This window comes from Collinsella aerofaciens (genome assembly GCF_015554145.1).
Taxonomy (GTDB): Bacteria; Actinomycetota; Coriobacteriia; order Coriobacteriales; family Coriobacteriaceae; genus Collinsella; species Collinsella aerofaciens_AA.
In genome coordinates, this window is the sequence record NZ_JADNHZ010000008.1 from 1 (window position 1) to 57,671 (window position 57,671).

Consider the following 57,671-nt stretch of genomic DNA (forward strand, 5'->3'; position numbering starts at 1 on the left):
CCCTTGACAGCGGATTGGGTCATATGAGCGAAAACCCGCCAGAGCGAGCAAGGTGCCTTGAAACGAGGCGGCATTGATCTTTTGGTCATGCCGCCGAAGTTGAAAGGCAGATTGCCGCCCTGGCGGGTTTGCAGCGTCGAGCAGTTACGGCGTTTGGTAAAACGCCGTAACTCAACTAGAAGCGGTTGCCGCGGAAGCCGCCACCGTTGCGGCCGCCACGGTCGCCACCGCGACCGCCGCGGTCGTTACCACGGTTGCCGCCGAAGCCACCACGGTTGCCACCGCGATCGCCATAGCCACCACGGTTGCCACCAAAGCCGCCGCGACCGCCACGGTCGCCGCCACGGTCGCCAAAGCCGCCACGGCCACCGCGATCGCCACCGCGACCGCCACGGTCGCCGCCACGGCCACCGCGATCGCCAAAGCCGCCGCGACCGCCACGGTCGCCGCCACGGCCACCGCGCTCGTCACGGCCGCCGCGAGGACCGCGGTCCTCGTCCAGGCCCATGGCGACGAGCGGAGCGATAACCTTATCGAGAGCGGCCATCAGCTCGGTAGCCTCCTCGTAAGAAAGCTCGGGCAGGAGCTTCTCCTTCTTGTTGGCAAGCTCGACCAGGCCCTCAGCGGCATCCTCGGCAGCGAAGACAACGATCTTGCGCATATCGCCCTCGGCGTCGTCGATGCGGCCGACCAGATCGGCAGCCTCGGCCTCGGCCATCAGGCCATCGAGCTCACGAAGGCGCATGCCCAGCAGGTCGGACATTTCCTTCTGCTCCATCTTGGGCTTGAGGTCAAGAAGCTTGATGGCGCGCTCGATGTTCGCCATGCGCTCGGCCTTGGCCTCCTCCTCCTTGGAAATAGCAAAGCGACGGCTGCGCAGCAGGCGGGCGGCCTTCTGCATCTTGTCCATCAGCTCTTCGTCATCGTAATCAGCGGCGGCCTCGACAACCTCGGCCTCCTCGGCGGAAACCTCGTCAGCAGCCTCAACCTCGGCAGCTTCGGTCTCCACAGTCTCGACTGCCTCAACCTCGGCAGCCATGGTCTCGTTCTCGGTCTCGTTCATGATCTCTTCGTTCTCAGACATGAGACTCCTTCTTGGCCCTCTCGGGCATCATCGCCCCATTCGCGGGGCCCGTCGCGCACTCTTTGCGCTTTAAACATTCATGCCTCTCGGCAAAACGTCCATTAGTTTATGGTGTCGTCACCCAATCTAACTGCAGAATCTATGTGCACACATTAATGCGACATGTGCGACTCGCGGCGAGCGTACACCAGCGACACCGCGAACCCGACAACGGCAATCACGGCCGCCACGCGCACGGCGGCTGCAAATCCTATCGCCTGGGCAACGTCCGACGCAACGCCTGCGGCGCCAGCAGCCACCGCAGAACTCGAAAGCAGGCCGATAAACAGCGACGGACCAAACGACGCGGCAATCATGTTCCACGTGTTAAGCAATGCCGTTCCGTGAGGATGCTCAGCGGCGGGGAGCGTCTCCAAACCGGCGGTCTGCGAGGGGCTCAGTACCAAACCGACGCCGGCATACACCACAACGGTCAGCAGCACGACAACGCCGATGTTCATGCTTGCCGCGGTCATCGAGATTGCCGTCTGCCCCACAGCGATCAGGGCAAAGCCGACCGGCAGCAGCGGCCACGCACCACGGGCATCCATCACGCGTCCGCCCACAATCGAGGTCACGGCGTTGCAGGCAATTGCCGGCAAAATGAGCAAGCCCGCAACAAAAGCGGTCATGCCGTATGCGCCCTCAAAATAGAGCGGCAGCAAAACGCTCATCGAGAACGTCGTCATCATCGACACCACCACAAGCAGGCACGCAGGCCAAAAACGAACGCTTGCCATGGGGCGCACGTTGAGCACCGGATGTTCGAGCTTGAGCTGGCGGACCGCAAACAGGCCAAGCAGCACCACAGCGGCGAAAAGCGTCACGATACCGGTCATCACATTGGTCGAGAACTCGCCTACGGAATACACAAACGCCGTAATGCCGACGGCGAGCAAAACAACCGACAGAATATCAAGCGTGGAGTTCGAGCGCTTTCCGACATTCCGAACGAGCCTTGCGCCCGCAGCGGCGACCACGACACCGCCCACCAGTGGCACTACGAACACTGCCCTCCAGCCAAACAAGGTGCACATAAGACCACTAATCACGGGCCCAAACGCCGGCCCCAGCGTAATGCAGGCACCGCCCAGGCTCAGATACAGACCGAGCTTCTCGCGCGGAGCGCAAGATAGCACAACATTCATCATGAGCGGAAACAGGATGCCCGATCCCGCAGCCTGCAAGATACGGCTCGGCAGCAAAACGGTAAACGACGGGGCGATCAGGCACAGGACTTCGCCGGCGACCATGCATCCGCATGCGAAAAACAGCAGTTTGCGCGTTGAGAAGCGACCGGACAGAAAGGCCATGACGGCCGTAAAGATCGACGTCACGATCATGTAGCCCGAAACAAGCCACTGCGCCGTGGTGGCACTCACCGAAAAGGCCGCCATGATGTCGTGCAACGCCACGTTAATGATGTTCTCGTTAAAGGCTGCAACAAAGGCCGCGATATACATTACGACGAGAAACGCCGAAGCGGCCGATGGCGCTGCTTGAACTTGTTGCTGAGATTTGTTCCCCATGCATTTCCTTCCTCTTGGAACGACAGTCGCATCGCCCCAGAGGAACAGTCCAGGGCGAACATGAGCCCTAGACTTACGCCAGACGCCGCACGCGGCGAATCTGGCAACATGGTCCAACGTCGAAAGATTGTAACGCGGACGTGCAGCTTTCCTTACGCGCTATTATTAAAAGTCCACGAAAGCATGAGACATGAGGAGCCCGCCATGATTAAGCCCATCATGAAATCCGAGTTCTTTTTGCGCCTGCCTTCCGAAGACGCGGGCCCCGATGACACCGTGACCGGGCAGGACCTCCTGGATACGCTCCATGAGCATGAGCACGAGTGCGTGGGCCTCGCCGCCAATATGATTGGCGTGCGCAAACGCATCATCTGCGTAAAGGACGGCAACAGGGCGCTCCTGATGTACACCCTCAAATTCTTGAGCAGGTCAATGCCTATCAGACGAGCGAAGGATGCCTTTCGCTGGTTGGAGAGCGCCCCTGTACCCGTTATCGCCGCATTAAGGTGGAGTATCTGGACGAGAACTTCGTCCACCGCATCAAAAACTTCTCGGGCTACACCGCCGAGATCATCCAACACGAAATCGACCACTGCCAAGGAATCGTGATCTAGGTCACTTGCCGACATGAGGGGACCGGAGGCTACCCTATGGATATCAGCCGTTTTGGTGAGTTCGCTATCTTGGCGCAGTCGCGTACGTTTCTCGATGCGGCGGAGCTGCTCTTCATGTCGCAGTCGACTCTCTCCAAGCACATTATGGCAATGGAGCGCGAGCTCGGCTGTAATCTCATCGATCGGAGTCAACGCCACGTTACGCTCACCGCGCAAGGCGAAGCGCTCCTCCCCTATGCACAAAAGATAGCGACGCTCCAGCATCGCTATCTCGCTGCCATCCAGATAGCCGCAGATGAACCACTCGAACGCATCACCGTGGGCTCCATCCCCATCATGGCTCCCTATGGAATCACGGACGCCGTCATCGATTTCCAGCAGGCGAACCCCTCGTATTCCGTTGAGCTCATCGAGGGCGAAGGCAGCGCACTCAAGCAGATGCTCTTGCGCGAGGACATCGACCTCGCCTTCATCCGCGACGGCGGCGCCATCGAGCCGGAGTTTAAAAAAATCCCCTTTACAACCGACCGGCTCGTGGCCGTTATCCCGCTCGACCATCCACTCGCCAAGCGCAACGCCATCGAGATCGACGACCTTATCGATGAGAATTTCCTTATGCTTCCCCAAGGCTCGTTCGTGAGCGAACTCACCCTCTCCCTTTGCCGCAAGGCAGGATTCAGCCCACGTGTCACGTTTACCGGCAAACGGGCAGAAAACATCATCTCGCTTGTCGCGCGCGATGCCGGCGTCTCGCTGCTCATGTGCAAGCCTGCCGAATCACTCGCCGGCGGCAAGGTGGCCCTCGTGCCGCTCGAGTCTGCAACGACCTCCGAGGTCAGGCTCTACCTCAAACGGAGCGCTGCGTACTCGCAAGCCGTCGTCTCGTTTATCGGCTTTCTCCCCTATCGCCAGCTTCTACAGGGCGGCCGCATGACCTCCGAAGCGCCGCAGTCGTCGTAATCCCAGCACACACCGCCACTTTTGAGATGCCCCACAAACCAACCGGCAACGGTACAAAACGCAAAAGGCCCCGGACAGCACAGCTGCCGTCCGAGGCCTTTTAAATCAAAGCGGGTAGATGGACTAGTCCACCGAGATGTTGAGGGTCTGACCGCCCTCGTCCTTCTTGGTGCCGATCACCATAGCGGCGATAAGCGCCAAAATAAAGGCGACCAGACCGGAGATGACAAGACCGATAAAGCCCGAATCGATGCCAGCGGGGTTGATAAAGCTCGGGAAGCCGAGCGAACCGGAGGCACCGAAGGCATAGAGCTTGGCACCCATAAGGCCGGCAATGGCGCCGCCGACACCTGCGGAAATGAAGGTCGCCCACATGAGACGCTTACGCGGCAGCAGGATGGCGTAAAGCGCGGGCTCGTTGACGCCGAAGATCGACGAGACGAGAGCAGGGATGTTGATGACAGCGTTTTCCTCGGAATCCTTGGTTCGAATGATCATGCCGAGCACGGCACCGGCGATGGCGCACCCACCTGCGTATACGAGAGGGTTGATGAGGTCATAGCCGTAGGTTGCGACATCGATGAACCACAGCGGAATGACGCCCCAGTGCAGACCGAACATGACGAGCAGGCTCCAGAACGTGCCGATGACAAAACCGGCGATGGCGGGCTGGAAGTTGATGAGCGCCAGGATGATTTGGGCAACGATGTTGGAGAGGACCGTCATGACCGGACCGACCACAAGCAGGCCCAGGATGCCACAAATGAGAAGCGTCAAAATGTTGGAGAAGAACGAGCTCACAAGCGCGGGCAGTGCGCCAGAAAGGAATTTGTGCACATTCGAGGCGATCCAGACGATGAAAATCGCAGGCAGAATCGTCGATGAATAGTTCTGCATAATCAAAGGGATGCCAAAGATATCACCGTAGACATTGGACTCAAGGACCGTACCGGTGCCGAGCGTGTAAAGCGGGTCTCCACCCATAAGGGCAACGAGCGTCGGGTAGACGAGGATGCCGCCGAGGGCCATACCCATAACGGGCTTAAGTCCGAACTTCTTGGCAGCCGTCCAGCCGATGATAAGCGGGAAGTAATAGAAGACCGAATCTCCGATTGCCGAGAGCGTCACATAGGTATTGCTGTCCTTGGCGAGCCAACCGGCAACCGTGCAGAGGGCGAGCATCGACTTGATGAAGCCACCGGCCATAAGCACGCCAAGAACCGGTTGCAGGATCTCGGAAATGATGGCGAGTAGGCGCGAGAACGGATCGCCCTTCTTGACATTGTCGCCCTCATCGATATCAAGCGCGGGCTTGGCGTCGAACCCGCCGATCTGAACGAGTTCATTGTAGACGGACTCGACGGTGGCACCGATTACGACCTGATACTGTCCACCGGCCTGGATGACGTCAACGACACCCTTCATGGCCTTGAGCTCATCGGTCTGGGCGAGCGATTCGTCCTTGAGGTGAAAGCGGAGACGCGTAATGCAGTGACTCACGTCCAGCACATTGTCTCGGCCACCGACCTTTGCGATGATTCCATCGCAAAGCTGCTGGTATTTCATGGTATTCCTCCTTTTTCTGAGCGGGGCATGGCATTGATTCCAGACCCCCGTAGTCGACGTGGGGAGCCACAGAACCCGCCTCCCCTTTAAAATCCGCGGGCGCATATACGTCCGGGATGGGAGATAACAAGGGAAATAAGAACGCCGATCACACGGCCGCGACCCTCATGGGTCCCATGCCGTGGCGGCAAAACTACAGGCGCGAATCTGGCGCGCCGAGAAGGCGCGCGGTTTGACAGAACTTATCGCATAGGCGCTCCGGTTCGCCTTGGGGAATCTGGGTACGCTCGGTCTCAAAGGAGAGGCCGTATTCACGCGCCGGAAGGAAGTACTCGTAATAGCCGTTGGTATAACCGCAGACAATCCCCTCAACCGGACATTCGCGCTTCATGCGAACGCCAAGGTCGCTGCCGAGCTCGCTCGGAAACACAAAGAGGTGCATACCACCCAAGCTGATAACGGCGCACTTGAGCGTGAGCGAAAAATCGTCATGGGCGACGGTGTGATAGAACGTCTGGGGCTCGATACGGTCGAGTTTAACCTCGCGATCGAGCTTGATTTGGGAAATCGCCTCGGCAAGACCGGTCGACACGCGCTCGACCTCGGGGATGCCACGACCTTGGCGAAAATTGCGATCGCTGCAGTCGCCAGCAGCGCCCACGACCATGGCAGGATAGTACCCGAGGCTCGGGGCGAGCTTTTTACCGGTAAGGCCGGCAAGCTCACTCGTGAGCTCCGTACAATCGGGCCCGACGCAAGCGGAATGCACCGCCCAGTTCACAAAGCCCGCAAATGGCTTGCCTTCGGTATCGAAGAACGAAACGACAATGACCTCATTGTCGGCGAGTTCGCCTGGGATGATGCGGTTGTCATAGAAACCGGTGACGACCTGCTTGCCCAGGCGGCAAATCGCGGGCTGCGCATTGGCGCGGCACTCCTCAAAGCATTGGCAAATGGTATCGAGGAGCCAGCGATAGTAGTTCTCGTCGAATTTTCCCGTCCACCAGCTGCGGTGGTAAGCGACGATTGAAGTATGGTCGTGCGTCGCCGAGAGCAGGACGCAATCACGGTCAATGCCGTAGCGCTCGGCGAGCATTGTCTTGACTTCCTCGGCCATGCTTTCCTCGAACTCGAGGACATCGGCATTAAAGAGAAACACCTCGCGTTCGCCTTGCTGGAAGAGAATGGCGTTGGCGTAGACGTCGTCATGGATGCCCGTCGCAGGCTCCAGGCGGTTGGGAAGATTGCGATAGCCAATTAGGTAGATGTCGCCCTGTGGGGTGATTTTGCGGCGCGCGTGTCCAATGTTCATGCACGTTCTCCTTCTGTGTTACGCCGCATTCAAGGCGGCAATGATGATATCGACGAGGCGCTCATGGGAGCCGGCGGCAAAACCGGAGTTCATGGCCTCATAGGTGATCTTTTCGTACGCGTCGGGGGCCGGTAGGTATTTCTGTCCGCCGTTGACGAGCGTGGCAAAGAGCACAGAGCCGGACCGGGCGACGCGCACGGTGGCGCCGAATGTACTCGAGACCTCGGGCTGCACGCCGACAAGCTCGACGTTTCCCAGCCGAAGCAGATAGACCCTCGTGTGCTGCTCACCGGCAGCATGAAACTCATACGTTCGATGCGGAGCCAAAGAGTAAAAATCGGCGCTTGTCTGAGCGGGCAGGAGGACGTCGACCGTGCGAGCATCGATGCCGGCAGCGCTATCCTCACGTGCCATGCGAGCGGCCTCAATCAAAGCATCGCCCAAGACCTGCCCCTGCTGGTGCAGCATGCGGTATCCGTCCTCATGGGCATCGACCGTCCGCTTCACGCCGGCGGCATCGAACGTGACGTTCATGGCGCGTTCCGCCGGACCTTGGTCGCCCGCGGCGCCCGGCAGCAACAGGGCAACGCCGCCCAGCTCACGCTCGAGTGACATGGCGGCAAAACCAAAGAGATCTCCGCTCGCCACGCGTCTCCCCTCGGAGTCGCGCGACCCGTCGAGCACGGAGGACTGGACGTCCGCCGCCGCAAGTACGGCAACGTACTCGCCCCCGGCATCCCTCATGGCGAGCACGGGCATCGCGTGGTCGGCAAACCCCTCGGGATTCGAGCCCAACCACCAGCCGGCCGGCGTCTCGATGTCGCGATTAACGTTCACGGGGCAGTCGCCCTCCGCCGTGGCGAGTGTGACGGAGCGAATGCCCGCAACAGCCCGCTCGACAGCCGTGCGGGCGGCGGCGATGAGCGCTGCGCGATAGCGCTCGTTGCGATCGCGGGCAGCAGCATCGGCAAGATGCCCGGGAGTGCGAACGTGAGGCATGGAAAACGTGTGGGTAGGAACCACCCAAGAGTAAGCGCCACTGCAGCCGGCGGCATCCTCGACGACCTCACGCAGATCGGCGAGCAGAGCCGGAGCAATCGATGTGACCTCAAGCGAAAGAATGCAGGCGCGTCGCCCCGCCCCCTCGATGACAAGAGCACGGGCAAAGACCTCATGGCGGAGTTCGTCGAAACCGTCAAACGGCAATACGCCCCCAAGATCGATGGCCGCACGGGCGGCCCCAGCCCTCATCTCTCCTTTGTCCATGGCAGACACCCCCTCTGATTGCCGCTCACTCGACACCGTACAGTCGCTGCGCCGTGCCGCCAAGCACAAGATCTGTGTCTGCATTGCTCAGACTCGCGGCACGAACGCAGGCGACACCCTCGGTGAGCCACTCGCGTTTAACCGGATAGCTCGTGCCAAAAACAATATGGTCTGCACCCAACACGTTAACCGCGCAGGCGAGGAGTGTCTTGCCCCAAGGCTGGGCATGGGACATGTCGAAATAGATGTTGTTCTCGAGGCGCTTGGAAACGGTCTCGGTATCGACCTGAAAACGTCCAGAGGCATCAGGGCGCTTGGGGCCGTGAGGCAGCAGCATCTCCTTGAACGCAAAGTATGCGCCACCGAGCATGGAGTGGACCATCTTGATATTAGGATAGCGCTCGAAGAAATCACCAAAGATCTCGCGGCCGATCGCCGTAGTTTGGTCGACGCAGCGACCATAAGAGCGGCGAAGGTTGTCGTACGCGAGAAGCGACTCGTTCTCGACCGGTACGGGAACATGGTGGACGTAAACGGTGACGTTGCGCTCGTTCAGGTGCTCGAAGAAGCTCGAGAAAACCCGGTCGTCGAGATAGCGCTTGCCGTAGTGAGCGCAGAGCTGCACACCCGCAAAACCATCGTCGAGCCTGCGGTCGAGCTCCTCTAAATTTGCCTTGGTGCCAAAGGGTGGCACAGCGACAAGCGGAATCAGGCGGCCATTTGACGCCTTCGCGTCAGCGGCCATACCGTCGTTGAAGCGCCGACACATCTCGAGCGACATCCACTCGTGGCAGCCGGGGAGCTTGAGGATCGCCTTGTCGACCCCCGCCTCATCCATATCGGCCAAGCGCTTCTCGAGGGTGTAGTCGCCCTCGATGTAATTAAGGCCCGGAGAACCGGCGGGCATCTCGATCACGATCTGTCGCTTGCCGGCGGAATTCACGGTCAGATAGCCTTCGGTGTCGTAGGCGCGGGGCACCTCGGCCAAAAACTGTTCGCAGAGCGTCTCGTCATGAAAGATGCGCTCGTCGAACCAGTAGGAATTTGCATCGATAATCATTGGTTGGAACCGCCTTTCATCTTGTTGAGAACATTCTAGAAAAGCGGGTACCCGGGCATCAATTCCAGCTTAAGCCTACTGTATTCCATTTTGGAATAGAACTTACCGCTCACACGCGAACCTTGCTCGCTCAAAGAGACAAAGCGTTAGCAGCACGGGCTTAGACAGAAAACGGCCGGCCCGCATCCGTTGCGGGCCGGCCGTTTTAGTACAGGCTACCTTTGCCGTTACGACTGGCGGTAGTGATCGAAGAAGTCGGCGAGGTCTTCGAGGGACTCTTTGAGCACTTCCATGCGCGGCAGGTACACGATACGGAAGTGGTCGGGCTCAGCCCAGTTGAAGCCGCCGCCGCGCGTGATCAGAATCTTCTTCTCGTGCAGCAGGTCAAGGGCGAACTGCTCGTCATCGGTAATGTTGAACTTCTTCACATCCATCTTGGGGAAGATGTAGAACGCCGCACGCGGCTTAACCACCGAGATGCCGTCAATCTTGTTGAGCGCCTCATACACAAAGTTGCGCTGCTCGTAGACACGGCCGCCGGGGCGGATGTAGTCGTTGACGGACTGATGGCCACCGAGCGCCGTCTGAACGATCGACTGAGCCGGCACGTTGGAGCACAGGCGCATGTTGGAGAGCATGTTGATGCCCATGATGAAGTCGCTCATGCAGCGCTGGTTGCCCGAAAGCACCATCCAGCCAATACGATAGCCCGCGATCATGTGCGACTTGGACAGACCGCTAAAGGTGACGCAGGGCAGATCGGGAGCGAGCGAGGCAATCGAGACGTGCTCGTAGCCGTCCATGCACAGGCGGTCGTAGATCTCATCGGCAAAGATCATCAGCTGATGCCTGCGTGCAACCTCGACGATGCCCTCGAGCACCTCGCGCGGGTAGACCGAGCCCGTGGGGTTGTTGGGGTTGATGATAACGAGGGCTTTGGTCGCGCTCGTGATCTTGGACTCCATATCCTCCAGGTCGGGATACCAATCCGCCTGCTCATCGCACAGATAGTGCACAGGATGACCGCCGGCAAGGGTTGCGCACGCCGTCCAGAGCGGATAGTCGGGGCTGGGGATCAGAATCTCGTCGCCATTGTCGAGCAGCGCGTTCATCGAAAGCTGAATGAGCTCGGACACGCCGTTGCCCGTGTAGATATGCTCCATCTGAACGTTGGGCAAGCCCTTGATCTGCGAATACTGCATGATCGCCTTGCGCGCGGAGAACAGGCCACGCGAGTTGGAATAGCCTTCGCAGTCGGGCAGCTGCTGGCGCATGTCCTTGATGACCTCATCGGGCGTGCGGAAACCGAAGGGCGCCGGGTTGCCGATATTGAGCTTGAGGATGCGCTCGCCCTCGTCCTCCATACGGGCGGCCTCGTCGACGACGGGACCGCGCACGTCATACAGGACGTTATCGAGCTTGGTGGATTTAGAAAAAGTACGCATGGTGGTGCTCCTTGCAATTTGAGCTGAGGGATGGGGTTCGGGCTTGGAATCGTTGCGGGGTGATGATGCCTCGCCTTGATCGGCGTCGCCGGCAAGCAGCCAGGTAACATCGACCTCCAAAATACGGGCGAGCAGCTCAGCCACATCGCGCCGCGGAATCGTCTTGCCGCTCACATATTGGCTCATCTGACTCTTGCCGAGTTTTTTGCCGAGCATCTCCGATGCGCGGATCACGTCCGACTGGCGAACGTCGCGATCGGACATAGCCTGTCGCAGACGATCGCTAAACGTCTCTTGGGCCACTAGAACCTCCTTGCTGGCAAAGTTCAATTTATACAACACGAATTGAACCTGAGTTCAATTTAGGCAGCAGTATAACGCCGTGCTATTTCGAAAAGTTCAATTTCAAAAATAAAATGAGCAAGACCTCGAGATTTATCCCAAGGCGATAACGACGTGCACGCATTTAGAGGTATTCGAGGAAACGAGCGGCGGCAAGCGAAACATCGGCCGTTCGATATATGGCGTTGATCTGCCGATGGGGATGCCCTTCGAGCGGACGCACAGCAACATCGAACTGGCAGCGACGCAAGATGAGCGCGGGAAGAATGCTCACGCCCAGGCCATCCTCGACCATAGCCATAATCGCATAGTCATCCCAAGTCGACAGTTTTGAGCGCACCGCCAGCCCCGCCCGACGGAATAGCGGCGTAATCTCGTCATCAGTGCCGCGTTCTAGCAGAATAAACTGCTCGTTGGCTAAATCGGCAAGAGAAACGACCTCCGCCGTGGCAAGCGAGGAGTCCGCTGGCACCACGGCCATCAACTCGTCTTGCACCAACGGTCGCGACGCCATGCCGGCGCCGCGTGGCTCGCGCGGAATAAAGCCCAGGTCGCAGCGGCCTTCCGCCACCCATTGCTCAATCTCGGAGTAATCACCCATCAGCAGCTCGTAATCGACATCCGGATGATCGGCGCGAAAGCGCGCAATCACCGGCGGCAGTACATGGGTCGCCACACTCGAAAACGTACCGATACAGATCTTGCCGCGCATGAGCCCACGCATCTCGTCCACGTGTCGCTGCAGGCGGCCAAACTCCTCGCAGAGCGCCTCAACCGCCGGCATGATCTGCCGCCCATCGGCAGAAAGCACCACGCCCTCGCGGCTGCGATCAAGCACCTTAAAACCCCAGTCTGCCTCAAGGTCGCCCACCATGCGGCTCACGCCCGACTGCGAATAGCTCAGCCGCTCTGCAGCACGCGTAAAGCTGCCGGCACGCACCGTCTCGAGCAGCACTTGCATCTTTTGGATATTGGTCTCCACGGCACGTCCCCACCCTTGCATGAGTTTTTGTTATGTTTTCCATGCATTATATTCGCTTTTCTTCTAAAGCCAGTTCACCCATAGTGAATATGTTCGGATATAGAGGGGATGTCAGCGCATGAACAACGGACTGTTTACATACTTAGCAGCATTACTGTTGTTTGGCTCTAACGGCATCATCGCCGCAGCTATCGCACTGCCGAGCTCCGATATCGTACTGTTGCGCACGTTTTTGGGCGCTCTCACCCTTGCCGCCATCCTCTTCATAACCAAGCGCCATAACCTGCAGGCTCCGTCTCGCCCCCGCGAGGCCGCAGCGCTCATCGTCTCGGGCGCCGCGCTGGGCGCCAGCTGGATTTTCCTGTTCCGCGCCTATCAGACGATCGGCGTTGGTATCTCCTCGCTGTTGTATTACTGTGGCCCCATCATCGTTATGGCCCTTTCCCCGCTCATTTTTGGCGAAAAGCTGACCGGCGGCAAAATCGCCGGCTTTGTCGCCGTCGCCTGCGGTGCTTTTCTCATTGCAGCGCAAGGTCTAGGCGGCAATATGCCCATTGCGGGCATCGTCTGTGGAATCGCCTCGGCCTTCTGCTATGCATTGATGGTCATCGCCAGCAAGGGTGCGCCGCACATCGAGGGCCTCGAGAACTCCGCACTCCAAGTGAGCGCCGCCTTTGTGACCGCACTGGCCCTCACGCTCATCACGCAGGGCGCTCCCTCGTTCCTGTCCGCCGGCGTCGCCGCCAGCATTGATTGGCGCGCCGTCGCTATGCTCGGCGTCGTCAACACCGGCATTGGTTGCCTGCTCTACTTTAGCGCCGTCGCCAAGCTGCCCGTCCAGACCGTCGCCGTCGTCGGCTACCTCGAGCCGCTTTCGGCGGTCGTGTTCTCGGCCGCCCTTTTGGGTGAAGCCATAACACCGGTCCGCCTGATGGGCGCCGCGCTTATCATCGGCGGCGCGATTTTTTGCGAACTCGCCGGCAAACGCGCAAACGCCAAGGCTGGCATCGCCCAGACAGCACGTGCTTAAAAGCCCCTGCTTTGAAATGCTACCTGCGTAGATAAATAATCCCCAGCTGAGGATTATTGTCTAAAATAACCCGATGTGCCAAACTGCTCTTGTATGTATAAAGACGGCATAAAGTTTTTTGTCCTAGACAGATAACCGGATGTCTAAGGGAGTCCTCGTGGCACACAACAAACTGGAGGCAAACCTCCAAGACCAGCGCGGGCAAGGCGGGCACGGAGCCATCCCCCTCTCCGCTGGCATGCTGCTCGTAACGCTCGGCGTCGTCTATGGCGACATCGGCACGAGCCCCATGTACACCATGAAATCAATCGTCGCCAACAACGGCGGCATCGGTACCGTCAGCGAGGACATGATCCTGGGCGCGCTTTCGCTCGTCATCTGGACCATGACGCTCGTGACCACGGTCAAGTACGTGGTAATCGCCATGAAGGCCGACAACCACAACGAAGGCGGCATCTTCGCCCTGTTCAGCCTCGTACGCAAGGTGGCACCATGGCTGATTCTGCCCGCCATGATCGGCGGCGCGGCGCTGCTCGCCGACGGCATCCTCACCCCCGCCGTCACGGTCACCACAGCCATCGAGGGTCTGCGCACCATCGAATGGGGCCATGCGCTGCTGGGCGACGGCCAGACCAACGTCATCATCATCACCATCATCATTATCTGCGGCCTATTTGCCATGCAGCGCGCCGGCACCTCGTCAATCGGCAAGCTGTTCGGCCCGCTCATGACGCTGTGGTTCCTGTTCCTGGCAGGCGCCGGTCTGTTCAACATGCTCGGCAACCTGTCCATCTTGCGCGCGCTCAACCCCATCCGCGGCATTATGTTCCTGTTCTCGCCCATCAACCATTCGGGCATTATGGTGCTCGGCTTTGTCTTCCTGTCGACAACCGGTGCCGAGGCACTCTACTCGGACATGGGCCACGTGGGCAAGGCAAACATCTATGCATCCTGGCCATTTGTTAAGGCGGCCCTTATCCTCAACTATCTGGGTCAGGGAGCTTGGCTGCTCGCCAATAACTCCAACCCCCAGATGCTCGCGATGGATATCGTCAACCCGTTCTATATGATGCTCCCCGAGCCCCTACGCCCCTTTGCCATCGTGCTTTCGGCCGTGGCGGCCATCATCGCCTCACAGGCGCTCATCACCGGCTCGTTCTCGCTGGTATCCGAGGCAACGCGCCTCAACCTTATGCCGCACCTGCGCATCCACTACCCCAGCGACACCAAGGGCCAGCTCTATATTCCACTCGTCAACAACATCATGTGGGTCGGCTGCATCTTCATTGTGCTGCTGTTCCAGAACTCCGAGCGCATGGAGAGCGCCTATGGCCTCGCCATTACCGTGACCATGCTTATGACCACCACGCTGCTGACGAGCTATATCGCCGGCATCCTCAAGCACAAGCTGGGCGCCTGCGTCTTCGCCCTGCTCTTCGGTGCCATTGAGCTGTGCTTCTTCGCCTCGTGCCTCACCATGTTCTTTGACGGCGGCTACGTAATGATCTTCTTGGCCTCGCTGCTGTTTGGCCTTATGTACGTGTGGCGCCGCGGCACCGCCATCGAGCGCACGCAGACGATCCTGCTGCCCGTCTCCAAGTACATTGACCAGCTCAACCGCCTGCGCAACGACGAGACCTACCCCGTGCTCGCCGACAATCTGGTGTTCCTCACCAACAGCCCCGACCCGCTCACGCTCGACCGCGACGTGCTCTATTCCATCTTGGATAAGCATCCCAAGCGCGCCAAGGCATACTGGTTCATCAACGTGCACGTTACCGACGAGCCCTATACGCACGAGTATTCCGTCGAGACCTTTGGCACGGACTTTTTGTTCCGCGTGCGCTTGGACCTGGGCTTTAAGGTCAACCAGCGCGTTAATGCCTACCTGCGCCAAATCGTTGGCGACTTGATGGCATCGGGTGAGCTGCCGCCGCAGCATCACACCTACTCCATCTACGAGACGCGCGGCAACGTGGGCGACTTCCGTTTTTGTATGCTGCGCAAGATGCTCGCCCCCGAAACGGACATCAACCGCAATGACCACCGCGTGATGGCCATCAAGTACGCCGTCCGCCGCGCCTGCGGAAGCCCGGCACGCTGGTACGGTCTCGAGAACTCGGCCATCATCATCGAGTACGTGCCGCTGTTTGCCCGCATGCGCCCGGCCGTTAAGCTCGTGCGCACCCAAGTGCCGCTCGAGGTTCAGATCGAAGAGGCCGAAGAAATGGAAGTCGACATCTTCTCGGACGACCTGGTCAACGGCAACGAAGCCGGTAAGAATATGAACGTCGATCCCACTGAGCTGCTCGAGAGCGTCGCAGATACGCCCGAACAGCAACTCGACGGACTCGAGAGCACCCAGTTCAACGACGCCAACTTCTAACACGCCACCAGCCATTGACGACAACGGCCTCGCATCTCATAAGAGGTGCGAGGCCGTTTTATGTCGCAACGGACCAGTGAGCTACGAACGGCGCGGCTCGGGAACCACGAGCCTATCGGGGCTCGCGCCCTCGGCATCCATCAGGCTCACGTAGCGAATCGACGGATCCCCATACATCGCGTAGTAATAATTGCCCGTGCGCGCGCTAAAGCATCCGGTGTAGATAGTCTTCTCGAACTTGCCATCGCCCATCCTGGACGCTCCCTCGATCATCACCACGCCCTCGAGCGAGCGGAACATGCGAACGACGTTTTCGGTCTCGCTCTCCTTTTGCGGGTAATTGGCATTGAGGTACGCCGCCTTTACAAAACGGCTCGGCGAATAGCAATCGCCCGGAATGCCGCGCATGCCGGCACCGGCTCCATAGGGCTTAAGCTCGGCGCCACGCCATGTCGCCGTCTGCGGAAAATCGCTTGTGGCGGTGATATAGGTGCGCAGGTTTTCCATGTGCCACGGGAAGGTCGGCTGGTTGGCAAGGGTGTCGACCGGATCGTCGTATACATGCAGGCCGTCAGCCATCATCTCGACCACGATGCTACGCTGGCTGTCGCCGATAATCCAATGGAGCAGCGACACGCCCAGCCCCTCTCCTGCAGATTTGGCGACAATCACCGTATCGCGCAGCGCAGCCTCGACCTCGTCGACCGTCGAGAACGTCGCTGCCACCCACAGGGGAAACTCATAGGCCGCGATATTGGTCTTTCCATCAACCGGGCCCTCGGCATACTCGGCATAGCCGGGAAAGTTGAGCCCCGCCACAGCCAGACCCGCATCGTTACCACAGTCGAAAAACATGGGATAGTTCTTGTAATCGATGCACATGCCGATTACCGCGTGTGCCGCCGACGCATCGTCGATAAACGAATACGGAATATGAAACCCGCGCGGCATCACGCGAACCTGTTGACCGTAGTCAAAGCTCCAGTCGAGGTTGCGGCCTAGATACATGTGGCCAGAATTATCGGTAAATCGAATGCTCGTGCACATAGCGCCTCCTAGCTTTACGTTCTTGCTAAGCTCATTGTCACCAAACAAAAAGGCGCTAAACACAAAAGCCCGGACATGACAACAATGTCACGCCCGGGCCAAAAACGACGAAGTGCGGTGCCGTAGTCACCCTAGACAAGTTTACCTTGGCAGTGATCGATCATATGCTGGATCATTTGTGCCTCAAAGCCCGCGTAGTCGCGGCGGCACTCCTTCATCTTGCCGTCGACAATCTGGTCAAAGGCAACCTTGCACTTGATATAGCGCGTGGACTTGGTGACCTCCTCGTGCGTCAGGCAGCTCTCCTCCATCTTGCTGGCGCCCAGGCCAAACACCAGACGGGGGTTGTAGAGCACGTGGGGCTCGCCGGCGTCGTCCAGGTAGACGCAGACCTTCTTGGTAACGCCAATCTGGTTAGCGGCAAGGCAGCCGGCATCGTCGAGCGACTTGATGGTATCGATCAGGTCCTGAGCAACCGACTCGTCCTCGACGGTCGCAACCTCGCAACGCTGGGACAGGATAGCCTCGTCGTGGCAAAGCTCTTTAATCATACGTTCCTCCATAGGGGTCGTTGTAACCGCTTAAGTATACGGTACCCACACATTTTCATGCGATAAATACCGTCCGTCTGTTACAAAGCGCCGAACATCAACATGCGAGGAACAGCAAGGTTGTAAAGGCGATATAGTAAATGAGTTCGTGTCAATCGGCCTAAACTCGGGGCCGAACAAGGAAAGGGTATGCATGGACGAACTTTTTCACGTCAGTGAGCGCAAGTCCACAATCGGGACCGAACTTCGCGCTGGACTGACAACATTCCTGGCGATGGCCTACATCATCGCCGTCAACCCCGCAGTGCTCTCGGGCGCTGGCATTGATGCGGGAGCGCTCGCCTGCGCCACCTGCCTGGGCGCCGGCATCATGACCATCTGCATGGGCATCTTCGCCAACCGCCCGCTCGCCTGCGCGTCGGGTCTGGGCATCAACGCCATGATCGCGGGCATCGCCACCACCATGTGCGGCGGCGACTGGCACGTGGCCATGAGCGTTATCTTCCTCGAGGGTATCGTCATCTTGCTGCTCGTCCTGTGCGGCCTGCGCGAGGCCATCATGGACGCCATCCCCGTGGTCCTGCGCCACGCCATCTCGGTGGGTCTGGGCCTATTTATCGCCATGATCGGCCTGTGCGACGCCGGCATCATCACCGCTGGCGCCGGTACGCTCGTCGGCCTGGGCGACATCGCCTCCCCCACCTTTATCGTCGGCATCATCTCCATCGTCGTGACGGTTGCCCTGGCTTCCCGCAACGTGCCGGGCTCGCTGCTCATCGGCATCATCGTCGCCGTTATCGCCGGAATCCCGCTGGGCGTCACCCATGCGCCCGAGGGCCTCATCGCACCGCTCGACTTCTCGACCTTCGGCGCCCCGTTTGCCAGCACTGCCGACGGCAACCTTGCCATCGTGAAGGTCCTGACCGACCCGATGCTGCTCGTCGTTGCCTTCTCGCTGCTCATGAGCGACTTCTTCGACACCATGGGCACCGCGATGGCCGTCGCCAAGCAGGGCGAGTTCTTGACCGAGGACGGCAATGTCGAGGACATCCGTCCCATCCTGGTCGTCGACTCCGTGGCCGCTGCTGCCGGTGGCTTTATGGGCGTCTCCTCCATCACTACCTTCGTCGAGTCCACCTCTGGCGCTGCCGACGGTGGTCGCACGGGCCTCACCTCCGTCACCACCGGCGTGCTGTTCATTCTCGCCGCGTTCTTCTCCCCCATCGTCACCATCGTTTCCAGTGCCGCCACCTGCGGTGCTCTGGTCTACGTCGGCTACCTCATGATGAGCGAGGCCTCCGAGATCGACTGGTCCGACGTGTCGCAGGGCTTCCCGGCGTTCATGATTGTCGCCGGCGTGCCCTTCACCTACTCCATCTCCTCCGGCATTGGCCTGGGCTTTATCGCCTACGTGATCGTCGCGCTCTTTAAGGGCGAGGCCTCCAAGATCAAGCCGCTCATGTGGATCGCAGCCCTTGCCTTCCTCGTCTACTTCTTCGTAGCGTAGGCGCAAGATTCGCAATACCAAACAGCAAAGCGCGGAGTCGCATCGAGCGGCTCCGCGCTTTGCTTTTAAAGCCAGGCACCACACGGGCGCGCGATGTATTGCTTCGCAAGTTTTGGACGTTTTGCTCTCCAAACGGCACTACCGACGGCTACATCCTGCAGATATGCTGGATATAACCGCATAGGCCCTATGAGGATGGGAGTAACCATGGCCGCCTTGTTCACGACCCCCAAGCGCAATGACAAAACCTCTGGAGCCCATTTTGTCGAGCCCGACGTGCGCCGTCGCACGCTGCTCGCACACGGCAGCTGGCGCCGCGTGACACGCCGCATCGTTGTAGGCGCCGTATGCGCGCTTACGGTAAGCTCTCTGCTCATGCCGAGCATCTCGCTCGCAGCCGAGTGGGTCAACGTCGGCGGCACTCAGTACAACACTGCAGCAGGCGACGAGGCCGGCACCTGGGCCTGGGACGGCGCCGACGACATGAAGCTCAACGGCTATAACGGCGGTGCGATCCAGGCTGCGGGCAAGCTCAACATTGCCTACGAGGGCAAGAACACCGTGAAAACCGAGCCCGATTACACCGGAGCCGCCATCAAGGCGCAGGATGGCACTAGCCAGAAAGCAGAGTTGAACATAACGAGCTCGAATAGCACGGATGAGCTCAATGTGACAGCTGAGGCCGATGCAATTAAATCCACAGGCGACCTCTCCATTTCTGGCCCAGGCACTGTGAACACCACAAGCACTACTTCCGACGGAATTGAGGCAAAGGGCGATCTCTCTATCACGGGCTCGGGCACCGTGAATGCAACGGGCGGTACCGAAGGCATCCAATCCAAGGGCAAGACCACCATCGATTCCTCTGGCACAGTGATCGCTAAAGGAAGCGAAGGTTACGGCATCGCCGCGGGCAGTGACCTGATCATCAAAGGCGGTGGCAAGGTAGAAGCAAGCTCGATAGAAGAAGCGGCGATTTGGGCTAACGGCAACATCGACATCTCGGGCGGCAGCCAGGTCGAGGCAAGCTCCCAGGGAGATCTTGCCGTCGACGCTGAGGGTAGTCTCGCGGTCACGAACGCCTCCCTTGACGCAAGCGGTGTTGAATATGGTGTCTATGCCTACAAGGGCGTTACGCTCGATCACGCGACCGTGACGGTCCGCACAAGCGCGAGCGGTGGCCAGGCCATCGCCCTCATCACTGACGGGGACGACATCGTCATCAAGAATGGTTCCATCGTGGACGCGTTCGCAGAAGGCAAATTCTCGGTTGCAATCTCTACCAGAAACCACCAGCCAAACGTCGCTGGCGGCCACATCTACATCAGCGACTCCGTTGTTAAGGCTATAGCCCGCTATGTCGAGACCGGTGGCAACGGCCCCGACCACTACAGTGAAGACCAAAACGACGAAATCATCCCTGAGTCCGAGGGCCTGAACATCGGCATCTTCGCGCAGACCGAGAAGGGCATCACGCCCGCGACCATCTCGATCGTCCGCAGCAAGGTCACGGCCGAGGGAGACACGGCGGCTATCTTCGCCCTTGCCATGAGCGCGGACGGCAAGGCGATCGGCACCATCGAAATCAAGGACGCCACCATCCAGACGCCTGCAGGCGGCAAAGTCATTGACTATCGCAACAAGGAAGAGCTCAGCGACGGCATCGTCTACGAGGCGGGGCAGACCATCGGCACGGGCGATGCCACGATTGACTCCCCCTATGACGCCGCTGTCGCCAAGAGCACGGTCATCGTGCCTCCCGAGGAGACCAAGCCCGAGGAAAAGCACGGCAAGACCAAGCCCGAGGGTTCCAAGTCCGAGGGCACGAAGACAACCAAGACCGTTGCAGTTGCAGCCAAGGGAGCCAAGACCGTCGGCAAGCTCGCGGCAACCGGCGACACCTCGAACGCAGCCATCGTGGCAGCCGCCCTTGCGGGAACAGCCGCCATCGCCGCAGGCGCCCTGGCGAGTCGCAAACGCTCGTAAACACTTTTTCGCACAGGACGGGTGGATCGCAGCCCTTGCCTTCCCCGTCTACTTCTTCGTAGCGTAAGGGCAAGGCTGCAAAAGCTGAACAATAAAGCGCGGAGTCGCCATGCGGCCCCGCGCTTTTCTTTTAGCGTTGGTCCCTGCGCCGGCGTGCGGCCTATTTCTCCCCCATTTTGGCCATTTTGCCCTCCAAACGGCACTACCGCCGGCAACATCCAGCAGATACGCTGAACCTAGCCGTATAGGCCCTATGAGAACGGGAGCAACCATGGCAGCCTTGTTCACGACCCCCAAACGCAATGACACTACCGCCGGAACCCATGTTGCCGAACCCGACGTTCGCCGTCGCATAGGACTCGCGCACGGCAGCTGGCGCCGCGTGACGCGCCGCATCGTCGTAGGCGCCGTGTGCGCGCTCACGGTGAGCTCGCTGCTCATGCCGAGCGTCTCGCTCGCGGCGGAATGGGTCAAGGTCGGCGAAACCAAATACAACGCCGGCACTGCGGCGGGCGACGAGACCGGCACCTGGTCGTGGGACGGCGCCGACGACTTGAAGCTCAACAACTATAACGGCGGCGAGATCCAGGCCGCAGGCAAGCTCAACGTGAATTACTCGGGAAACAACATCGTCACTGCCGACTGGATCGAAGGCATCAAGGCTTCTCATGGCAAGAATGAGAACGCCGAGCTCAATATCCAAGGCGACGCGGGCAGCACGCTCAGCGTGACATCTACTGAGGACGCTATCCTCTCCACGGGTAATATCAACATCGACGGAGCCGGATCCGTCAACGCCACGAGCGCTGGGTTTGATGCCATCGACGCCGAGGGCGATCTCGCTATCAAAGGTTCGGGCAACGTCAACGCCACGGGCGTATCGGATGGCATCAGGGCAAACGGCAATATCACGATTGACGACAGCGGGGCCGTCACCGCCAGGGCTACCAAGGACAAGGGTATCGGAACCGACAAGAACCTCACCATCAAGGGTGGCGGCACAGTCGAGGCAAGCTCAGCCGATGGTGAGGCCATTTGGAGCGGCGGCAACATCAATATCTCGGACGGCAGCCAGGTCAAGGCGAGCTCCGAGAAAGACGCCGCCGTCGAGGCCAAGGGCAGCCTCGCAGCCACAAACGCCTCCCTCAACGCAAACGGTGTTGAATATGGCGTCTATGCCCACAAGGGCATCACACTCGATCATGCAAACGTGACAGTCCGCGCAAGTAAAGGCAGATACGGTGACGCCATTGCCCTCTTCACCTACCAAGACGATATCGTCGTCAAGAACGGCTCCACCGTGGACGCGTTTGCGGAAGGCGAGGTTTCGGCTGCATTCTCCACCAGAAACGATCGACCCAACGAGGAGGGTGGCCACATCTACATCAGCGACTCCGTTGTCAAGGCCATAGCCCGCTATGTCGAGAACGGCGACGGCCCCATCCCCTACAGCGAAAACCAAGATGGTGAGACGAGCCCCGAGCCCCAAGGCGAGAACATCGGCATCATCGCCCAGACCAGCGAGGGCGTCACACCCGCAGTCATCTCGATCATCCGCAGCAAGGTAACGGCCGAAGGAGATACAGCGGCAATCTTTGCCCGTGCCATGAGCGCTGACGGCAAGACAATCGGCACCATCAAGATTGAGAACGCCGCCATCCAGATGCCCGAAGGCGGCAAGGTCATTGACTATCGCAAGCTCCGTGACGGCATCTACGAGGCAGGCCAAGCCATCGGCACGGGCGACGCTGTGATCGACTCCCCCTATAACGAAGCTGTCGCCAAGAGCATGGTCATCGCACCTCCCGAGGTAGCCAAGCCGAAAGACCCCAAGCCCGACGAGACCAAGCCCGCAGAAAGCAAGCCCGCGGAGTCCAAGCAGAACCCCAAGCCTGAGGGCTCAAAGCCGACCAAGGCCGTTGCGGCTTCAATCACGAAAGCCAAGACTACCGGCGTGCTCGCGGCAACCGGCGACACCTCGGGTGCGGCCATCGTGGCAACCGTCCTTGCGGGAACAGCCGCTATCGCCGCAGGCACCATGGCGAGCCGCAAGCGCTCTTAGACGCCTCTGCGCACATGGCAGCTCCCGCGAAGGCCCCGAGTCCCAGCACCGTTTAACAACGCCACCGCCGAGCTCCCCTCCGGCGGTGGCGTTTTCCATATGCGTCCGCAGGGTATGCACGAGATTGTCTTTGGTCTAGCCCAACCTGCATGAGCCGGCGTGCGACAATGGGGGCCGTCGATATCACAACGCCGAGAGAAGCCCGTCATGGAAGCGCATCAAAAGCAGATAACCGTTCATGCACAGCATGCCGAAAGCGCACCAGTCATCTATCTTCCCGTGGTCATGGGCGACGGCACGGAGGTTTATGAACGCTGCCGAGAGCTCAACTGCCCACCGTTCACCCTTGTCGCCATTGGCGGACTCGATTGGAATCGTGAGCTGAGCCCCTGGGTATGCGACGGTACCGTGCGCGATGCCGAGCCCTTTGGTGGACAGGCCGCTGGTTTTCTTGACGAGTTGTTGAAGCAGATAATCCCAGAGGCCGAATCATCGCTCCCGCAACCGCCCGCCTGGCGCGGCGTTGCCGGCTACTCCTTGGCGGGTCTTTTTGCACTGTGGGCACTTTGGCAAACAGATGTCTTTGAGCGCGCGGCAAGTGCATCGGGGTCGCTGTGGTTCCCCGGCTTTATCGACTACGCGCGCGAGCGCACGATGACAGCTACGCCCGACGCCGTCTATCTGTCACTCGGTAAAAAGGAAACCAAGACGCCCAACCGCATGATGCGGCACGTACTCGACGATACGCGCGCGATGGAAGAGCTGTTTATCGAGCGTGACATTCCAACAATGCTGGAGCTCAACCCCGGCAATCACTTTGCCCAAACTGACCTGCGCATGGCGCGCGGCATCCACTGGATACTGACGCATTAAAAATGGCGCCCACGCGTACATACGCATGGACGCCATTTTTAATTTGGCTGAACGCAGCTACTATTCAGCAGTCTCCTCAAGCTCGGAAGTATCGAACTCAAAGTCATTACCTGGCAGGATGGCGTTGAGCACAATGCCCACCAGCGAGCCCACGGCAAGGCCCGAAAGCGAAATCGTCACGCCGCCCAGCTCCAGCACGATGGCACCGGCGATACTGTAGGCAATGCCGAGCGAAAGCACGAGCACCAGAGCCGCCACCAGCACGTTGCGGTTGTTCTGGAAATCAACCTGGTTCTCGATAAGGTTGCGAACGCCCACGGCACTGATCATGCCGTAGAGCACAAGCGACACGCCACCGATAACGCATGCCGGCATAGCAGCGATCACAGCAGCGAACTTGGGGCAGAACGAAAGCACAATGGCACAGCAGGCGGCAATGCGAATCACGCGCGGGTCGAACACGCGCGTCAGGGCAAGCACACCGGTGTTCTCACCATACGTCGTATTGGCAGGGGCGCCAAAGAGCGATGCCAAGATAGTCGCCAGGCCATCGCCGAGCAGGGTACGGTGCAGACCGGGATCGGCAATGTAATTGCGTTCGCAGGTAGAGCCAATGGCGGAAATATCTCCAATGTGCTCAATCATGGTCGCAAAGGCCAGTGGCATGATGGTGATAATGGCCGTCGTGGCAAGACTGCTATCGAACTGCGGTCCAAAGAGCGCGAACACGGTGTTGTCCCACACGACAGGTAGACCGACCCACGGCGCGGCGGCAACCCCCGAAAAATCAACCTTGCCCAGCACCGCCGCAACGGCATAGCTCACCACAACGCCCAGCAGAATCGGCACGATCTTGACCATGCCGCGGCCCCAAATGTTGCAGATGATGATCACGGCAACGGCAATAGCAGCAACAAACCAGTTGGTCTGGCAGTTGGCGATAGCAGAGCTTGCCAAGATCAGGCCGATGGAAATGACGATGGGACCGGTCACCACCGGCGGGAAGAAGCGCATGACGCGCTTGGCGCCAAAGGCGCGGAACAGCGCTGCCAGCACCGGATAGAGCAGGCCGGCGCAGGCAACGCCCAGACAAGCGTAGGGCAAAAGCTCGGCCTCGCCGTTGGGTGCAATGGCGGCATAACCCGCGATAAAGGCAAACGACGAGCCCAGGAACGCGGGCGGCCGAGCGACGATGCATCGTAGATGGCATCGGTGACGGCGGGCGTCGAGGATTGGGACATGGAAGTCCTTTCGAATGGAAGGGCGATCAGGCATATCGGATAACCTGCCCGAACGATACGATCCGAACCATTGTACGCGATATGCAGTACCTCGCACGCGCCGCCACCTGCAAACGCTAGCGCTATTTCCAAACGCGCTCGGCAATACGCCTGACCAGCGCAATCTTTGCCCACTGCTCGTCCTCGGTCAGCTTATTGCCAATCTCGCAGCTGGCAAAGCCACACTGCGGAGACAGATACAGGTTCTCGAGCGGCACGTACTTTGCCGCCTCGCGGATGCGCTCGACGATAACATCCTCGTTCTCGAGCTCTGCCGCCTTGGTGGTCACCAAGCCCAGCACGACCTTCTTGCCGGGAGCAACGTACTTGAGCGGCTCAAAACCACCGGCGCGGGGCGTGTCGAACTCCAGATAGAACGCGTCAACGTCCTCATGCGCAAACAGGTACGGCGCGATGGGGTCGTAGCCGCCCTCAAAAGCGTAGGTGGAGTGGTAGTTGCCGCGGCATACATGCGTGTTGATAGCCAGATCGTCGGGCTTGCCCTCGATGGCGGCATTGTTGAGCGCCACGCCCAGCTCGCTTACCTTTTGCAGGTCGACCGGGCTCATGCCGGTTTTGGCAACAAAATCGGTATCGCAGTAGATGCCCCAGGTGCAGTCATCAAACTGGATGTTGCGGCAGCCCGCGGCATACAGGTCAGCAATCACGGTGCGGTATGCTGCGGCAATGGCATCGACGAGCTCTTCGTCGGTCTTGTAGACGGCGTGCAGACTCTCCTGCTGGCCATCGCAGCGGTCGAGTGTGACTTCGGAGAACGTCTGGATCGGCGCCGGAATGGTCTGGCGCGCGACCTGGCCCTCTCCCTCGAGCGACTTGATAAATTTGAAGTGCTCGACGAACGGATGATTCTCGCCGCTAATGGGACCGGTTACCACGGCGGTGTCGGCGGTAGTCTCCTCATCGTGGAACATGTAGCCCGTGCGCGAGGCGCGGCGCTCAATGCCGTTGAGGCCCCACATAAAATCGAGGTGCCAGTAGCTGCGGCGGAACTCGCCATCGGTAATCACCTGCAGGCCGGCAGCCTTCTGCTTGGCCACTAAGTCGCGGATGGCCTCGTCCTCGACGGCCTTAAGGCCGGAAGCGTCGAGTTTACCCGCGACATAGGCGGCACGGGCGTCCTTTACAGCCTGCGGACGAAGAAAGCTGCCGACGATATCGGCGCGAAACGGCGCGTTCGGTTGAATCGAAGTGCTCATAGATATCTCCCTTTGCATTGGTTGCTTTACTGGGACAGAGTATGAGCGCTCATATGACCATCGTAAAATATACGTTTATAACAGTTTGATATAGATGCTTCCTATATCAGTTTGGACTGCCATAAAGAGACTTGAACCGTGCGGAGCACAGCACCCTAGATATGCTGACGAATCGCGTCGATATAGGCCCGACCGTAGCGCGTAAGTGTCGTGTTCTTGCGTGTGATGATGCCAATCTCCATGTATTCGTCCACATCGAGCGGGATGGAGATAATACCGGGACCGTTGAGCTCGTGGCTAATCACGCCCGAGCAGACCGTGTAGCCGTTGAGGCCCATGGCCAGGTTGAACAGCGTCGCACGGTCGCGCACGCGGATATTCTTGCGGCGCTCAAAGGTCGAGGTCAGCTCCTCGGAATAGTAAAACGAGTTGTAGCTACCCTGCTCATAGGACAGGAACGGGTAGTCTTCCAAGTCCTCGAGCGTCACACTCGAGCGACCCGCCAGCGGATGGTCGGAGCACACAAAGACATGCGGCGTAGCGCAGAAGAGTCCTTCGAATACGAGCTCGTTGGCCGCCAGCATGCGCTCGATGACCTCGCGATTGTGCTCCGACAGATACAGGATGCCGAGCTCGCTTTTCATATGCGCGACGTCCTCGATAATCTCGTGGGTCTGCTCCTCGCGCAGGGTAAAGTCGTAGCGCGCGGCATCGAACTCGCGGATCACATCGACAAATGCATTAACGGCAAAGGAATAATGCTGGCAGCTCACACTAAAGTGCGGCACCTGCTCGGACGTGCCTTTGTACTTGCCCTCGAGCAGGTCGGCCTGGTCGAGCACCTGGCGCGCGTAGCCCAAGAAGGTCTCGCCTTCCTCGGACACAATGACGCCCTTGTTGGTGCGCTCAAAGATGTGTACACCCATCTCGTTTTCGAGATCGCGAATTGACGCGGTAATCGAAGGCTGCGACACAAAGAGCCGGCGCGAGGCCTCGGTGATGCTGCCGCATTCGGCAACTTTGACGACATATCTGAGCTGCTGGAGCTTCATGGCTTTCTCCCTAGACGTTCGTGACGTCGAAACCCGTCGCGTCCATCTGACGCATAAACGACGGCATCTCCCCCGTCGCGGCGCAGGCGGCAATCTGATGCAGAGCCCCGGCAACCGCATCATCTGCCGCAGCGCCGATATGCCAGCGCGCGGCAGCCGTGACGGCCTCGTTGGCATTGGCGACTGCAACGGAATTGGGAACGGCATCGATCATGGGCAAATCGTTATCGGAATCGCCGAATACGGCCACCTCGTCGGGCGTCAGGCCCAAAGCGCGCGCCAGCTCCAGCGCAGCACAGCCCTTGTCCCAGCCGGTCGGAAGAACGTCGAACAGGCGCACGCGGTTGTTGGGAAACACGAGCGAGAGCTCCGGCACCTCGGCGGCAACACGCTCGCGCAGCTCGGCGAGCTCCTCGCGCGAACGGGTACTCCAGATATTCGCCTTGTATACCGGGGCATCGTCAACGACAGGGCGACAGGGAGCCTCTTCGCCCTTGAGCCACGCGTTGCCGCCTGACTCCATGGCGCGACGCACACGCTCGGGATCGCTTGTCACGCAATAGGCGTCGTTGTCCCAAAAGTCATCACCCAGACGGTAGACCTTCAAATAGGTATCGTCGGTCTCTTGCTCCAGGTAGTCGGCCAGGCGCATAAGGGCATCGTTATCAGTTGCGCGCGAGGCAACCGCCTCGCCATCGACAAACATCACCTGGCCGTTGCAAAACGCACCGGTCGAGAAGCACTCGGAGCGATTGCGGAACATCCAGCTCATCGCGGACGGCTGGCGACCCGAAACCGGGCCAAAATGCAGGCCCGCCGCCTGCATGGCATGAATGCCCTCGATGGCGCAGTCGCTGGCGCCATCGTGTCCAGCAGGAATCAGCGTATCGTCCATATCGGTCAGCACAAGTTTGATCATAAGGTCCCCTCGGTCATTCTTTATCCCGTCTATTGTAACGACCTGCCAATAAGGGACAGGTTTATCTTGGCAGGTTTTATCTGGGAAAATGCAGCGCCCCTGTTGCCGCCTGCCAAAATAAACCTGTCCCATATTGGCAGGTGCGCTAGTATAGGGAACAACAGATTCGATGCGGGAGTGCCGGCGGTGCAAACCACAAGGCTGAGAGGGCATAGGGCCCAATCCTTTGAACCTGTCAGTTAATGCTGGCGTAGGGAGCATGCCGCCTTTACAGGGGCGCTGTCTATGCACAGCGCCCCTTTTCTATGCCAAGGAGGCATGTGCAGTGATTGATTCGGAACAGCTTAAGCAACATATGGTCAAGGCCGTAGAGGAGATTCGAGCCACCAATCCGATGGCCGGCTCCATCACCAACACGGTGACGATCGACTTTGTCGCCAACGCGCAGCTCGCCGTGGGCGGTTCGGCCGCCATGGTCTATCTGCCCGACGAGGGCGAGGCGCTCGTTGCCGGCGGCGGCGCCATCTATCTCAACATGGGCACGCTCTTCCCCATCTACGAGCAGACGATTCCCCGCGCGGCCAAGGCGGCACACGACGCCGGCAAGCCCTGGGTGCTCGATCCGGTGGGTCTGGGCATCGGTAGCCTGCGCACCCAGCTGGTAAACGAGCTCAAGCAGTACAAGCCCGCCATCGTACGCGGCAACGCCTCCGAGATCATCGCACTCTCCGGCCTGTGGGGTCTTGAGGGCGAGTCAGCCGATCTGAGCCGCGTACGTGGTGTCGATACCACCGACACGGTCGACGCCGCCCGCGATGCCGCCGTGGCGCTCGCTCGCTACACCGGCGGCGCCGTTGTGGTCTCGGGCGAAGTCGACCTGATTACCGACGGCACGACCGTGGCCAAATCCCACGGCGGCAGCCCGCTCATGTCCAAGATCACCGGCTGCGGTTGCTCGCAGGGCGGCGTGCTGGCCGTGTACGCCTGTGCTACCGATCCGTTTACGGCAGCAGTCTGCGGCACCGCCGTCTACAACGTTGCCGGCACGCGTGCCGCCGCCGTCGCCGATGCCCCGGCAAGCTTTAAGGTCGCCTTTATCGACGAGCTCTACCGCGCAACCGCCCAGGATATTGCCGACAACCGACTCGAGCTCGAGGAGGCATAAGCCATGTCCGAACCCGCAACCAATGCCGGCATGAACACGCTCGTCGCCGTGGCCATCGCCCCATGCGGCACCGGCGACGAGCTGTCCGCCGAGGTCGCCGAGGTCGTGCGTGTCATTCGCGAGAGCGGCCTTCCCAACCGCACCACCTCGATGTTCACCGAGATCGAGGGCGACTGGGACGAGGTCATGCAGGTCGTGCGCGACGCGACCTTTGTGTTGGCGAGCAAGGGCATCCGCACCGAAGTCGTGCTCAAAGCCGATATTCGACCCGGATTTACCGACACCATGACCGGCAAACTCAAGCGCATGGAAGCACAGATCAAAAAGCAGGAGGAAGCACAATGAGCATCCGCGACAACCTTGATATCTCGGCCTATCTGGTGCTCGGCCCCGAAAACACCCTCGGACGCCCCGTGGGCGATGTGGTGGCCCAGGCGCTCGACGCCGGCTTTACCTGCATTCAGGTGCGCTCCAAGGTGGCAAGCGCCCGCGAGATCATTGCGCTGACCGGCGACGCCGCGCAGGCAATCGCACAGGCCGGCAAGACCGGTCAGGTCGCCTTGCTGATCGATGACCGCCTTGACTGCGTACTCGCCGCACGCGAGCAGGGCATTGCGGTCGACGGCGTGCACGTGGGCCAGAGCGATATTCCCGTCGAGGTCTGTCGCAAGCTGCTGGGCCCCGACGCCATCGTGGGCCTTTCGGCCCGTTGCGAGGAAATGCTCGAGTACGTCAAGACCGCCGACATGAGTCTGGTCGACTACCTGGGCATCGGCCCGCTCCACGAGACCGAGACCAAGCGCGACTGCGGACGCGCAGCCGATGGCTCCATCATCACCAAGAGCTTTGAGGACCTGGCCGCACTCCACGCGGCAAGCCCCGTGCCCATCGTGGTGGGCGGCGGCGTTAAGACGGCCGACTTGCCGCAGCTTAAGGCAACCGGCGTCGACGGCTTCTTTGTGGTGAGCGCCGTCTGCAGCGCCGACGATCCCTACGCCGCGGCCAAGGAGCTTGTCGACACCTGGCAGCAGGCATAGGCATAGGCCGAGCAGCTGATTCGCAACCTCATATCTTCAATAGTGGAAAGCGCATCCCGGTTCGAACGTCCATTCCGGGATGCGCTTTCCGTATGCGACCCTTACCCCGCCAGATACGCTTCCAACGCCGGCAAAGTCGCCTCTGCATCGTGGCGGCCGACCTGGTAGATGCGCTCGAGCTCATCCGGTTCGCGGCACAGCGACGGCACCTTCACCGATTCGCTCGGCCGCACCACAAAGATTTCCCCGGCAGCCTCTCGACGTGCCAGGTCATCGAGCGTGGCATTGTAGACCTCATGCCGATGCTCAAGCGCTGCAACAAACTCCGGATAGTGACGGAACACGCGCCGCAGCATGGGCATCACGCTGTTGGGCTGCTTCACAAAGCCCGCCGGCTGCGTGAGTACCACGATATTGCGGTCATATTCCTGCGCAAACAGCCATGCGCTGGGAATAGAATCGGCCACGCCGCCATCCAGGTACTTACGGCCCTCAATGGCGACAGGACGCGTCGCCACAGGAATGGCAGACGACGCCCGGATCCACTCGATATCGCGCTCGTCGCCATACGGTAGATCGTGGTAGACGGCCTTGCCCGTCTCGATATCGGTACACACGCACGTAAATCGCATGGGGCAGGCGCGATACGCCTCCAAGTCGATGGGATCGCGCTCGATAGGCACCTCGTGATAGGCAAAATCGGCATTGAACATATCGCCGGTTCGCAGCCAGCTGGTCACGCTCGCATAGCGCTTGTCGGCGCAATAAGCCTTGTTGTAACGAATGGCACGGCCGATCTGGCGCGATTTAAAGTTGTAGCCAAACGCCGCGCCCGCCGAGACACCCACCATATGGTCGCAGGTCAAACCGCGCTCCATCCAAACGTCGAGCACGCCCGCCGTATACATACCGCGGTAGCCGCCTCCCTCGAGCGCAAGCCCCACCGTGCGCGTCGTATCCGGCTGTGCCATGTGACCATCTCCGTTCCTGCGTTTTAAAACGGGACAAGTATACCCGTCAACATATATCGACTCAGTCGCATTTTTCATGCGCACCCAGGCGTTGCCGTTTGGCGAATAATAGCCGCCCACAGCATGTGCGCCCATATATAATTGTGCACTGTTGTCTATACTACTCAGCTGTTATCAACAGCGAACATTAGCCGGCAAAGTAACTCAACAACGCAGCAAGGCAGGGGCCTGGATACACGCAAGGCGCCGAGCAACGACGCGTGTACACTACGAGCTCGCCCGACGCCATCCGCCCCGACCTCAGAAAGCCGCTTACAACATGGACACCGCCAGCAATTACACCGAAACGCTCGAAAAGACCGTCCGTGACCTTCTCGAGCGTCAGGATGATCTGATTAGGACGGCCTTTACCGACCAGCTCACCGGACTTGGCAACCGCGGCGGCTTTGCCCATTCCCTAGAGGAAATCTGGGAGCAGGAACTGCCCGTGACCATGGCGTTTATCGACATCGATAACCTTAAGCACTGCAACGACGTCTTTGGGCATGACGAGGGCAACCGCTATATCTTGCAGGTAAGTCTCTATCTCAAGCTGTATATGAAAGTGGACGAGGCGGCGTTTCGCATAGGCGGCGACGAGTTTGCCATCCTGTCTACGATTGCGACCGAGGACGACCTCGCCGAGCGCCTGGAACACTGCCGAACGGTCCTACTCAAAAACAACAATTCCGAGATGCCTCACTCGTTTAGCTACGGAGTGTCGCACGCCGACCCCGCCCTGGGTGAAGTCTCCAATCGCATGACACTCGATGCCGACCATCGCATGTACGACTACAAGCTACGCCATGCCATGCATCTTGATCGACGCAATATCGCGCAAGTCCACACCGACGACTTCGAAATAAGCGATCGCGTTTTTGACGCCTTTTCGATGCTCAACGAAGGCCGTTATTGCTTTATCGAGAACTTGGACAAACATCGCACCCTATGGTCACAAGGCGCCCTGCGCGATCTCGGTCTTCCTTCTGAGCATGTAGGCAACTGCCACGATTACTGGAAAACGCGCGTCCACCCCGATGACCTTGAGGCCTACATCAACGACATCGACCAAATCTATAATGGCTCCAAACACCGCCGCGTCATGCAGTACCGCATGCGCAATGCCGCGGGCGACTACGTCCTCTGCCGCGCTCGCGGGTTTCGCATCGACGGCGACGGAAATACCCCCTCGCTCTATGTCGGCGAACTTGTTAACCACTCACTCGCCGAGACCGTCGACGCCGCCACGGGCCTCGGAACGCAGCGTATGCTGATCAACGCTATCGATGCCTGCCGTCGCGACCGTTGCGAGACGGGGCTTATAGCGGTCCGCGTTTGTGGCACGGCAAAGTTCAACGAGCTCTACGGGGCCGAGGCTGTCGACAACATGCTCGCCGAATACGCAGGCCGCATGCTATCGATCACCCGCGGCAGAAGTCGCGTCTTCCGCTCGCGAAACGCCCAGTTCGTCGTGCTCAGCAACGATCTGGACCACGAGGCATTCGAGCAACTGACCCATCATCTTAAAGAGGCCGTTTTCGCTCCTGTTCGAATCGCGAACGACACCATTACCCCCGTCTGTCTTGTCGTCCCGGCCTTTTACGAGCGCTTAATCAATCAAGCGACCGCTGTTTTAGGCGAACTCGACCGTCGTCTTCGCGCCGCCGGCGGGCTTGCACCCAACGACAGCCTCCCCATACCCGAGATTGAGCGTAAAAGCGCCGTCGCCGAACGCATCGATACGCTCACGGGCCTCTATCGACCCAGCGAGTTTATGCGGCGTGCCAACGCATTTCTTAAGACAAGGCGCGACGCCGCTTGGTGTATCGCCACCGTCGACATGGGTCATATGCGACTGTTCAACGAATGGCACGGACAGGCCGAGGGCGACCGCGTGCTCGCCGATGTGGGCACGGTCCTCAAAGACATCGAGAATGCCGAGATGGGCGTCGCAGGATACTGGGGCCAAGACGACTTTTGCATTCTCATCCCCTTTGAGCACAACACCGTCCATCAAATCTATAACCGCGTTCGTGCCGCCGTGGCCAAGCATGATGACGGCGTGGGTTTCTGGCCGTCCATGGGCGTTTGCCCCATCGACCCCAACGAGGAAATCACCATCGACGCGCAGGCCAAGGCCATGTTTACCAATCGGCGCGCCAAAAACGATTTTAAGGATCGCATCGCCGTCTTTCGCCCCGAGGAATACAAGCGCGAGGTGGCGTTTCACCGCACCCTCACCGAGTTCCAGTATGCGCTCTCAAACGACCGCATCACCTACTACCTGCAGCCCCAGGTTGATATGGAAACCGGCGAGATCATTGGCGCCGAAGCACTCACCCGCTGGATTGACAAGGACGGCTCTCTCATTTCGCCCGCAACGTTTATCCCCGCACTCGAGGAAAGCGGCTTTGTGGTGACGCTCGACAAGTACATTTGGCAGGGTGTCGCCTCGTGGCTGCGCGGGCGCATCGATCGAGGACTTCGCGTGGTTCCGGTCTCGCTTAATGTGTCGCGCGTGGATATCCTTGCCTGCGACGTTGCCGAACATATGGGGGCGCTCGCCGCCCAATACAACCTACCGCCCGAGCTCATGCGTATCGAGATCACCGAGACGGCTTATACGGGGGAGTCCGAGGCCGTGGACAAACTGACAGCCGACCTGCACACCCGCGGCTTCTCGACCTATATGGACGATTTTGGCACCGGCCAGTCCACGCTCGCGATGCTCAAGAACGTCAACGTCGACGTCATCAAGCTCGACCGCACCTTTGTGCCCACCGACCGCGATCAAGGCCGCAGCGCGCAGATCGTGTCATCGATGCTCGAGATGGCGCAGTCGCTCCATCTGCCCGTCGTGGTCGAAGGCGTCGAGACAAATGAGCAGGCAAACATACTACGCCACATGGGCGCCCGCTACGCTCAGGGCTTCCTCTACTACCGCCCCATGCCGGCGAATGATTTTGAGGCATTGCTCGATGGTGGCAAAAACAACTGATACGCTCGCGCGCAAAACACCACCGCCGGAGGGGACATTTGTCTCCATTAGCTAACTTATATCCCCAATTCAAACCGAATTGGGGATATGATACAAACCGTTGTTCTGCCCAAGGAGGTTATTCATCATGAACGAGTCGTATCGCTTGGGCGAGCAATCGATTATTGCCTATCTTCAGCGACTTGCGAATGGTGTCTCGACCGCCGAACTCGATGTTTCCGTGCTGCCTGCTGAGCTACGCGCCGTTGGTGAGCAACTGCAAAAGACGCATGCCATCCTGCAACAAGAGCGCCAGCTGCTTGAGTGCAACGCCTATATCGATCCGCTCACCAACTTGGACAACCGTGGCGGACTCGACCGTCACGTCGAGCAGCTCTGGCGCAAAGGCGACCCCTTCACCTGCGCCTATATTGACATCGACCATCTCAAGCATTGCAATGATAGGTTTGGCCACGCCGAAGGCAATCGCTATATTCTGAGCATCTGTCGCACGCTCTCCGAAACCATGGAGCACGATGAGATGCTGTTCCGTATCGGTGGAGACGAGTTTGTGCTTATCTCGCTCTCTGCAAACGAGACTGAACTCGAGCAGCGCTTGGAGCAGGTACGTGCCGGGCTGATCGAGGCGAGCTCAGGTGGCAAGGCGCCCATGATCGCTAGCTTTAGCTTTGGCTGCTCGCGCGTCAATCCACTTGCCGGCGACACGCGTCGCCAGATGACGATGGATGCCGATCGCAAGATGTATCGCTATAAGCTTATGCATCGTGTGCAGCAACCGAAAGACAATGACGCGCCGCCACACCCAATTGCCGAGCAGCTTCCGTGCAACGACCGCGTATTCCAAGCGATCTCTATGAGCTCCGAGACGCGCTATCCGTTTATCCTCAATCTCGATACGGGCGAATCACAATGGTCGGTTAATGCCGTACGCGATTTTGACCTGCCCTCCCAGCATCCCTACAACTCACTCGACTTGTGGCTTGCCCGCGTTCACCCCGAGGACCGCGACAACGTACGCTCCGAGCTCGACATGGTGATAAACGGTACGTGGCACTTCCACTACATGCAGTATCGCGTGATGGATGCCACCGAAGCATACGTGCTTTGCGACTGCACGGGCTACCGCTTGGACGGCACCGATACCGAGCCCAACATGTACGTGGGCATGATTATCAACCGCAGCTTGGCAGATACGACCGATTCCGTGACCGGCCTGGGCGACATCCACGCCCTGGTCAACGCCATTGGCGAAATGCGTCGCGTCGCGCGCAAGGCGGGCTTGGTCGCCATTAAAATCGACGATATCGCTCAGGTCAATGCCCGCTTTGGCTTTGATGCAGGCGACCGCGTTTTGGCGGAGAGCGCCGCCTGCCTCATGGATTGTTCGCGCGGCAAGGGTCGTCTGTTCCGCTCGACCGGACCGATGTTCGTGGCGCTTTTCGACGAATTCGATCCCGAAGAGACCGACGCGATCGCAAAGGAAATCGAGCGGTTCCTGGGCTCTCCCGTGCTCTTTGGCTCGTTTGAATATCAGCCGCCCCTTCGCGTGGCCACGCTTCATCTGGATACCGTCGACCGACAGCCCGTTTCCATTTTGAACGAGCTCAAAGTGTTGCTCGGGAAAGCCGTGCAGGTGCCAGGTACCAAACTGGATTAGCACCACGCCCGCACCGCCTCCCCCATCGTGCGATAATCCTCTGCAGAAGTCACCAACAGCAGAGGGAGTTTGTGATGAAGGTTCTTTTGGTCAATGGCAGCCCCAAGGCAAACGGCAACACCGCTCGCGCGCTCGCCGAAGTCGCCGAGCAACTTAAAGCCGAGGGCATCGACAGCGAGGTATTCCAACTGGGCGCCAAGCCCATCCGCGACTGCATCGGTTGCGGTCAGTGCGGCAAGCTTGGCGGTCGCTGCACCTTTGACGACGACGTGGTGAACGAGCTCATCGCTGCCGCCGAGCAGGCAGATGGCTTTGTCTTTGGCTCCCCCGTCTACTATGCGCATCCCAGCGGACGCATCCTCTCGGCTCTCGACCGCGCATTCTATGCTGGCAGCAAGGCCTTTGTGCACAAGCCGGGTGCCGCGGTCGCCGTCGCCCGTCGCGGCGGCACGTCGACCACCTTCGATGTACTCAACAAATACTTCACTATCAACCAGATGCCCGTGGTGGCCTCCACATACTGGAACAACGTCTTTGGTGCCATGCCGGGCGAGGCCGCCCAGGATGCCGAAGGCCTTGCCACCATGCGAAACATCGGCAAAAACATGGCCTGGCTCCTGCACTGTATCGAAGCTGGACAGGCAGCCGGCATCGACGCCCCCGAAGCAGATCGCGAGCGCACCAACTTCATTCGATAAGTCCAGCGGTGGTCACCTCGATGTTCTATCAATGTCAGCGATAAGCCAGTTGATGAGGCAAGGTGCCTTGAAAGAGGAGGGCGCTGAGCTTTTACCCGCGCCCGACGATTGAAAGGCAGATTGACCATCAGATGGCTTTGCAGCGTCGAGGTGACCGCCGTTCGTTAGAACGGCGGAACATTATATGAATATCCAGATTTTTGGCACCAAAAAGTCCTTCGATACCAAGAAGGCCCAGCGCTTCTTCAAAGAGCGTCGCATCAAGGTGCAGTTTATTGACCTAAAGGAAAAGGAGATGAGCAAGGGCGAGCTCACGAGCGTGATGCAGGCAGTCGGCGGCATCGACAAGCTACTCAACCCCAAAGCCAAGGACGAGGAGATGCTCGCGCTCATCCAGCACCTTACCCCCAGCCAGCGCTTCGATAAGTTGCTCGAGAATCAGCAGGTCCTGGCCGAGCCCATTGTGCGCAACGGCAAGAAGGCAACCGTCGGCTATTGCCCGGACGTGTGGGGAGCCTGGGAGTAGCCTGTGTTATTTGCCGGCGCGTGGGTATAAGAGCAGGCGTTTGGCATAAGATTCAACTGTAAGCCATGTCTAACAAAGGAGGGCACATGCCCAACAAACCCGTGAAGATCATCATGCTTACCGGATACCTCGGTGCCGGCAAGACCACGCTGCTCAACCACATCCTCGCTAACGACGGCGGCATCCGCGCCGCCGTGATCGTCAACGATATCGGCGAGATCAACGTCGACGCCAGCCTCATCGCCGACGGCGGCCTTTCCGAGACCGACGACCTCATCCCGCTCACCAACGGCTGCATCTGCTGTACGCTTTCGGATGACCTGGCCAACCAGCTGCAGGGCATCGCCGATTCGGGCAAGTTCGACTACATCATCATCGAGGCATCGGGCATTTGCGAGCCCATCCCCATCGCCTACACCATCTCGAGCTTCTGCGACGAGGCCAAGGTAGGCGGCGAGCCCAAGCTCGCGCTCGATAACATCGTGGCCGTGGTCGACTGTGCCCGCATGTACGACGAGTTCAACGGCGGTCGCGACCTGCTGGCTGAGGATATCGACGAGGACGACATCGAAAGCCTGCTCATCCAGCAGATTGAATTCTGCTCCACGCTGATCCTCAACAAGACCGACACCGTGACGCCTGAGCAGATCGCCGAGCTCAAGGCCATCGTGCGCAGCCTGCAGAAGGACGCCGTGATCGTCGAGGCGCAAAACGGCGAGGTTCCCATGGAGGAGCTGCTCGACACCGACCGCTTCGACTTTATGCGCGCCTACAACTCCGCCGCTTGGATCGAGGCCATGGAGCATCCCGAGGAGCACGACGACCCCGAGGTGCTCGAGTACGACATCGAGACCTTTGTGTACTCGCGCCGCAAGCCGTTTGACCTGCAGAAGTTCACCGATTTTGTTGAGCAGGAGTGGCCCGACGAGGTCATCCGCGTCAAGGGTCCGCTGTGGCAGACCGGCGATCCGGACATGTGCTACATGTTTGAGCAGGCCGGCCACCAGATGCGTCTGATGGAGAACGGCCTGTTTGTCGACTCGGCGCCCGAGGGCGAGAAGCAGAAGATCATCGACGAGAACCCTGAGATCATGCAGATTTGGGACGACGAGACGGGCGACCGCATGACGAGCCTGTGCATCATCGGCCGTCACATGGACAAGGATGCGCTCATCGCCTCCCTCGATGCCTGCCTGACCGACTGGCACCGCGCCTAGGTTTATCCAAGCGGGCATTTTTCCGCCTACGTAACCGCCAAACCACCACGAAGGTGCCTGTCCCCTTCGTGGTGGTTTTTCGTTCTGAGCCAAGGAGATTCATGTTCAACATTGTGCTGTATGCGCCCGAGATTCCGGCCAATACGGGCAATATCGGCCGTACCTGCGTGGTCACCGGCGCCCGCCTACATCTGGTGGAGCCGCTGGGCTTTTCGCTCGATGACAAGACGGTACGTCGCGCCGGCCTGGGCTACTGGCAAAACTTGGACGTGGCGACCTATGCCGGCTGGGAGGATTTCCTTGCACGCAGCGGCCTCTCCCCCGCCGACGAGCGCCTGCATCTGCTGACCAAAAAGGCACGCCGCACCTATGCGCAGAGTACCTACCGCGATGGCGACTACTTGGTCTTTGGCAGCGAGAGCTCGGGCATTCCCGAGCCGCTGCTTGCCGCGGCGCCCGAGCGCTGCGAACGCATCCCCATGTTGCGCGATTGCGATTCGCTTGACAACGCCGAGGCCTGGGAAGCCCACGAGGAATCGCTCGGACATACCGAGGACAGCCACAAAGCCATCCTTCAACAGGATATCTGCGGCAACTTCGTCGACCCGGACGACTACCGCATCAGCGCACTCAACCTCTCCAACAGCGCTGCTATCGTCCTCTACGAGGCCCTGCGCCAAACAGGCTTTCCGGGAATGTGACCAAGGAACTGTCCCTTTGTCACATTCGGTTAGAGGTAGCGACCGGTGATGCTCTTGGAGCAGGCCGCGATGTCGCCCGGCGTGCCGGCGCAGACGACTCGCCCGCCCGCATCGCCACCGCCCGGGCCCATATCGATCACATAATCGGCATTACGGATAAGGTCGAGATCGTGTTCGATCACGACAACTGTGGCGCCCTTGGCGACGAGGCCGTCAAACACACCCAGCAACACCTGAACATCGAGCGGATGCAGGCCGATCGTGGGCTCGTCAAATACGAATACGGCATCGTCCTGCACGCGGCCCATCTCGCTCGCAAGCTTAAGACGCTGCGCCTCGCCGCCCGAAAGCGCCGGCGTGGGCTCACCGAGCGTGAGATAACCCAAGCCCAGGTCGTGCAAGGTCTGCAAGCGCGCCTGTACCTTTTTGAGTCCCAGCGTGGCGTCGAGGGCCTCGTCCACACTCATGTCCATGAGCTGCGGCAACGTCAGTAAGCTCCCGTCCTTGCCCTCGCGATGGATATGCGAAGCCGCGTCTGCATAACGTGAGCCGCGACATGCCGGACAGACGATCTCGACATCGGGCAAAAACTGCACGTCGAGCGATATCGAGCCCGTGCCATCGCACGTAGGGCAGCGCAGAGTGCCAGTGTTGTAGCTAAAGGCGCCCGCCTTGTAGCCGGCTGCCTTGGCCTCGGGCGTACGGGCGAAGGCGCGACGCAGCTCGTCATGGATGTCGGCATAAGTCGCTACCGTCGAGCGCACGTTGGCACCGATGGGCGTGGCGTCAATCAGGTTGGCGCGAGCAATGCCTTCGGCATCGACCCAACGCACGTGCCCCGGCAGGCGCTCGCCGGCTGCCTGCGCCTTGAGTGCCGGAATGAGCGTCTCGAGCACCAACGTCGTCTTGCCCGAACCCGAAACGCCCGTCACCGCGACCAAGCGACCGCGCGGGATATCGACTTCGAGCGGCTTGACGGTATGAATGGTATCGGTCGCCATGCGGATATGGCCCTGGTCGAACATTTCGTCGTCAGCCACCTGCGGCCGCAAGCGCTTGGACTCTGCGCGCAAAAACGGCGCGATGCGGCTGCCCTGCGATTGTTCGACCTCGTCCACCGTACCTGCAGCGATAACATTACCGCCGCCTGCTCCGGCAACGGGGCCCATCTCGACCAGATAGTCAGCTTCCGCTAGAACGCGCGTATCGTGATCAACAACAACCACGGTGTTGCCGTCATCCACCAGATCGCGCATTACGCCCACCAAGCCGTCGACATTGGCAGGATGCAAGCCAATCGAGGGCTCATCGAGTACATAAAGCACGCCCGTCGATCGGTTGCGCACCACGCGGGCGAGCTGCACACGCTGGCGCTCACCCGTGGAGAGCGTAGCACCGGCGCGGTCGAGCGAGAGGTAATCGAGCCCCAGGTCGACCAGGCGACGAGCCGTGCTCAAAAACGAATCGCAGATATCCGCTGCCATGGGCTGCATCTCGGCCGGCAAGGATGCGGGCACCCCGCGCACCCACTCAATCGCCTCACCCAACGTCATGGCCGCGGCCTGTGCCAGATTGATACCGCGCACCTGGGGCTGGCGCGCAACCTCGGAGAGACGCGTGCCGCCGCAGTCACGGCACGGGCCCTCGCGCAAAAAGCGAGCCACGCGCTTGAGGCCTTTGTCGTCCTTAACCTTGGCGAGCGCATTCTCAACGGTATAGACAGCGTTGTAATAGGTGAAGTCGAGCGGCGTGGCGCCCTCGCCGTTTTTGGGAACGTAGAGAATGTGCTTCTTAACCGCCGGGCCATGGAACACGATATCGCGCTCGGCGGGCGTGAGCTGGTTAAACGGTACGTCGGTGCGTACGCCCATCTCGCCGGCAACCTGCTTCATCAGATCCCACATGAGCGTACCCCAGGGAAGCACTGCGCCCTCATTGATAGTCTTTGACTCGTCGGGCACCAGACTCGCCTCGTCCACCTCGCGCATGACACCGGTGCCGCCACAGGTGGGGCATGCACCGCCGCTATTGAAAGCCAAATCCTCGGCACTCGGCGCGTAGAACTCGCGGCCGCATGTCGAACACGTGAGCGACAGGCCTGCGGCCACGTTAAGGCTCGGCTCCACACGCGCCCCGCAATGTGGGCACACGTGATGGGCACAGCGGCTAAAGAGCAAACGCAGACTGTTGTTGAGCTCGGTCATGGTGCCAAAGGTCGAGCGTACGCCTGGCACACTAGGGCGCTGATGCAACGCGAGCGCCGCCGGCACGTGCAGCACTTCATCCACCTGAGCGTGCTCGGCCTGCGTCAGGCGACGTCGAGTATAGGTGCTGAGCGCCTCCAGGTAACGGCGCGAGCCCTCGGCATAAAGAACTCCCAGCGCCAGCGAGCTCTTGCCCGAGCCCGACACGCCGGCAATGCCCACGAGCCTCCCCAGCGGAATATCGATATCGATGTCCTTGAGATTGTGGACACGTGCACCGCGCACCTCGATAGCCTGCGGGCTCATCTTCTGTTCCGTCACCTTTATCACCCTACTCATGCCATAAAACGCGGTCGCGGATATACTCGCCCAGCATGGGCACGGTAAACCGCACAAGGCCGTATCCGGCGGCCTCGATGACGCGCTCGCGAATCAGGCTTGCGCGATATTTACTCGCCCAGCTCTGAGTGCGATCGCAGCGCTCAATGATATCCGCCATGCGCGTCGGCTTACCCTCGTCAGTAGCCATGGCCTCGATAAAAAGGCGCTGTGGACTGCGCAGCCCGTAATACAGGGGCGCATCGACCGCTTCGTAGAACTCGGAGACGGCATCCGCATGGCCATCCTCGACATCGCGTCTTTCAATGACTCGCGAGTTGCGTCGGACAGCAGAGCGCCACATGTAATATCCCACCAGCTGAACCATATAGGGATGCCCCATGCTCTTGTGTGCCGCAAGGTCCGCCGTCTCCGCGTCAACGCAAAGGCCAGAGTCTTTAACCGTCTGGATATATGAATCGCGCACCTTGGGCAAAGATATCGCCCCCAGCGTACGCTGCTGGGCACGCCGCAAAAACGTCACGCTCGGCTCTTCGAGCAGATCGTCAACCATACTGGGTAAGCCGGCGAACACCAGCGTAAGACCGCGCTGGTCGCTATCGGACAAGCCCGTGGCATCCTGATCTCCGAGCACCTGCTGATAGAGAACGGCAAGAGCCGCCAGCTCCTCGATAGACGCAGATTGTGCCTCGTCAATCGCAAACAGGATGCCCTTGCCTGGACCGAGCTTCTTGAGACGCTCGTCGACCAGCCCTCGCAACGTCTCGCCCTTTGCTCGCGCCGCCTCGACCGACATTCGACCAAACGACGGACCGAACTCCATTGACGTCACAACGGGTTTATTCGAGCGAAGCGCGTCGGCCAAGCGGTCGCATAAGCCAAGCGAAGCGGAATCGGAGACAACCGCCCATCCGCGTTCGCCGGCCAGACGTTGCAGCTCCCTCAGGAGAACCGTCTTGCCACAGCCGCGGTTTCCCGTAATGAGCATGAGCCTGCCCGGCGCTCCGGCGCCGTTATCGAGCCCTTCCTCGAAATCTTCAATGACCGACTCGCGACCGATGAGTATCGGGGGCCGCTTGCCTGCCGTTGGCTTAAAGGGATTTGGATTCATGTCGGCCTCCTCGGATTGGCAAACCCTTGTAATAGTTATACCAACTTATACCGAGTTATACCAATAGCATGTGACAGAGGAACTGTCCCTTTGTCACATGTGGCCGAAAAACTCGGCGTCTGCCGCTCGCCAGGGGCGGAAGGTGGTGGGATCGATCTTTACGTGCGCCGCGGCGGGTACGTCGTACCATTTGACCGTGTAACCGGCGCCGTGAGAGCAAAAGACCGAATCGGGCGTGTTGGGCAGATCGGCCTCGGGCTCATAGGCGGCCGTCTCGATGACGCGCTCGGCATCATGGCAAGCCGCATAACCGGCGAACTCCAGGTACAGATGACCGCGCCCGCTCGTGTAGGCAGCCACCTCCAGCGCATAATCCTGCACCTCGGATGCCGGCACGCGACCCACAAGCTTCGCCCGGTCTCCCGTCATCGTCGGCGGCTCGTACTCGGCACCCATGCGCGTGGCATCCGAGAGCGCCCGGCCCACGCACTCCCCCGGCACCTCGAGCTCAAAGTGGTACCACGGCTCCAGCAGTACCGCCGCGTCGGCCTCACGCGCCTGCATGAGTCCTTGGCGAATCGCACGGTACGTGGCCTGACGAAAATCACCGCCCTCGGTGTGTTTGGCATGCGCACGGCCGCCCGTGAGCGTAATGCGCACATCGGTGATGGGCGAGCCGGTCAGCACGCCCAGGTGATCGCGCTCCATGGCGTTGGTGAGTGCCAAACGCTGCCAGTTAAGATCGAGCTCGTCGGTCGAGGTCACGGTGCCAAACTGCACGCCCGAACCTGCTGGCAACGGCTCCAGGCGCAGATGTACCTCGGCATAGTGGCGCAGCGGCTCAAAGTGGCCCACGCCCTCGACCGGCTGCGAGATCGTCTCCTTATAGAGAATGCCGCCGGGCTCAAACCCAACCGTAAGATCAAAGCGATCAGCCAACACCCGCTGCACGACCTCGAGTTGCACGGCGCCCATCAGCTGCAAATGAATCTGCTCAAGATGCGTATTCCAGCTTACGCCGAGCATGGGATCTTCGTCCGCCAGCTCAGTCAGTGCTTTGAACACCGCGTGGACATCGTGTTCGCCCGGAAGCACCGTATAGGTGAGGACCGGCGCAATGACGGGCGCATCGCCCGCGGGTTCCGCGCCCAAGGCGTCCCCCGGGCGAACGTGCGCAAGACCCGTCACGGCACAAATACCGCCAGCAGCAACTTCTTGGGCAAGCTCATACTTCTCGCCGTTATAGATGCGTACCTGATCGACCTTCTGTTCCCATGCCTCGGCACCGGAACGTCCGTCAATCATCTGTTTGGCATGCAGCGTGCCGCCGGTCACTTTAACCCAAGCCAAGCGCTCGCCACGATCCCCGCGGCTAACACGATAGACGCGCGCGGCAAACTCCGGGAGCCACGCCTGCTCACGCATCAGCGCGCATATGCCATCCAGCAGCTCGTCAACGCCTTGGTTCTTGAGCGCCGAGCCGGCAAAGCAGGGAAAGAGCTTGCGCTCGGCAACCATGCGCGACAGCGTTGCGACGGAAAGCTCACCCGCTTCAAGAAACTCCTCGAGCGCCGCCTCGTCCAACGCAGCAGCGTCCTCCTGAACGGCGCCGCCCGCCAGCAGTTCGTTGGCATCTAGGCAGCCTTCGGAAAGACGCTGCCCGAGTTGTGCCAGCAAAACATCGCGGCCGGGATGCTCCAAATCGATTTTGTTGATATAGATGAACGTCGGGATGTCATAGCGCGCAAGAAGGCGCCACAGGGTTTCGGTATGCCCCTGCACGCCATCGTTGGCGCCCACCACCAGAATCACGTAGTCGAGCGCGCGCAACGTGCGCTCCGCCTCGGCAGAAAAATCGACATGCCCCGGTGCATCCACGAGCATGAGGTGAGTATCGCCGTGGTCGAGTACGGCCTGCGACGAGAAGATCGTGATACCGCGCTCGCGCTCGATCGCGTCAGTGTCCAGGTGCGAATCTCCATCGTCCACGCGGCCGCGCTTGCGAATGCGACCCGCGTTGAACAGCATGGCCTCGGCCAGCGTGGTCTTGCCGGCATCGACATGCGCCAAGATTCCAACGACCGCTTGCTTCGACATGGCTCTCCTCTTATTGCAAGCCCATCACACGCGGCAACGGGCATCCTCGTTCCACACTGGATGATACAATTTACGGGCCGGCGGGCGAAGCGGGCCCTATCCCCCGACCGAGCTCATCGCCCCGCGTTGCCGCGCAGCGATTTTCGTAGGTTCGCGCCTTGCGAAAGCCGGCACCTCCCCTTTTGCCCGCCCGGACTCATCTGGGGCAGTAACAACGTGAGCCTCACAACAGCGAGGAGCCACCATGAAGGCATTGCTCAACGAGTTCAAGGAATTCATCAACCGCGGCAACGTGATAGACATGGCCGTCGGCGTAATTATCGGCGGCGCATTCACCGCTAACGTGACCTCGCTCACCGACAACATCATCAATCCGCTCATCTCCGTGATTGCCGGCGGCAGCGCCACCGAGATCTCGGGGCTGGTGGTGCCGGGCACCAATATCGACTTTGGCGCCTTTATCGGCGCGTGCATCAACTTTTTGATTGTGGCGGCGATTGTCTTTGCCATCGTCAAGGCTTTCAATAAGGCCCAGGAGATTGGCGATAAGCTGGCCGGCAATGCCGCCGAGGAGACGGCGCCCGCACCCACCTGCCCCTATTGCCTGGAGGAGGTCCACGAGGGCGCGACCAAGTGTTGTCACTGCGGAAGCGAGCTGCCCAAGAAGTAGCCGCGAAGGCGCAACGCCCCGAGCGGCGAATGCCCCAGATGACGCGTTTTACCAAAAATGGCCCAACCCGGGGCCATTTTCATTTAGATGGAGTGTCGGCATGCGCCTGGGCGCTTATGCCTCGCGCAGCCAGTCAAACGCAATGCGCGGCGTGCCGTCGGACACATAGACGACGCCGGCACGCTCAAACCCCGCCTTAATACTCGCACCCTGCATGGGCAGGTTGTCCTGATGCGTGTCGATGCGCAGGTGATCGGCACGCTCTTTGGCAAAGGCAAACATCGCAGCCGCGATACCGTGCACGGTGCCGTCGGATGCCACACGGTGCAGCACGGCGTACGGAGTGTCGCTACGCCATTGACCGTCCTCAATTACGTCATAGCACTCGTCCGGGCCCGGCAGAAAGGCAAACGTCGCCACCACGCGGCCGTCGATTTCGCACACGTAGCTGCCACCAGCGGCGATATCGGCAGCCAGCTGCTCGGCCGAGGGCGTGCCTACCGGCCACTGCGTGGCGTTGCCATGCGCGCGCATAAACGCGCGGGCCGCGTCATAGATAGCCATGACGGCGGGAATGTCGGTATCGAGGGTTTTTCTGATCATCGCGCGGCGACCTCACGTTTATTGGTATCACTTTGATTGAGCAATGATACCAGCGTTTGAAGAGGGGCGCGAAGCAGATGGGGAGCAAAAAGCGAGCCGCCTGGTCAAAGGCAAAGAGCGAGTTTTTGGGCGCTGCCACCGGCGGCGATATGAGCGACCTGTTTGCCCGCGAGGACGAGCGCCGCGACGCCCTGGACGCCGAGCGCGATGAAGCCTGGCGCTACAAGTCGTGCGAACGCAAAAACCGTTACGACACGCGCGCCGAGGCCGAGGCCGTTATGGCCGACTGCGAAAACCGCGGGCGGCGCGGCTTAGCCTGCTACAAATGCGAATACTGCGGCGGCTGGCACCTGACGTCGCACCCTTGGAAATAGGCTCCCCATTGGCGCAATGCCGGCCATTGCGCACGGGCTATGGACGCGGCGGCACCAACACATCGTAACGAACGGCCTTGCCCGCAAGCTGATAGCTCGGCTTAACGCCGGCAAGCAGTGGCCCCTTCACCGGCCGCTTGATAACGACCTTGCGCGGGTGCACCGCAAGCGCTGCCTGGACCAGCGTCTCCTCGTCGGCGCACGGCTGTTCCAGATGATGCAAGAGTTGGAACTTCTTTTTGACCGCCGCACTCTTGGTGCGCCCGGGAAACATGGGGTCCAGATATACCACGTCGGGAGCGGTGAGCTCGCCCTGCCCGATCAGCTCAGCTGTATGGCGAAGGCCGGCAATGCTGTCCTCGCCCGCATGTAAGCGCATGCGGGCCACGGCTGTCGCAAGCGCCGGATCATCTGCCGCGCGATCCAGGGCATCCTTGAGAAGCGCCGCGATCACGCAATCCTGCTCATACAGATCGACGGTAAAACCCGCGGCCGCCAGCAGCAGCGAATCCTCGCCAAAGCCTGCCGTGGCGTCAATCGCCCATGGGCTCTCGATGCCTTTTGCGCGCGCAGCCTTTACCAGCAGCTCTTGCTGCAGACGGCCCTGCTTGAGCCGCGGAAGCATGCGAGTAAAATCGGCACGCAGTTCCATCGTGCCGTCGGTGAGCGTGAGGCCCTCGGACGTCCCGGTCAGCTCAAGCCCCGCGGCCCGAGCAATAGAAAAGGGATCGACGACGTCCATGGGTACTCCTTAACAAGCAAAACGAATACGTGAGCGCCGTTTATGTCGGCACCCAACCGTCCGCTATTGTCCCACATGCGACATGGCCCACAGCATCCCAATGCAAAGCACCGCCATCAATCCCGTGCACACGGCAGCGATCACGGAATCACCCATGCGCCTTCCCAACGACCGCGGCTCATGCACTTGCCCTGCTCCGTACATCATGGCTCCTCCTTGAGACCAGCTCTTACCATGGACCCATCATCGCAGCGCCGCGCATACGCTGCCATCGATTTGACTTACGCCCAGCTTTCCTTTTTGAAAGGTTGGGTTTGGCTGCGCGGGCTCAATGCGCTTTCAAACGCATGCATCGCCGCGTTGAACTACAATGTGCTTCACCATATGTGCAGTACATTGGGTACGCCAAGTTGGCGTACTCGTATCGAAAGGACCAGCCATGAGCTTCACTCGCAAGACTCTCAAAATCCTTGCTCTCATCTACTTTGTTTTGGGCATCGCCAGCCTCGTCACCGCCGGCGTCGGTATCGCCACGGGCGGTCTCGATTCCACGTACGGTTCGTACGCCACGCTCGCAGCGGTCGTGCTTATCGCCAAGGGTCTCGTCGACCTTGCCGCAGGCGTCGCCGGTATCAAGGGCGCCAACAAGCCTTCGCAGGTGGACGGCGCGTTTAAGCTCGGTATTGTTGCCGCGGTCGCCACGCTTGCCCAAGCGGTGCTCACGCTTCCCGCGTTTGGCGGCGACGCCATCAACTTTGGCGCCTTTGTCATCGTGGTGTACGACCTGTTCTTTGTTCAGCAGGCACACGCCGTTAAGGCCGAGAACAAGGACCGCCTATAAGCGCTCGCTTCTCATAACCTCTGCAGCCAAGCAACTAAAAAGGGCCGATCGCGCATTTCCGCGGTCGGCCCTTTACGTTTGCCCAGATAAAACCTACCAAAATAAACCTGTCCCTATTTGGCAGGTTGTTAGCTGTGGCGGTACTCGGCGATGATGAAGTCGATGTCGGTTTGAAGGGTATCCAAATTTGCCAGGCGCTCTTTGTCGGCAGGGCGCGTGCGGTAGTAATAGGGCGTCATCTGAAATACGGCTTCGATGTCGGCCTGCGTCTGGAGGGTGATAGAAGCTGTCACCCGCTGCGTTCCGACCAACTCGAGTTCGGTGGTCTTCGGCAGCTTCTCGTCATTGAGATATGGCGTGTCGTAGAGCACCTCTTTGAGGCCAAACAGATGCCGAGCACCCGGCACCACGGTGTAGAGCGAACCCTCTGGCGCCAGCACGCGGGCAAACTCACGCTCGTTAAAGGGAGCGAAGAGCTCGGTCACCATATCAAAGGCGCCATCAGCCACGGGGATATCTTTCATGTTGGCCACGAAGTACGTCGCATCGCCGCGCTTGGCGGCAAGGCGCACCATCTCCTTGCCCAGGTCGAAACCGTAAGCATCTACGCCCGGCACCGCGCCCATAGCGCTGGTGTAGTAGCCCTCGCCGCAGCAAATATCGAGCAACGTCATGGGGCAGTTCGTTGACGCGGCACGACCAGACACCCGCTCGCGCACCAGCTCGACCATCGCATCGTGCAACGGTGCATAGTATCCGCGGTTCAGAAAGTCACGACGACTGCGCGCCTGCGACTTGGGATCACCCATGGAGTCGCCGCTCTTGGACGAGCGCAACAGGTACAGATAGCCCTCGCGCGCACGGTCAAAACGGTGTCCGCCCGTGCATGCAGCACCGCGCTCGTCGTCCACCAACGGTTCATGGCAAACGGGACACAACAACATGGCAACTCCTTAGCGCGAACAACACAACGCCCACCATTGTCGCACGCCTTCCCCACCTAGTCATAGAAGAGACAAGGAGTGTCCCCAGCTGCCGACAGAAAAGGAACGTCCCTAAGCGCCGGCTGGCTGCATTAGGAGTATCATCGTCTGCGCAAATAAGCACGAAAGAGCATATTAGAGATTGAGAGCGTATGGCAGACACCGCATCTAAGCACATTGACATGACCACCGGCTCGCTGTGGCGCAATATTCCCCTGTTCGCCTTCCCCGTAGCCGCCACGAGCATCTTGGAGCAGCTGTCGAACCTCATCGCCACCGTCATCATCGGTAACTTCTCGGGCGACCAGGGAACCCTCGCCATGGCAGCGGTCGGCTCCAACGTTCCGCTTACCAGTCTTATGCTCAACCTTTTTATTGGCATGTCGCTTGGCTCCAACGTGGTCATCGCCAACGCTATCGGCCGCAACGATCAGAACGTGGTCAACCGCGCCGTCCACACCTCGATTCTCATGGCGCTTGTGGGCTTTGTCGTCATCGCGCTGGGCGAGATCTTTGCCGAGCCCATGCTCGCCGCGCTCAACGTTCCCGCCGAAACCATGCCGCTCGCTTCGCTCTACCTGCGCGTCTTTTTGCTCAGCATGCCCTCGATCCTGCTCTACAACTTTGAGGCCGCGATCTTCCGCTCTGTCGGCATCACCCGCATGCCGCTGCAGGCGCTCGCCGTGTCCACCGTCCTCAACATTGGCCTGGACCTCATCTTTGTCCCCGTGCTCCACTGGGGCGTCGCGGGCGTCGCCATCGCCACCGCCATCGCCTACACCGTCAGCGCCGCCACACTCTTTGTCCACCTGCTCAAGACCGACTCCGTCGTCCGCGTCACCCCACGCGACCTGGCTATCGACCCCGTCGCCCTCAAGCGCATCGTCAAGATTGGCCTTCCCGCCGGCATCCAAAGCGCCGTCTTCGCCGTCGCCAACATCATCATCCAGTCTGCTATCAACAGCCTGGGCACCGAGGTCATGGCGGCATCGAGCGCCGCCATGAGCCTGGAGTACGTGTGCTACAACCTGCTCAACAGCTTTAGCCAGGCCTGCACCACCTTTGTGGGACAAAACCACGGTGCCCGCCAAATCGACCGCTGCACCAAGACCCTTAAGGTCTGCCTGGTCGAAGGCGGCATCGTCGCGCTCACCACCATCGTCATCATCGTCGGTCTGGGGCGCGAGATCCTAGCGCTCTTTAACAGCGATCCCAACATCGTCTCGATCGGCTATATCCGCGTGTGCTCGATCTTCCCGGCATACGCCTTTAGCATGTTCTACGAAAACATGTCCGGTTACCTACGCGGCTTTGGCATCTCGCTTATGCCCGCCCTCATCACCATGATCTGCGTCTGCGGCATCCGCTTCTATTGGGTCTTCTGTGTGTTCCCGAACTTCCGCACCTTTGCGAACATCATGATGGTCTACCCCATCAGCCTGGGCACCACGGCGTTCTTTATGGTCGTGGCGGTACTACTCTGCCACCCGGCACGCACCTATCGCGCCGCCCAAGCCAAAGCGACAGCCCGCTAAACACCGCACTCAATGTCACGCCAGTCATTAATTGACAATATGCGAGCTCATATAGTCGATAAAACGCCGCGTGGCGATAGGCATGGTGTCCCAGCTGCGCCAAGCTGCCACCACGTCGCGCGAGGGAGCATGCACGATGGGACGTACGCGAATATCGGCCCGCATGCCCTCGACGGTACGACGATACAGCATGCTCACGCCTAGGCCCTCCTCCACCATCGCCATGATGGTGTAGTCGTCGGTCACCTCGCTCGTCACGTGCGGCGACAGCCCGTGCGCCGCGAATGCATCGAGCACCAGGCTCTGTTCGCCCTCGTCCAGCAGCACAAACGACTCTGACGCCAGGTCGGCAAGCGTCACCTTTTCCTTTGCCGTCAGCGGATGCGCGGCCGGCAACAGCGCCACCAACTCGTCGTGATAGACCACGCGCTTCTCGAGCCCGGCGGTAAATCCGCGTGCCGTAAAGCAAAAGTCAACCACGCCATCGTGCACCCACTGGGCGTTGCGCGTGTAATCGCCCTGCTTGAGGGTAAAGTGCACGCCCGGATGCAGAGCCCCAAAGTCGCGAATCACGCGCGGCAATACGGTGCGGCTCACGTTAGTAAACGTCGCGATTCGAATATCAGTCGAGGAGAGTCCCAGCAACTCCTGACGCTTGCCCTCAAGCTCGGCCTCGGCAGTTACGATTTGGCGCAGATACGGCAGGTACTGCTTGCCGTCGCGCGTAAGCGAGACGCCCTGCTTACCGCGCTCGATAAGCGTGGTACCCAGCTCGCGCTCGAGCGCCTTGACGGCCTGGCTCACCGCACTTTGCGTATAGCCTAGCTCGTCGGCCGCGCCCTTCAGGCTGCCGCGATCGACCACCATACAAACAATCTGATACCGCGATGCCATCGTGCCTCCACATCAATGCAGCCGTAAAACGTTTTGCCAGGGCTTTTTCTACTAGCATTAGTATTTCTTAATCATACTGAAGATACATTCGCTTTACTACATCCATATCTGGGAGCAGAATCCTTTTTGCGAAACCGTTCTGTAACAAAAGGAGTCCCATGGATCGCAAAAAAGCAATCGCGCTCTCATTTTCCGTTCCCGTCGCATGGGGCTTTTCGTACCCCCTCATGAAGATCGGCATGGACAGCATGAACGCCACGAGCATCGTTGCGCTGCGCTGCATCATCGCCTTTGCAGCTTGCCTTGTGCTCTTTCACAAGCACGCGCTGCGCATCAACCGTGACCTGATGGTTCGCGCCGCCATCATCGGCGCCATCATGGCAACCGAGCTCACCTGCATGTGCCTGGGCTCCAGCCTCACCTCCGCCTCCACCGCTGGCTTTTTGCAGAGCCTGACGGTCGTGATCGTGCCGTTTGCCAACGCCGCCCTGCTGCGTCGCGCCCCCGAGCGTAAGGTGCTCATCGGCACCGCTATCGTCACCTGCGGCATGTTACTGCTCTCGGGTGCCGACTTTACCAGCCTGAATCCCGGTGCGATCATCATGCTGCTCTCGGCCTTTATCTATGCCGGTCACATCATTGTGGCGAAGCGCTTCGTCGAAGAAGTCGACCCACTGGCCTTGGGTGTTTGGCAGCTGGGCTTTGGCGGCCTGTTCTCGGGCATCGCCGCGTGCACCTTTGGCGGCTTCACGCTTCCCAGCACGCCCAACGAGATCGTCGTGGTCGTCGCGCTCGCACTCATCTGCTCTGCCTACGGCTTTATCACCCAAACGCTCGTGCAGCCCCACGTGCCTGCCGAGACCACCGGCTTCGCTTTCTCGCTCGAGCCGGTCTGCTCCGCCGTCTTCTCGTTCTTCCTGGTCGGCGAGGTCCTGAGCCCCATCGCCTTATTTGGCGCCGCCCTCATCCTCACCGGTGTCTTGGTGGCAACCGTCGAGCTTCCTCGTCTTCGCGCACATGAACACGCTCGCATGGCAGGAGCGCCCGAGCGCGTCTCGTAGACCCCACTCTTCATACAGCCGTGGCATAAAGGCAACCGGTGCGCCTTTACAATAGATGCCAACAGAGCATCTGCCATAAAGGAGCCCCATGGACACCGCAACCCGCGACCGCAACATAGCAACTTGGTTGGGCGATGCGCCGCAGCCGGTACGTGACACGACGAACCAGCTGCTCGAGCGCATCGCCCTTTTACGTGCCGAGCAGACTATCTACCCGGCACAAGACGACATCCTCAATGCCCTCGCCTACACGCCGGCAGACCAAGCCAAAGTTGTCATCTTGGGTCAAGACCCCTATCACGGACCCAACCAGGCCATGGGGCTTTCGTTCTCGGTCCCCGCGACGCAAACCAAACTGCCGCCGAGCCTGCGCAACATCTATAAGGAACTCAGCGCCGATCTGGGCTGCCCCATCCCCGCCACGGGAGACCTGACCCCATGGGCACAACAGGGCGTCCTGCTTCTCAACACTACGCTCACCGTGCGCGAGCATGCCGCCAATTCGCACGCCAAGCTGGGCTGGAGCACGCTCACCGACTATATTATCGAACGCTGCTGCCAGTTACCCCAACCGGTAGTCTTTTTGGCATGGGGTCGCTTTGCCCAGCAGATGGTCGAAGGAAAGCTCGCCGCGACCGGCGCGGGCAAGGCAAGCGGCAAGTTCTGCCTTGCCTCTACGCATCCCTCACCGCTTTCGGCCAACCGTGCCACGGCAGAACTCCCCGCTTTTATGGGGTCGTGCCCCTTCTCCGCTGCCAATCGGCTACTCGAACAGCATGGCTCGACCCCCGTCAACTGGACTTGCCTCGGCTAAAAATCGATACATCAAAAACGCGCCCGACGGCTTCCCATCGGGCGCGTTTCCTATTCAGGCCAAATAAATTGTGTGCGGCCGGCCTCGCCGCCATCGATCAGCAGGCTCTGCCCGGTCATAAACCGGTTGGTCACGCCCACAAAGTAGATCCACTCGGCGATCTCTTGGGCGGTGGCCCAGCGTTTAAGCGGCGTAAGCTCCATAATCTGGTTCCACAGGTGCTCGTCTTCCATCACGCAACGGTTGAGCGGCGTGATAACGCCGCCCGGGTCCACACTGTTGGCGATGGCCTGCGGCGCCAGGCGGTTTGCAAGGTTCTTGGTGTAGGCGATAACACCGCCCTTGCTGGCAGCATAGGCGGGAAACTCCGATCCCGTATGTCCACTCGCCGACCCCACATTGACCACGGATTTGATAGCCGGCGCCGGCTTGGCGGCAAGCCCCTCCCCCACAAAGGCGTAACGCTCGGTCACGTTGATGGTGCCACACAGGTTGGCGACGATGTCATCGGCCGAATCCTGCGTACCGGCAACGTTCACGATCACCTGGGGCTCAAGGTCGTCCGGGAACGCGTCCGGCTTGCGGACATCAACAATCAGATGGCGGTAGCGCTCGTGCTCGATCGCCGCCGGCAGCAGGTCAAAGCCCACGACCTCGTGACCCTCGTCCAAAAAGCGCCGCACGCATGCGGCTCCGATGCCGCCCGAAGCGCCCGTGATCAAAACCCGCATACTTGCTCCTTAGGCGGTCGCGTGGCGCTCGAGGTACTCGGAGCCCACATTCTCGCGCTCCCAGCCACGCACGACCTTGTAGCCCACGGGGCTCAGGAAGACCTCGCACAGCAGCTCGGCAACGGCGCCGGTCAGCGAGCACATAAGGACCTGCACCCAGGTCCAACCAAAGAACGTGTGGCTCACCACAATGGCAAAGACCAGGTTGTCAATAAACTGGCCAACACCCGTAGACACATAGGAGCGGAAGGCGAAGCTCGCAAAATTATTCTTTTTGAGCATCCGGCCGAGCGACTGGTTGAGCGTGGAGTTAACCACGGCAGAAACGAGCATCGCCAGCGAAGAGCCCAGCACCACATACCAGGTGCCGCCGATGGTGGCGTTAAGGGCGCTGTTGACCTCGATCATGCCCGTGTCGTAGTAGGCGCCCCACATGCCGGGCGTGAGCGAGCACGCCCAAAAGCACAGGCTCACGGCCAGGTTGACCAGCAGCGCGAGGATAGAGATTTTGATGGATGCCTTGGCGCCAAAGCGCTTGCAGATCATGTCCTGGCACAAAAACGAAACCCAGCTCACCACAAAGCCGCAATCGAGTGCCAGATACGGCAGGCTGATGAGCTCTTTGTTGGCCAGCAGGTTCATCATGATGACGCTCACGAAAAACAGCGAAACCGTTGCCGCGGGAATGCTCCGCAACAGGACCTTATAGTCCTCCATGACCTTCCTGATCATTATGTACTCCTTTGGTTTTAGGTTTAACGAGCAGGATATCGGACCCGAACTGCTCGGACGCCCCGGTCTTGAGACGACGGTGGGTATGATAGCCGCTCACACGGCATCAGGCAAGCAACCGGCGCGACAGCCCCGCAGGGCCACCGCGCCGATGCGTTAAAAGGTCACGTTGCCAAACTCCGACAGGATAAGGTCGGGGTTGTGGTCAGTTGCCCAGTCCACGTTCCACGGGCTCGTGAACAGCAGCAGCTTACCGCCGCGCATGTCCTCGACGCGCAGGGTGTCGCGCGTGAGCGAAAGGCCCGGGATATCGATGGTATCGGGGTCGTTCTGGATCCAGCGGATGTCCGTATAGGGCAGCGGCTGGCGACGAACCTCAACACGGTACTCGGCCTTGAGACGGCGCTCGAGCACCTCAAACTGCAGCACGCCGACCACGCCCACAATGACGCTCTCCATGCCGGCACCCAGCTCACGGAAGATCTGGATGGCACCCTCCTGGGCAAGCTCCTCCATACCCTTGACGAACTGCTTGCGCTTGAGCGTATCGACCTGCGTAATGCGAGCGAACATCTCGGGGGCAAACGTCGGGATCTGCGGATACTGCACGTGGCGCTTGCCGGAGCACACGGTGTCGCCGATGCTAAAGATACCCGGATCGAACAGGCCCACGATATCGCCCGCGTACGCCTCGTCAACAATCGCGCGGTCATCGGCCATCATCGAGGTGCCCGTGGCCAGCTTGAGTTTGCGGTTGCCCTGCACGTGAAAGGCGTCCATGCCACGCTCGAACTTGCCCGAGCAAATGCGCACAAAGGCGATACGGTCACGGTGGTTCTTGTCCATGTTGGCCTGGATCTTAAACACAAAGCCGCTAAAGTCGTCGCGGCAGGGGTCGACCGGCTCGCTGGTGAGCGTATCGGTATAGGCGCGCGGCGTCGGGGCCAGACGCAGGAACTCCTTGAGGAAGGGCTCCACGCCAAAGTTGGTGAGCGCCGAGCCAAAGAACGCCGGGCTCAGCTTGCCGCAGGCCACGGCATCCAAGTCGAGCTCATCGCCGGCGCCATCGAGCAGCTCGATGTCATCCATCAGGTTCTTATGGTTCTCCTCGCCAATAAGCTCGTCCATAGCGGGATCGCCCAACTCGGCCTCGACCTCGGCGACCTTCTTGGTGGCGTTGGCGTGGCCGTCGCCCTCAAAGGCGATAACGCGACGGGTCTGGCGGTCGAACACGCCGCGGAAGTTGCGGCCGCTACCGATCGGCCAGTTCATGGGATACGTATTGATTCCCAGGACGTTCTCGATCTCTTCCATGAGCTCAAACGGATCGCGAGCCTCGTGGTCGAGCTTGTTCACAAAGGTGAAAATGGGAATGTGGCGCAGCGTACAGACCTTAAAGAGCTTTTTGGTCTGGGCCTCGACGCCCTTGGCGCCGTCGATGACCATGACTGCGGCGTCGGCGGCCATAAGGGTACGGTAGGTATCCTCCGAGAAGTCCTGGTGGCCGGGGGTATCGAGGATATTGACGCAGGCGCCGTTGTAGGTGAACTGCAGCACCGAGGAGGTAACGGAAATGCCGCGCTCCTTCTCGATGTCCATCCAGTCCGAGACGGCATGCTTGGCCGAGCTCTTGCCCTTGACCGAGCCGGCAGTCTGGATACTGCCGGTATAGAGCAGCAGCTTCTCGGTAAGCGTGGTCTTACCGGCGTCCGGGTGGCTGATGATCGCGAATGTGCGGCGCGACGAGATTTCATCCGACAGGCTTGCCATGCGGATCCTTTCTTGCATTGAGTGCATTACGTCGTTGTAACCGCACTATTGTAGCCGCGAAACCTCGCCATAGGGCACCTATCAGGACAAATTCATCAGTTAGGGCCCGGGTAGCCGGCCCAATCCGAATTTGTCTCTTGCGTAACTGTGCATAGTGTATATATACTGTGCTTACCGGTTATATACACGTGTAGCCCAACAGCTAAGGAGCCGCTGTGGACATCATCCTATCCAATTCGAGCGATAAGCCTATCTACGAACAGATATCCTCACAGGTCAAAGCTCAGATCCTTTCGGGCACGCTCGCGGCGGGAGCCAAACTCCCCAGTATCCGTGCACTCGCGAGCGATCTTGGCGTGAGTGTCATCACCACCAAGCGCGCCTACGCCGACCTGGAGCAACTCGGCTTCATCTGCACCGTGCAGGGCAAGGGCTGTTTTGTCGCCGAGGGCAACCAAGAACTCTTGCGCGAAAACCAGCTCTGCCATATCGAAGAGCTGCTCGCACAGGCAGCAACGCAAGCCGAAACCCTAGGCGTCACGCGCAACAAGCTGCACGAGATGCTCGACCTGGTAGCCCCCGAAACCATGCAGTAGCCATCTGCAAGAAAGGCTATACCATGCAAAACCTTTTAGAACTCAAAGGCATCTCACGCCGTGTGAGCGACCGTTTTTCGCTGCGTGATGTCACGCTCGCCGTGGAGCCCGGCCAGATCGTCGGCTTTGTGGGCGCAAACGGCGCCGGCAAGACGACGACCATTCGCGCCGCGCTTGGGCTTATAAAGCTCGATGCCGGCGAGGTGCATCTGCTTGGACAGCGCTGCGACGCCAACGCGCCCGACGAGACGCAGCGCCACCTGCGCTCCCGCATCGGGCTTGTCCTGGACACGTGTCCCTTCCCCTCCACGCTCAAGGTGGGCCAGGTCGAGAGGCTCGTAGGCCCGGCATACCCCACGTGGAGCTGCGAAACGTTCGCCGGATTCATCGACCGATTTGGCCTCGATCCCAAGACGAAGGTCAAGGACCTCTCCCGCGGCATGGGCATGAAGCTGC

General features: G+C 60.0%; 50 protein-coding genes and 1 riboswitch (1 of these 51 running past the window's edge). Of the genes, 25 read left to right on the forward strand and 25 right to left on the reverse strand.

Features of this window, described 5'->3' with window-relative positions; genetic code table 11:
- Positions 1-175: 175 nt before the first annotated feature.
- Together I2E13_RS04355 and I2E13_RS04360 are read right to left on the reverse strand one after the other, a co-directional pair.
- Positions 176-1,084 (reverse strand): hypothetical protein, encoded by a 909-nt coding sequence (locus I2E13_RS04355; RefSeq protein ID WP_117736459.1) that lies wholly within the window; start codon positions 1,082-1,084, stop codon positions 176-178.
- 152 nt (positions 1,085-1,236) lie between these two features.
- Positions 1,237-2,652, reverse strand: a complete 1,416-nt coding sequence (locus I2E13_RS04360; RefSeq protein ID WP_195404277.1) for an MFS transporter — start codon at positions 2,650-2,652, stop codon at positions 1,237-1,239.
- Positions 2,653-2,975: 323 nt separating this feature from the next.
- On the opposite strand from I2E13_RS04360, the gene I2E13_RS11190 reads away from it, so the two are divergent.
- Both I2E13_RS11190 and I2E13_RS04370 read left to right on the forward strand, forming a co-directional pair.
- On the forward strand, positions 2,976-3,266 hold the full coding sequence (locus I2E13_RS11190; protein ID WP_271817591.1) for a peptide deformylase: 291 nt from the start codon (positions 2,976-2,978) through the stop codon (positions 3,264-3,266).
- A gap of 36 nt (positions 3,267-3,302) precedes the next feature.
- Positions 3,303-4,226 carry a LysR family transcriptional regulator gene (locus tag I2E13_RS04370; RefSeq protein ID WP_195404278.1) on the forward strand — a complete coding sequence of 308 codons (924 nt, stop codon included), beginning with the start codon at positions 3,303-3,305 and terminating at the stop codon, positions 4,224-4,226.
- 123 nt (positions 4,227-4,349) lie between these two features.
- Here I2E13_RS04370 and I2E13_RS04375 read toward each other — a convergent pair whose 3' ends face one another.
- From I2E13_RS04375 to I2E13_RS04400, 6 genes are all read right to left on the reverse strand, one after another.
- On the reverse strand, positions 4,350-5,792 hold the full coding sequence (locus tag I2E13_RS04375; RefSeq protein WP_195404279.1) for a PTS transporter subunit EIIC: 1,443 nt from the start codon (positions 5,790-5,792) through the stop codon (positions 4,350-4,352).
- Positions 5,793-5,985: 193 nt separating this feature from the next.
- Positions 5,986-7,104: a neutral/alkaline non-lysosomal ceramidase N-terminal domain-containing protein gene (locus I2E13_RS04380; protein ID WP_117647440.1), complete on the reverse strand. Its 1,119-nt coding sequence runs from the start codon at positions 7,102-7,104 to the stop codon at positions 5,986-5,988.
- Positions 7,105-7,122: 18 nt separating this feature from the next.
- Positions 7,123-8,370 carry a hypothetical protein gene (locus tag I2E13_RS04385; protein ID WP_195404280.1) on the reverse strand — a complete coding sequence of 416 codons (1,248 nt, stop codon included), beginning with the start codon at positions 8,368-8,370 and terminating at the stop codon, positions 7,123-7,125.
- Positions 8,371-8,395: 25 nt separating this feature from the next.
- Positions 8,396-9,430: an amidohydrolase family protein gene (locus I2E13_RS04390; protein ID WP_195404281.1), complete on the reverse strand. Its 1,035-nt coding sequence runs from the start codon at positions 9,428-9,430 to the stop codon at positions 8,396-8,398.
- 227 nt (positions 9,431-9,657) lie between these two features.
- A complete protein-coding gene (locus tag I2E13_RS04395) occupies positions 9,658-11,139 on the reverse strand; it encodes an aminotransferase class I/II-fold pyridoxal phosphate-dependent enzyme (RefSeq protein ID WP_117757320.1) in 1,482 nt (493 codons plus the stop codon).
- 202 nt (positions 11,140-11,341) lie between these two features.
- Positions 11,342-12,199, reverse strand: coding sequence for a LysR family transcriptional regulator (locus I2E13_RS04400; protein ID WP_271817594.1), 858 nt, complete (start codon positions 12,197-12,199; stop codon positions 11,342-11,344).
- 118 nt (positions 12,200-12,317) lie between these two features.
- On the opposite strand from I2E13_RS04400, the gene I2E13_RS04405 reads away from it, so the two are divergent.
- Both I2E13_RS04405 and I2E13_RS04410 read left to right on the forward strand, forming a co-directional pair.
- A complete protein-coding gene (locus I2E13_RS04405; RefSeq protein WP_117757313.1) occupies positions 12,318-13,229 on the forward strand; it encodes a DMT family transporter in 912 nt (303 codons plus the stop codon).
- Between the two features lie 139 nt (positions 13,230-13,368).
- Complete coding sequence (locus tag I2E13_RS04410) at positions 13,369-15,615, forward strand: KUP/HAK/KT family potassium transporter (RefSeq protein WP_117797689.1); 2,247 nt, start codon at positions 13,369-13,371, stop codon at positions 15,613-15,615.
- An 81-nt stretch (positions 15,616-15,696) separates the two neighbouring features.
- Here I2E13_RS04410 and bsh read toward each other — a convergent pair whose 3' ends face one another.
- Both bsh and I2E13_RS04420 read right to left on the reverse strand, forming a co-directional pair.
- Positions 15,697-16,662 carry a choloylglycine hydrolase gene (bsh, locus tag I2E13_RS04415; RefSeq protein ID WP_089573355.1) on the reverse strand — a complete coding sequence of 322 codons (966 nt, stop codon included), beginning with the start codon at positions 16,660-16,662 and terminating at the stop codon, positions 15,697-15,699.
- A gap of 131 nt (positions 16,663-16,793) precedes the next feature.
- The gene (locus tag I2E13_RS04420; protein WP_022094377.1) at positions 16,794-17,213 is read right to left on the reverse strand and encodes a peptide deformylase; all 420 of its coding nucleotides are present in this window, start codon (positions 17,211-17,213) and stop codon (positions 16,794-16,796) included.
- 193 nt (positions 17,214-17,406) lie between these two features.
- Between I2E13_RS04420 and I2E13_RS04425 the strand changes: the two genes are divergently transcribed.
- The 4 genes from I2E13_RS04425 (at position 17,407) to I2E13_RS04440 (ending at position 23,641) form a co-directional block, all read left to right on the forward strand.
- Positions 17,407-18,720, forward strand: a complete 1,314-nt coding sequence (locus I2E13_RS04425) for an NCS2 family permease (RefSeq protein ID WP_117774361.1) — start codon at positions 17,407-17,409, stop codon at positions 18,718-18,720.
- A 207-nt stretch (positions 18,721-18,927) separates the two neighbouring features.
- The gene (locus tag I2E13_RS04430; protein WP_195404283.1) at positions 18,928-20,706 is read left to right on the forward strand and encodes an LPXTG cell wall anchor domain-containing protein; all 1,779 of its coding nucleotides are present in this window, start codon (positions 18,928-18,930) and stop codon (positions 20,704-20,706) included.
- Between the two features lie 271 nt (positions 20,707-20,977).
- Positions 20,978-22,768, forward strand: a complete 1,791-nt coding sequence (locus I2E13_RS04435) for a carbohydrate-binding domain-containing protein (RefSeq protein ID WP_195404284.1) — start codon at positions 20,978-20,980, stop codon at positions 22,766-22,768.
- 207 nt (positions 22,769-22,975) lie between these two features.
- On the forward strand, positions 22,976-23,641 hold the full coding sequence (locus I2E13_RS04440; RefSeq protein WP_195404285.1) for an alpha/beta hydrolase: 666 nt from the start codon (positions 22,976-22,978) through the stop codon (positions 23,639-23,641).
- Positions 23,642-23,701: 60 nt separating this feature from the next.
- Here I2E13_RS04440 and I2E13_RS04445 read toward each other — a convergent pair whose 3' ends face one another.
- From I2E13_RS04445 to I2E13_RS04460, 4 genes are all read right to left on the reverse strand, one after another.
- On the reverse strand, positions 23,702-24,916 hold the full coding sequence (locus I2E13_RS04445; protein ID WP_229057820.1) for a uracil-xanthine permease family protein: 1,215 nt from the start codon (positions 24,914-24,916) through the stop codon (positions 23,702-23,704).
- An 88-nt stretch (positions 24,917-25,004) separates the two neighbouring features.
- Positions 25,005-26,138, reverse strand: coding sequence for a 5-methyltetrahydropteroyltriglutamate--homocysteine S-methyltransferase (locus I2E13_RS04450; protein ID WP_229057821.1), 1,134 nt, complete (start codon positions 26,136-26,138; stop codon positions 25,005-25,007).
- Between the two features lie 155 nt (positions 26,139-26,293).
- Complete coding sequence (locus I2E13_RS04455; protein ID WP_195404287.1) at positions 26,294-27,190, reverse strand: LysR family transcriptional regulator; 897 nt, start codon at positions 27,188-27,190, stop codon at positions 26,294-26,296.
- A 10-nt stretch (positions 27,191-27,200) separates the two neighbouring features.
- Entirely contained in the window at positions 27,201-28,109 is a 909-nt protein-coding gene (locus I2E13_RS04460) for an HAD-IIB family hydrolase (RefSeq protein WP_195404288.1), read from the reverse strand.
- A gap of 163 nt (positions 28,110-28,272) precedes the next feature.
- Positions 28,273-28,383, forward strand: a riboswitch (TPP riboswitch).
- A 51-nt stretch (positions 28,384-28,434) separates the two neighbouring features.
- Between I2E13_RS04460 and thiM the strand changes: the two genes are divergently transcribed.
- The 3 genes from thiM to I2E13_RS04475 are packed head-to-tail and all read left to right on the forward strand — an operon-like array spanning position 28,435 to position 30,311.
- On the forward strand, positions 28,435-29,274 hold the full coding sequence (gene thiM, locus I2E13_RS04465; RefSeq protein ID WP_233543262.1) for a hydroxyethylthiazole kinase: 840 nt from the start codon (positions 28,435-28,437) through the stop codon (positions 29,272-29,274).
- A gap of 3 nt (positions 29,275-29,277) precedes the next feature.
- Positions 29,278-29,619 carry a thiamine-binding protein gene (locus I2E13_RS04470; protein WP_229030451.1) on the forward strand — a complete coding sequence of 114 codons (342 nt, stop codon included), beginning with the start codon at positions 29,278-29,280 and terminating at the stop codon, positions 29,617-29,619.
- Entirely contained in the window at positions 29,616-30,311 is a 696-nt protein-coding gene (locus tag I2E13_RS04475) for a thiamine phosphate synthase (RefSeq protein WP_006234517.1), read from the forward strand. The genes I2E13_RS04470 and I2E13_RS04475 overlap by 4 nt, the downstream gene beginning before the upstream one ends.
- 101 nt (positions 30,312-30,412) lie before the next feature.
- Here the strand turns inward: I2E13_RS04475 and I2E13_RS04480 are convergent, their stop codons facing one another.
- On the reverse strand, positions 30,413-31,282 hold the full coding sequence (locus tag I2E13_RS04480) for a patatin-like phospholipase family protein (RefSeq protein ID WP_195404289.1): 870 nt from the start codon (positions 31,280-31,282) through the stop codon (positions 30,413-30,415).
- A gap of 319 nt (positions 31,283-31,601) precedes the next feature.
- Between I2E13_RS04480 and I2E13_RS04485 the strand changes: the two genes are divergently transcribed.
- The 6 genes from I2E13_RS04485 to I2E13_RS04510 all read left to right on the forward strand — a co-directional run bounded on the left by I2E13_RS04485 (position 31,602) and on the right by I2E13_RS04510 (position 39,118).
- A complete protein-coding gene (locus I2E13_RS04485) occupies positions 31,602-34,319 on the forward strand; it encodes a bifunctional diguanylate cyclase/phosphodiesterase (protein ID WP_195404290.1) in 2,718 nt (905 codons plus the stop codon).
- Positions 34,320-34,446: 127 nt separating this feature from the next.
- The gene (locus tag I2E13_RS04490; RefSeq protein ID WP_195404291.1) at positions 34,447-35,976 is read left to right on the forward strand and encodes a diguanylate cyclase domain-containing protein; all 1,530 of its coding nucleotides are present in this window, start codon (positions 34,447-34,449) and stop codon (positions 35,974-35,976) included.
- A 74-nt stretch (positions 35,977-36,050) separates the two neighbouring features.
- Positions 36,051-36,674 (forward strand): flavodoxin family protein, encoded by a 624-nt coding sequence (locus I2E13_RS04495; protein ID WP_195404292.1) that lies wholly within the window; start codon positions 36,051-36,053, stop codon positions 36,672-36,674.
- A 184-nt stretch (positions 36,675-36,858) separates the two neighbouring features.
- Positions 36,859-37,200, forward strand: a complete 342-nt coding sequence (locus I2E13_RS04500; RefSeq protein WP_195404293.1) for an arsenate reductase family protein — start codon at positions 36,859-36,861, stop codon at positions 37,198-37,200.
- Positions 37,201-37,286: 86 nt separating this feature from the next.
- The gene (locus tag I2E13_RS04505) at positions 37,287-38,417 is read left to right on the forward strand and encodes a GTP-binding protein (RefSeq protein WP_117635529.1); all 1,131 of its coding nucleotides are present in this window, start codon (positions 37,287-37,289) and stop codon (positions 38,415-38,417) included.
- A 101-nt stretch (positions 38,418-38,518) separates the two neighbouring features.
- Positions 38,519-39,118, forward strand: a complete 600-nt coding sequence (locus tag I2E13_RS04510; RefSeq protein ID WP_195404294.1) for a tRNA (cytidine(34)-2'-O)-methyltransferase — start codon at positions 38,519-38,521, stop codon at positions 39,116-39,118.
- A 29-nt stretch (positions 39,119-39,147) separates the two neighbouring features.
- On the opposite strand, the gene I2E13_RS04515 is transcribed toward I2E13_RS04510, so the two are convergent.
- The 3 genes from I2E13_RS04515 to I2E13_RS04525 form a co-directional block, all read right to left on the reverse strand.
- Complete coding sequence (locus I2E13_RS04515; RefSeq protein WP_195404295.1) at positions 39,148-41,661, reverse strand: excinuclease ABC subunit UvrA; 2,514 nt, start codon at positions 41,659-41,661, stop codon at positions 39,148-39,150.
- Positions 41,654-42,772, reverse strand: a complete 1,119-nt coding sequence (locus I2E13_RS04520) for an AAA family ATPase (protein ID WP_195404296.1) — start codon at positions 42,770-42,772, stop codon at positions 41,654-41,656. The genes I2E13_RS04515 and I2E13_RS04520 overlap by 8 nt, the downstream gene beginning before the upstream one ends.
- Before the next feature lie 93 nt (positions 42,773-42,865).
- Positions 42,866-44,869: a GTP-binding protein gene (locus I2E13_RS04525; RefSeq protein WP_195404297.1), complete on the reverse strand. Its 2,004-nt coding sequence runs from the start codon at positions 44,867-44,869 to the stop codon at positions 42,866-42,868.
- A 244-nt stretch (positions 44,870-45,113) separates the two neighbouring features.
- On the opposite strand from I2E13_RS04525, the gene mscL reads away from it, so the two are divergent.
- Entirely contained in the window at positions 45,114-45,539 is a 426-nt protein-coding gene (gene mscL / locus I2E13_RS04530) for a large conductance mechanosensitive channel protein MscL (protein WP_195404298.1), read from the forward strand.
- Between the two features lie 114 nt (positions 45,540-45,653).
- Here mscL and I2E13_RS04535 read toward each other — a convergent pair whose 3' ends face one another.
- Positions 45,654-46,142, reverse strand: coding sequence for an N-acetyltransferase (locus I2E13_RS04535; RefSeq protein WP_195404299.1), 489 nt, complete (start codon positions 46,140-46,142; stop codon positions 45,654-45,656).
- Between the two features lie 77 nt (positions 46,143-46,219).
- Here I2E13_RS04535 and I2E13_RS04540 point away from each other — a divergent pair, with 77 nt between their 5' ends.
- Positions 46,220-46,516: a hypothetical protein gene (locus I2E13_RS04540; RefSeq protein ID WP_055310006.1), complete on the forward strand. Its 297-nt coding sequence runs from the start codon at positions 46,220-46,222 to the stop codon at positions 46,514-46,516.
- A gap of 37 nt (positions 46,517-46,553) precedes the next feature.
- Here the strand turns inward: I2E13_RS04540 and I2E13_RS04545 are convergent, their stop codons facing one another.
- Positions 46,554-47,258: a class I SAM-dependent methyltransferase gene (locus I2E13_RS04545; RefSeq protein ID WP_195404300.1), complete on the reverse strand. Its 705-nt coding sequence runs from the start codon at positions 47,256-47,258 to the stop codon at positions 46,554-46,556.
- A gap of 439 nt (positions 47,259-47,697) precedes the next feature.
- Here I2E13_RS04545 and I2E13_RS04550 point away from each other — a divergent pair, with 439 nt between their 5' ends.
- The gene (locus tag I2E13_RS04550) at positions 47,698-48,099 is read left to right on the forward strand and encodes a hypothetical protein (RefSeq protein WP_055286664.1); all 402 of its coding nucleotides are present in this window, start codon (positions 47,698-47,700) and stop codon (positions 48,097-48,099) included.
- A 128-nt stretch (positions 48,100-48,227) separates the two neighbouring features.
- On the opposite strand, the gene I2E13_RS04555 is transcribed toward I2E13_RS04550, so the two are convergent.
- Positions 48,228-49,043: a putative RNA methyltransferase gene (locus I2E13_RS04555; RefSeq protein ID WP_195404301.1), complete on the reverse strand. Its 816-nt coding sequence runs from the start codon at positions 49,041-49,043 to the stop codon at positions 48,228-48,230.
- Between the two features lie 191 nt (positions 49,044-49,234).
- Between I2E13_RS04555 and I2E13_RS04560 the strand changes: the two genes are divergently transcribed.
- Positions 49,235-50,617: an MATE family efflux transporter gene (locus I2E13_RS04560; RefSeq protein ID WP_195404302.1), complete on the forward strand. Its 1,383-nt coding sequence runs from the start codon at positions 49,235-49,237 to the stop codon at positions 50,615-50,617.
- A gap of 27 nt (positions 50,618-50,644) precedes the next feature.
- Here the strand turns inward: I2E13_RS04560 and I2E13_RS04565 are convergent, their stop codons facing one another.
- Positions 50,645-51,511, reverse strand: coding sequence for a LysR family transcriptional regulator (locus I2E13_RS04565; RefSeq protein ID WP_195404303.1), 867 nt, complete (start codon positions 51,509-51,511; stop codon positions 50,645-50,647).
- A 158-nt stretch (positions 51,512-51,669) separates the two neighbouring features.
- Between I2E13_RS04565 and I2E13_RS04570 the strand changes: the two genes are divergently transcribed.
- Both I2E13_RS04570 and I2E13_RS04575 read left to right on the forward strand, forming a co-directional pair.
- Positions 51,670-52,572: a DMT family transporter gene (locus I2E13_RS04570; RefSeq protein WP_195404304.1), complete on the forward strand. Its 903-nt coding sequence runs from the start codon at positions 51,670-51,672 to the stop codon at positions 52,570-52,572.
- Between the two features lie 88 nt (positions 52,573-52,660).
- Positions 52,661-53,386 (forward strand): uracil-DNA glycosylase, encoded by a 726-nt coding sequence (locus I2E13_RS04575; protein ID WP_195404305.1) that lies wholly within the window; start codon positions 52,661-52,663, stop codon positions 53,384-53,386.
- A gap of 50 nt (positions 53,387-53,436) precedes the next feature.
- On the opposite strand, the gene I2E13_RS04580 is transcribed toward I2E13_RS04575, so the two are convergent.
- The 3 genes from I2E13_RS04580 to I2E13_RS04590 form a co-directional block, all read right to left on the reverse strand.
- Entirely contained in the window at positions 53,437-54,117 is a 681-nt protein-coding gene (locus I2E13_RS04580) for an SDR family NAD(P)-dependent oxidoreductase (protein WP_195404306.1), read from the reverse strand.
- Positions 54,118-54,126: 9 nt separating this feature from the next.
- The gene (locus I2E13_RS04585) at positions 54,127-54,849 is read right to left on the reverse strand and encodes a VUT family protein (protein WP_229057822.1); all 723 of its coding nucleotides are present in this window, start codon (positions 54,847-54,849) and stop codon (positions 54,127-54,129) included.
- Positions 54,850-55,005: 156 nt separating this feature from the next.
- The gene (locus I2E13_RS04590) at positions 55,006-56,619 is read right to left on the reverse strand and encodes a peptide chain release factor 3 (protein ID WP_117645820.1); all 1,614 of its coding nucleotides are present in this window, start codon (positions 56,617-56,619) and stop codon (positions 55,006-55,008) included.
- A 215-nt stretch (positions 56,620-56,834) separates the two neighbouring features.
- On the opposite strand from I2E13_RS04590, the gene I2E13_RS04595 reads away from it, so the two are divergent.
- Both I2E13_RS04595 and I2E13_RS04600 read left to right on the forward strand, forming a co-directional pair.
- Complete coding sequence (locus I2E13_RS04595) at positions 56,835-57,215, forward strand: GntR family transcriptional regulator (protein ID WP_195404307.1); 381 nt, start codon at positions 56,835-56,837, stop codon at positions 57,213-57,215.
- Positions 57,216-57,238: 23 nt separating this feature from the next.
- Positions 57,239-57,671: the 5' portion of an ABC transporter ATP-binding protein gene (locus I2E13_RS04600; RefSeq protein WP_195404308.1), read on the forward strand. The gene runs 449 nt beyond the window's last position; 433 of the gene's 882 nt are visible here — the first part of the coding sequence; it begins with the start codon at positions 57,239-57,241; its stop codon lies off the right edge, out of view.

Excerpts from the sequence above, each read along its gene's own strand:
- I2E13_RS04560 (WP_195404302.1), top strand. The coding sequence starts at position 49,235 with ATGGCAGACACCGCATCTAAGCACATTGACATGACCACCGGCTCGCTG.
- I2E13_RS04535 (WP_195404299.1), bottom strand. The coding sequence starts at position 46,142 with ATGATCAGAAAAACCCTCGATACCGACATTCCCGCCGTCATGGCTATC.
- I2E13_RS04435 (WP_195404284.1), top strand. The coding sequence starts at position 20,978 with ATGGCAGCCTTGTTCACGACCCCCAAACGCAATGACACTACCGCCGGA.
- I2E13_RS04455 (WP_195404287.1), bottom strand. The coding sequence starts at position 27,190 with ATGAAGCTCCAGCAGCTCAGATATGTCGTCAAAGTTGCCGAATGCGGC.
- I2E13_RS04395 (WP_117757320.1), bottom strand. The coding sequence starts at position 11,139 with ATGTCCGATCGCGACGTTCGCCAGTCGGACGTGATCCGCGCATCGGAG.
- I2E13_RS04495 (WP_195404292.1), top strand. The coding sequence starts at position 36,051 with ATGAAGGTTCTTTTGGTCAATGGCAGCCCCAAGGCAAACGGCAACACC.
- I2E13_RS04375 (WP_195404279.1), bottom strand. The coding sequence starts at position 5,792 with ATGAAATACCAGCAGCTTTGCGATGGAATCATCGCAAAGGTCGGTGGC.
- I2E13_RS04405 (WP_117757313.1), top strand. The coding sequence starts at position 12,318 with ATGAACAACGGACTGTTTACATACTTAGCAGCATTACTGTTGTTTGGC.
- I2E13_RS04510 (WP_195404294.1), top strand. The coding sequence starts at position 38,519 with ATGTTCAACATTGTGCTGTATGCGCCCGAGATTCCGGCCAATACGGGC.
- I2E13_RS04430 (WP_195404283.1), top strand. The coding sequence starts at position 18,928 with ATGGCCGCCTTGTTCACGACCCCCAAGCGCAATGACAAAACCTCTGGA.
- I2E13_RS04585 (WP_229057822.1), bottom strand. The coding sequence starts at position 54,849 with ATGATCAGGAAGGTCATGGAGGACTATAAGGTCCTGTTGCGGAGCATT.
- I2E13_RS04370 (WP_195404278.1), top strand. The coding sequence starts at position 3,303 with ATGGATATCAGCCGTTTTGGTGAGTTCGCTATCTTGGCGCAGTCGCGT.
- I2E13_RS04420 (WP_022094377.1), bottom strand. The coding sequence starts at position 17,213 with ATGATTAAAGAGCTTTGCCACGACGAGGCTATCCTGTCCCAGCGTTGC.
- I2E13_RS04485 (WP_195404290.1), top strand. The coding sequence starts at position 31,602 with ATGGACACCGCCAGCAATTACACCGAAACGCTCGAAAAGACCGTCCGT.
- I2E13_RS04515 (WP_195404295.1), bottom strand. The coding sequence starts at position 41,661 with ATGAGTAGGGTGATAAAGGTGACGGAACAGAAGATGAGCCCGCAGGCT.
- I2E13_RS04575 (WP_195404305.1), top strand. The coding sequence starts at position 52,661 with ATGGACACCGCAACCCGCGACCGCAACATAGCAACTTGGTTGGGCGAT.
- I2E13_RS04545 (WP_195404300.1), bottom strand. The coding sequence starts at position 47,258 with ATGGACGTCGTCGATCCCTTTTCTATTGCTCGGGCCGCGGGGCTTGAG.
- I2E13_RS04590 (WP_117645820.1), bottom strand. The coding sequence starts at position 56,619 with ATGGCAAGCCTGTCGGATGAAATCTCGTCGCGCCGCACATTCGCGATC.
- I2E13_RS04540 (WP_055310006.1), top strand. The coding sequence starts at position 46,220 with ATGGGGAGCAAAAAGCGAGCCGCCTGGTCAAAGGCAAAGAGCGAGTTT.
- I2E13_RS04480 (WP_195404289.1), bottom strand. The coding sequence starts at position 31,282 with ATGGCACAGCCGGATACGACGCGCACGGTGGGGCTTGCGCTCGAGGGA.
- I2E13_RS04550 (WP_055286664.1), top strand. The coding sequence starts at position 47,698 with ATGAGCTTCACTCGCAAGACTCTCAAAATCCTTGCTCTCATCTACTTT.
- I2E13_RS04500 (WP_195404293.1), top strand. The coding sequence starts at position 36,859 with ATGAATATCCAGATTTTTGGCACCAAAAAGTCCTTCGATACCAAGAAG.
- I2E13_RS04505 (WP_117635529.1), top strand. The coding sequence starts at position 37,287 with ATGCCCAACAAACCCGTGAAGATCATCATGCTTACCGGATACCTCGGT.
- I2E13_RS04570 (WP_195404304.1), top strand. The coding sequence starts at position 51,670 with ATGGATCGCAAAAAAGCAATCGCGCTCTCATTTTCCGTTCCCGTCGCA.
- I2E13_RS04360 (WP_195404277.1), bottom strand. The coding sequence starts at position 2,652 with ATGGGGAACAAATCTCAGCAACAAGTTCAAGCAGCGCCATCGGCCGCT.
- I2E13_RS04425 (WP_117774361.1), top strand. The coding sequence starts at position 17,407 with ATGGACGAACTTTTTCACGTCAGTGAGCGCAAGTCCACAATCGGGACC.
- mscL (WP_195404298.1), top strand. The coding sequence starts at position 45,114 with ATGAAGGCATTGCTCAACGAGTTCAAGGAATTCATCAACCGCGGCAAC.
- I2E13_RS04555 (WP_195404301.1), bottom strand. The coding sequence starts at position 49,043 with ATGTTGTTGTGTCCCGTTTGCCATGAACCGTTGGTGGACGACGAGCGC.
- bsh (WP_089573355.1), bottom strand. The coding sequence starts at position 16,662 with ATGTGCACGAGCATTCGATTTACCGATAATTCTGGCCACATGTATCTA.
- I2E13_RS04440 (WP_195404285.1), top strand. The coding sequence starts at position 22,976 with ATGGAAGCGCATCAAAAGCAGATAACCGTTCATGCACAGCATGCCGAA.
- I2E13_RS04520 (WP_195404296.1), bottom strand. The coding sequence starts at position 42,772 with ATGAATCCAAATCCCTTTAAGCCAACGGCAGGCAAGCGGCCCCCGATA.
- I2E13_RS04525 (WP_195404297.1), bottom strand. The coding sequence starts at position 44,869 with ATGTCGAAGCAAGCGGTCGTTGGAATCTTGGCGCATGTCGATGCCGGC.
- I2E13_RS04410 (WP_117797689.1), top strand. The coding sequence starts at position 13,369 with ATGTCTAAGGGAGTCCTCGTGGCACACAACAAACTGGAGGCAAACCTC.
- I2E13_RS04475 (WP_006234517.1), top strand. The coding sequence starts at position 29,616 with ATGAGCATCCGCGACAACCTTGATATCTCGGCCTATCTGGTGCTCGGC.
- I2E13_RS04390 (WP_195404281.1), bottom strand. The coding sequence starts at position 9,430 with ATGATTATCGATGCAAATTCCTACTGGTTCGACGAGCGCATCTTTCAT.
- I2E13_RS04460 (WP_195404288.1), bottom strand. The coding sequence starts at position 28,109 with ATGATCAAACTTGTGCTGACCGATATGGACGATACGCTGATTCCTGCT.
- I2E13_RS04490 (WP_195404291.1), top strand. The coding sequence starts at position 34,447 with ATGAACGAGTCGTATCGCTTGGGCGAGCAATCGATTATTGCCTATCTT.
- I2E13_RS04445 (WP_229057820.1), bottom strand. The coding sequence starts at position 24,916 with ATGCCTGATCGCCCTTCCATTCGAAAGGACTTCCATGTCCCAATCCTC.
- I2E13_RS04450 (WP_229057821.1), bottom strand. The coding sequence starts at position 26,138 with ATGAGCACTTCGATTCAACCGAACGCGCCGTTTCGCGCCGATATCGTC.
- I2E13_RS04385 (WP_195404280.1), bottom strand. The coding sequence starts at position 8,370 with ATGGACAAAGGAGAGATGAGGGCTGGGGCCGCCCGTGCGGCCATCGAT.
- I2E13_RS04380 (WP_117647440.1), bottom strand. The coding sequence starts at position 7,104 with ATGAACATTGGACACGCGCGCCGCAAAATCACCCCACAGGGCGACATC.
- I2E13_RS04355 (WP_117736459.1), bottom strand. The coding sequence starts at position 1,084 with ATGTCTGAGAACGAAGAGATCATGAACGAGACCGAGAACGAGACCATG.
- I2E13_RS04470 (WP_229030451.1), top strand. The coding sequence starts at position 29,278 with ATGTCCGAACCCGCAACCAATGCCGGCATGAACACGCTCGTCGCCGTG.
- I2E13_RS04565 (WP_195404303.1), bottom strand. The coding sequence starts at position 51,511 with ATGGCATCGCGGTATCAGATTGTTTGTATGGTGGTCGATCGCGGCAGC.
- I2E13_RS04580 (WP_195404306.1), bottom strand. The coding sequence starts at position 54,117 with ATGCGGGTTTTGATCACGGGCGCTTCGGGCGGCATCGGAGCCGCATGC.